The sequence below is a fragment of the Tritonibacter horizontis genome (assembly GCF_001518015.1).
In the GTDB taxonomy this organism is placed as follows: Bacteria; Pseudomonadota; Alphaproteobacteria; order Rhodobacterales; family Rhodobacteraceae; genus Epibacterium; species Epibacterium horizontis.
Genome location: NZ_LPUY01000088.1, coordinates 1 through 55,653, shown reverse-complemented (window position 1 = coordinate 55,653; position 55,653 = coordinate 1). Strand labels below are relative to the sequence as shown.

Here is a 55,653-nt window from a genome sequence, read left to right as displayed (position 1 = left end):
CGGCGGGCTTTTCGGCGCATCGGGATGCGGTGTGTCATGCATGGGTTTCCAGCGCCGGTGGACCCAGAACCACTGACCCATATGCGCCCGCACCTGGGTTTCCAGATCGTCGCAGACCGCCTGTGTCATGGTGACGGGATCGCTATGGGGGATCTCGTCCGACAGGTGCACCTCGAAATCCAGACCGTTGTCGCAGCGGATGCCATAGATCGGAATAAAGGCCGCCTTGTATTTCAGCGCAAGTTCGGCCGGAACCGTGGAGGTCAGCGCCGGGCGGCCAAAAAACGGCAGGTATTGCCCGCCTTGGGCATGCATATCCGCCACGATGGCGATATTGCCACCGGATTTGAGGTGGCGCACCATCTCGACCATGCCGCGTTTGCCCTGCTGGAACATCGGTTTGCCGGTGGCAGAGATGGCTTTGACATAGTGGTCGTTGAAATAGGGGTTTGCCATGCGGCGATACAACGACCCCATGTTGAACCCCATTTGCACCAGTTTGGAGCGCGCCGCATCGTAGTTCCCAAAATGCCCGGTCACCAGCACCACCGGCTGACCAGCAGCGCGGGCGGCGTTCAGGGCCGCAAGGCCCGGACCGGTCAGCGGTGCAGCACGCGCCCGGGCCCAGAATGGCGCGCCGGCGTAAAGCTCCGCCAGGGTGCGGCCGACATTGTCTGCAACCTCATGACAGAGGGTTTCCACCTCGGCAGGACTGAGATCGGGGCGCGTGTAGGCCAGATTGCGCCGCACCCGTTTGTGAAACCCGGTGATCGGTGCGAGCTGGCGCAGCACCCAGCCCATTGCCGACACGCGCCGACGGTAGGGGATCAGGTTCAACCCGCCAATCAGGCCCCGAAGAAGCAGATTGATCGAGAAATATTTGAAACGTTCGGAGCGGGTTAGCTCGGAAGGGGCAGCGGGCATTGGGTCGGGCCTGTCCTAGATCGTTGTCCGGCGACGGTACACCATAGCGGCCCCGGACGGCAGGGACAAGAAACCCGCGCCAGATCCGGCGCGGGTTTTTCGTGTCTTGCGGGCCAGCCCCGGTCGCCCATCGTCCTGGGCCATCGGGACAGCGTGCAAACGGGACTGCGTGCAAACGGGACCTGAAATCAGGCACGGACGGAGATCAATCGTCGTCGTCGCCGTCGTCTGACTTCAGTTCGATATCGCCGTTGACGACCATCTCGCGCAGGGTATTGACGATGAGGCCAAAGGCCGCTTCGCCATCGGAGCGCTTGATCCGGCCAAGCTGGTTTGCCTCTTCGCGCAGGTTGTTGGCCATCCGCGAGGACATGTTTTCCAGAAGGAACGTGACCGAGGCGACGTCGTCTTCTTCGGTTGCAAAGGCGATCGCGGTGGTGATCTCTTGCGGCCCGAGCGCCCGCACCAGTTTCGGCACATCCACGGCTTCGACCTTTTGCGCGATGAGCGCGAAGGTGAAGATGGACTTGCGCACGTCGATTGCGAATTCCTCGTCTTCCTCGTCCAGTGCCGTCAGCACCTCCTCCCGTTTCGCGGCTTGCGATTGGGTGAGGATGGCGCCGATCCGTTGACCCGGCGTCTGCTCAAAGGCGACCTGGGGCCGCGCTTCGATTTGCGACGCCAGCGACAGGCCGATCCTGTCCACCGTGTCCGGCGTGACATTGCTGGTCTGGCTGACCGCATAGGTGATGCGGCGGGCCAGCGGGCCCGGCAGGTGCTGCAACATCTCGGCCGCCTTGGCGGTGTCGATCTTGGAGAGCAGAACCGCGGCCACCTCGGTGCTTTCGGCCTGGGCGAGTTGCGCCAGGTCTTCTGGCGGCAGTTTGCGCAGCCGTTCCCAGGGGTCGCCAAACTGCCGCACGCCCGCTTCTTTGCGAAGCCGGGAATGGGTGTGGCGGCTGATTTTTCCTTCCATCGCGGTCAGGGCACCTGCCAGACCGTTGGGGAAGGAGAGCCCCACATTTTCAAGTTGCTCCGCAAATTCGGCAGCAACGGCCTCGACGGTCTGGCGATCCACCAGACGCATCTTGCCCATTTGCTGCGTCAACTCCAGCTGCAGATCGTCAGGCAGCTCTTCGAGCGGTACGTCGGCGCCTTCGTTCAACAGAAGGCGCACGACGATTGCGGCTTTGGCTTTCCCACTAAGTTGTGGGCTGCCCCCCATGAGAGACGGGGACGGCGAGGGTGACGAAAAACTGTCAAGACCGCCGCCCAGTGGCGCCATAGGGAGCGCTAACGCTGATGATTGTTCCATTCTTGAACCTAGACCCGAAAAGATTCTCTTTCTGTCATGGGTCACGATAGGCCTTCAGCAGTAAAGAAAGCCTGAAGTTTAGTAGTTAACGGTCACACCAGTTTCGATTGCGCGCCGCAGGGAGGCTTCGGCCCAGGTGCCAGCGCCGCCGCGTGCCTTGATTTCCTTCCATTCGGCCAGGGCCTGAGCATATTCTCCATTGGCCACAAAGCCTTGTGCCATATAGCTGCGCGCAAGGATGTTGTCGGGATTTTGCGCGATTGCCTGTTCGTAATAGTCGTTGGCAAGGTCGGTTCGACCCAATTTGCGATTGGTGAACCCCCAATAGGTCAGCACCCGGCTATCCGTCTGATCCGGGTGCGCGGCGAGCACGGCCTGCGCATCGTCGAACCGCTCCAGGTAGGCCAGCTCGCGCGCGGTTTCCAACAATTGCTGGCCGTTCATCGACGATTCTTCCGGCTTCACGCATTTTTGGGTTTCTTGATCCCAGACCCGCTTGCCCCAGCATTTCTTGGTGGTTTCACTGGGTGTTGGCGGTGTGGTGCTGTCGCTTCCGGCAGCGAAAACAGAAATCGGGAGTACGAGTGCAACGGCGAGAGCTGTGAGACGCATGATAACCTCCTGTGCGCTTGTCATATGTGACTACGATGAAAACACGGCAGGGGCGCAAACTCTTCATTCACGAAACCGTGATCACCGGCTTTGCCGCTGTTGACGGGTCTGACAAAAATGGCCCCGCCAAAAGAGGCGAGGCCATGGGGGTACTTTTCCGCCGGTTGATGCCAGCCGGGTCATCTCCGTCGGGAGAGGTCAGTCGCCGAACACACGTTTGAAGATCGTATCGACATGTTTGGTGTGATAGCCCATGTCGAATTTCTCGTTGATGCCATCCTCGCCCAAAGCGGCGACCACCTCGCCGTCGGCCAGCAGCAATTCGCGGAAATCGAGCCGCTCCTCCCAAACCTTGAGCGCATTGCGCTGTACCATGGAATAGGCGTCCTCGCGGCTGACACCCGCCTGTGTCAGGGCCAGCAAGACGCGCTGGGACATCACCAGACCGGGGAATTTGTTCATATTGTCGAGCATGTTCTGCGGGTAAACCAGCATTTTGTCGATCACGCCGGCCAGACGATGCAGGGCGAAATCCAGCGTCACGGTGGTATCCGGACCAATCGCGCGCTCGACCGAGGAATGCGAGATATCCCGCTCGTGCCAGAGGGCGACGTTTTCCATCGCCGGGATCACGGACATGCGGACCAGACGCGCCAGACCGGTCAGGTTCTCGGTCAGCACCGGATTTTTCTTGTGTGGCATCGCGGAGGAGCCTTTTTGGCCCATGGAGAAAAACTCCGCGCCTTCCAGCACTTCGGTGCGCTGCATGTGGCGGATTTCGACCGCGATGTTTTCGATCGACGAGGCGATCACGCCGAGGGTGGCAAAGAACATGGCGTGACGGTCGCGCGGGATCACCTGGGTGGAGATCGGCTCCGGCGTCAGGCCGAGCTGGGCGCAAACATGTTCTTCGACCGCTGGATCGATATTGGCAAAGGTGCCAACCGCGCCAGAAATGGCGCCGGTGGCGATTTCCGCGCGCGCGGCGACCAGACGGGCCCGGTTGCGGTCCATCTCGGCGTAGAACCGCGCAAAGGTCAGGCCCATGGTGGTCGGTTCGGCGTGGATGCCGTGGCTGCGCCCGACGCGGACGGTGTCCTTATGCTCCAGCGCGCGCTTTTTCAGCGCCGCAAGCAATTTGTCCACGCCAACCAGCAGCAGGTCGCTGGCGCGCACCAGTTGCACGTTGAAACAGGTATCCAGGACATCCGAAGACGTCATCCCCTGGTGCACGAAGCGCGCCTCGTCACTGCCGACATGTTCGGCCAGATGGGTCAGAAAGGCGATGACGTCATGTTTGGTCACGGCTTCGATCTCGTCGATGCGAGCGACGTCGAATTCCACGTCCTTGGCTTTCCAGACCGCGTCTGCGTTTTCGCGCGGGATCACGCCGAGGTTGGCCATGGCGTCGCAGGCATGGGCTTCGATCTCGTACCAGATGCGGAACTTGCTCTCGGGTGACCAGATGGCAACCATGTCGGGGCGGGAATAGCGGGGGATCATAGGCGAATGCACCTCTGTCAGATTTGCGCGGCAGATATCCGGCGTCATAAGCGACACCGGGACAAACGGCAAGAGGAGGGCCGCAGGCAGGGTCAGCCCCCGGGCGTTGTGCGCGGCGCGCGTGGACCGGTCTGCGCGGCTTTCCCGTGGTCTAGCCCGAGGGGTCGACGAAGAGGTCTGGTGCGTCGGGCGCGGTTTCAATGCGGGTGTCGACGCGGGCGCTCTGTTCCAGGGTCCGGTGCACCGGGCATTTATCTGCGATTTCCAGCAGCTTGTCGCGCTGACCCTGATCCAGGGGGCCGCGCAACTGGATCACCCGCATGAAGCGGTCAATCATCGCGGGCCCGGAGGGAATGGCATCCTGGGCGTGGACCTTGTCATGGCAGACCTCGACGCTGATCGTCTCCAGTGGCCAGCCCTTGCGGCGGGCATACATCCGCAGCGTCATCGACGTGCAGGCGCCAAGTCCGGCCGCCAGAAAACCATAAGGAGACAGACCGCGATTGTTGCCACCATAGGCTTCTGGCTCATCCGCGAGAAGATGGTGAAACGGGCCGTTCTGAACATCCTGAAGAAATCCGTCGCGGTCAGCTTCGGTGACCCGGATGACCCCCTCGGGGGCGCCGGGGGGCGGGGCCGGCGGTTTCATCTCCACATAGCGGGTGGCCCAGGTGGCAATGACCTCGGCGGCATATTCCGCATCCCTCGCATCGGTGATCAGGTGGTCCGCATCATCGAGGGTGACAAAGCTCTTGGGGTGGCGCGCGGCCTGAAAAATCTCGGCAGCCTGGTCGATGCCAACAGTATCGTCGCGCGGTGCGTGCAGGACCAGGAGTGCAGCGTTCAAATCCGCAATAGCGGTGGCCAATTCGACCTGGCCGATGTCGTCGACAAAGTCCCGCCCGATCACAAAGGGCCGTCCACCCAGCGTGACTTCGGCCTGACCGTCGCGCTGGATGGCGGCCAGCGCATGGTCGAAATGATGGGCCACGTGACCGGGGTCAAACGGCGCGCCAAGGGTCACGACTGCCTTGGTCGAGGGAATGCCGGCACGGGCGCGCAGTACTGCCGCACCGCCAAGCGAATGCCCGATGAGCAGATCCGGAGCCATGTTGCGGCTGGCCAGTTCCCGCGCCGCGGCAATCAGGTCCTGAACGTTGGAGCTGAAACTGGTATTGGCAAATTCCCCCTCGGAATGGCCAAGCCCGGTGAAATCAAAGCGCAAGACCGCAATGCCCATCGCCGACAGACGCGCGGCAATCCGCCGAGCGGCGGGGATGTCCTTGGAACAGGTGAAGCAATGGGCAAAAAGGGCGGTGGCCAGGACCGGGCCGGTCGGCAGGTCGAGCCGGGCCGCCAGCTGATGCCCGGCGTGACCAGAAAAGGTGAGACGTTCTGTGGGCATAAGACGGGCTTTCCAAGGCTTGGCTTTTGCGGGGCGATCTTTCTAAACTGTGCGGATGGGCGGGGCACGACAAGGCTGCGGTGGCAGGCGTCACGGGAAGGTGAAGGAGCGTCACATGGAGGTCGAGCAGATCAACGGCATCGGGCGGTTCCAGCCGCTGGACGGGCGCGACCGGCAGATGTGGCACCGTCTGGCGCGCTTTTGCCATGACCAGCCGTTGGCCTTTGACCGCGATCCCACGACCGGCCATGTCACCGGATCTGCCTTTGTGCTGTCGTCGGATCTGACATCGGTCTTGCTGACCCATCATGCCAAACTGGACCGGTGGTTGCAGTTGGGGGGACATTGCGATGGGATCATGGACGCATGTTTCGTCGCCCAGAAAGAAGCCTATGAGGAAAGCGGCCTGTCGCGTCTTCGGTTGTTGACGCCCGACGTTTTTGATGTGGACATTCATGAAATCCCCGCGACCGCCAATGCGCCGGCGCATCTTCACCACGATGTGCGCTACCTGTTTGTGGCAGAGCGGGGCGAGGCGCGGGCGAGTGCGGAGTCGCATGCGCTGGCCTGGGTGCCTCTGTCAGAGCTGGATCGGTTCACGGGAGCGGACAGCGTGCGGGTCGTAGCCCGTAAATTGCCCCTGTGGCGGGAACGGTTGGGCCTGTGACATTTCCGACTGTGACTTCTGCTGCGGCGACAAAACAGGTGATTGCCGTGCTGCGGCGCCTGTGCTGGGTGATCCTGGGGTTGGCGCTGTTCTGCCTTGTGGCCGGATACCTCGGTGGGCTGCACCCTGCCGGCGACAGTCTTGCGGTGTTTCGGGTGCCCTTCGCGGGCATCGCCATGATCTTTGCCTTTGTTCTGCGACAGGCGCCGGTGGCGGCGCTTGCAGGGCTTGTGGCGACGTTTGCGCTGTTGGTGAATTGGTTTGGGCACAGTCCTGGCGCGGATCGCGCTCTGCGCGCCGGGCCGGCAGGCGAGGGGCTGACGCTCTACCAGCAGAACATGCTCTACAAGAACGGTGGCAACGCTGCGCTGGTCAAAACGATCCTGGAGTTGCAGCCGGATGTTGTGACGCTGGAGGAGGTCTCCGCGCGCAACAAGACCGTGCTGACGGCGCTGCAGGCGCACTACCCGGTGCAGCAGTTCTGTCCCTTTCGCCAAACCGGTGGCGTGGCCGTGCTGGCCCGCGACTGGGATGTTATCGCGCGGCTGCCGTGCCAGCCCGACCTTGGGCTGGCGGCGTTGCAGGTGCGGACCGATCAGGGCCCTGTCTGGCTGGCGGCGCTGCACCTGCCGTGGCCCTGGCCCTACGGGCAGGAGGTCAAAGTGGCAGAAACCGTGGCGCAGCTTGGGGCATTGCAGGGCCCGATGGTGCTGGCCGGCGATTTCAACGCGGTGGCGTGGTCGACAGCGGTTGGCCAGATCGCTGCGGCCGGCGGCATGGCGCGCGTTGGTCCCTATGTGGGCACCTTCGACCTGCCGGTCGTCGACTACTCAGTCGGGATTGATCATGTGCTCGCCCCCAACGGCTGGGGCGATATTACCGTGATGCCGAAATTCAATTCCGACCATCATGGGGTTCTGGCGCAACTGTCCCCACTGGCACCAGCGCAGTGAAACTGTACGTTCGTGCATCAGGGTGATGCAGCTGCTAAGGATCTGCTCCATGACTGAGATTCTCCAGACCTCCATCCCCTATAACCCACTGATCCCCCAGCGGCTTCCCGGGATACAGCCGCTGAACCCGGAGGCATGGCTTGAGTTCGACACCGCATTTGCCGCCCAGATGGCCGCGCGGGACCGGCTGTTGGCGACCGCCCGCGACGATGTGTTGCGGGCCGATCCGGCAGCGCAGGAGGCGGCGCAAGAGCTGTTGGATCTGGTGATGGCGCTTCGGTATGGCGTTTCGGGCGCTGCGGAACAGGTCCACCGCCCCGATGGTCAGATCGTCCCGCTGGACCGCGACGCCCCGATGGTGACGCTGGGCCGTCTGGTGCAACAGGATCTGTGTCTGCTGCAAAAGCCAGAGGGTGCTGCCGAGCATGTTCTGACCGCAGCGGTGTTGTGCTTTCCCGCCAGCTGGACCCTTGCGGAGAAGTTTCAAAAGCCACTTGTCGCGATCCACAACCCGGTGTCGTCGTACACAGGCGATGTGGCCCGACGGGTGCAGCGATTGTTTGATGGTGTCCAGCCAGGGCGACCGTTGTGGCGGATCAATGCCCTGTGGTACGCGGACCCCAGCCTGCACCAACCCCGCCGCGAGGCCGACCCCCGGCCCACCTCAACCCCTGACACCCAGCATTTCCTGCGCAGCGAATTGCAATCCATCTATCGCTTGCCCCACACACGTGCGGTGGTGTTTTCGATCCACACAACGGTGATGCGGCGGCAGGATGTCCTGGCGCAATGGGGCGGGCACTGACCCCCGGGGATGAAAATCCCGTGCCCCTTTTTTGTTGGGGCCTGGGTCATTGAATACGCGGGATTTGGAAAAGCGGGATTTGGAGGAGCGGGGCTGTGCGGCGTGGCGCCGATCCCGCGGCTTTTGTCAGCGGGCAACTACCGCAGGGCGGCGTGGACCAGCTCTGACGATTGCAGGAACATCAAGAGAGTCAGCACCCCCATCATCTGAACGCTAAAGCGAATATCGCCTCCCCGGACAAGGTTGACAGCCGCGGCGGTCACGCCCAGCGGCAGGGCAAAAATCGCGAGGATCGCGGTGAGCGCCCAGGCCGAAACCACGTTCGCGGTCCAATTGGGCCGTGCAATAAGCCCGGACATTTTCTGATAGGCGCCGGAAAACTGGCCTGGAGTCGCCGTTTTGCGCCGCTCGATGATGCGGTCGCATTCGATGGTGATGGCACCGAGGGTTTCCTCCACCGGTGCAAAGGGCGAGACGGGCGCACGGTTCTGTTCGGCCCGTTGGTGGGGCGCGTCGTCCCCGTCCAGAATTTCGCCTTGCAACAGGGGGATTTCCATCCGTGCGGCATAGCTGTCAAAGGCCAGAACCGGTCGCGCGCGACGCGGGTCACGCCGTCCAACCGGTCGTGCGCCGTCCCGATCGACCGGGATCTGGATATCTGCGGCGATATCGTCGGCCTCTGGTGCAAAAACCGCGAGGAAGGCGGCGCGATCAAGCACAACCGCAGTGTCGAGCCATTCCACCGTGGTCGCATCAAGCTGCGTCAGCAGCCTGTGCAGAACGCGGGCCAACAACAGCTCGGTCAATTCCTCATCTGTTTTTTCGGGGAAGCGCGGCTTGAAAATCACGTCCAGCTCGCTTCGGCAAGCGGTGCCGTTCAACTGGCGCATGGGCGAGGGGCTGCGGCGGTGGCGCAGCTCGATCATATAGTGATCGCATTCCAACAGGATCCGATGCGCGCGCCGGGCTTGGAACTGGTCGACCTCATGGCCGTAGTCTTCGAGTGTGCCCACCACGCTGGTCGACGCCGTTGCCAGCGCTGTTTCATCGCGCGTCGCAAATCCCAGTCTGCCGCGAAACGTGGTCGCGGACACATTCTGTGTCATCTGATCCAGCACCGTGAAATCCTCTTTCGATTGCGTTCACAAACAAGATAAAATTTGAAAGAGCGGAAAGTTTGACAGAGCTGGCGGTTTTATCTACGTCGCGAGATCTCCATCCGGGCGAAACAAGGCAAATAAAAATATATTAAAATTCAATAGATTAAATCGCCTTGCTGGCGTTCAGGTCCTTGGATTGGGGCCAAAGATGGGCGCGCCGTGGCCATATTGATGCCTCAGCTGTTACAATCTTCCTGATGCGGTGTTGATTGTTTTTGGCGGAGTCGCGCCTCAGGATCCGTCGATCTGACGCCCCATAATGGCAAGCGATTGCTGATAAACGGTGGCGGCATTCCACTGTTTGAGCACCTCGTAGTTCGCGTCACCCGGTTGGTAGCCGCGTCCGGGCTTCCACCCTTTCTTGCGCAGAAAATGCGCAGTCGAAGCCAGCGCATCCCCCATGTCATAGAAATCCACCCGCCCGTCGCGGTTCCAGTCCTGCCCATAGGCCAGCGCGTTGCCGGGCAGGAACTGGGTATGGCCCAGTTCCCCATGTTTGGCGCCGCGGGTATTTGAGGTGATGGCGCCCTGATCGACAAGTTTCAGCGCCCCGATTGCATGGGGTTCAAAGAACGCCGCACGGCGGCAGTCATAGGTCAGCGTGACAATCGCCGAGACAACCTGACTGTCGCCCATATAGCTGCCAAAGGCGGTTTCCATGCCATGAATGGCAATCAGGAGACCGGCAGGCACACCATATTTTTTCTCGAGTGCGGCAAAGAACTCGGCGTTGCGGGCCTTTCGTTTGCGGCCCTGGGCGACAATGGTGTTGGCGCCACGGATCTGCATGAATTTTTCCAGCGTGTATCGAAAGCTCTTCTGGTTGCGATCCGCGCTGATGGTGCCGGTTGCGTAGCGGGCATTGGCCAGCGCCTGAAGCCCCGATTGGCGTACACCGGCGCGTATTGCCGTGCGGGCGAAGTCGGACTTCCAGGCCTCAAACCCGGCGGCGGTATTGCCGCAACTGGCGGCGTCGCTTGTCGTGGGGATTGCCAGAACGGCAAGGCAGGTCAGAAAACATATGCCAGCTGGGCGGAAAAAGCGCATGGGGAACCTCGAACAACAGGGTGTTGTTTTCCAATCTACGCAGAACTGCAGGCGCGGATCATCCCCTTTTTAGGGGGAAACCCGTTCAGAACACCGCATCCTGTGCCGCAAGGGCAAGCCCGTCGGCAACGGCCGTCATCGCGCGCTCGGTCTCTATCTCTGCATTCGGGCAAAGGGTCTGCATTGCGTCCCTGACGGCCGACAACAGCGCGGAGCCACCGACCATGACGCACCGGTCCACGGCATCAGGGGCAATATTTGCCAGCCGCAGGGTCTCTGCCGCTTCGGCGCGGATGTCGTCGACCATGGCGGCCAGGGTCTGGTTCAGCGCGGTGCCGGTCAGGGGGGCCGCCAGTCCAGGGTCGATCAGCCGGAGGTCAATCATTGCAGCTTCGCCGTGCGGGCCATTGGAATTCGCCCGGATCTTGCCCGCCTCGGTGGCAAAGGCGAGATCATGGCCCAGTTCCTCGTCCAGCACCCGCACCAAACGGGTCAATTGCGTCGGATCTTCGGCGTTGCGCGCCAGGTCTTGGGCCGCGCGACGGCTGTCGGCGCTATAAAGAAACGGGATCATCGCCCAGGTCGCCAGATCGTTGAACATCCGACTGGGGGCGGGCAGGGTGCCACTGCCAAAGCTGTTGCGGATCATCGCCCCACGGCCCAAGTGCGGCATCACATGGTCGATGCTGATCTGGCGGTCGAAATCGGTGCCCCCCAGACGCAGGCCGTGGCTGGCCAGGATCGTGCTGCCGCCGGTTGCGGTCTGTTCAAAACAGGTGAAATCCGAGGTCCCGCCGCCGATGTCCACCACAAGACCTATGCCGGGATGTGGCCGGGCCGCGCGCAGTGCCGCTTCGGGTTCGTTGAGAAATCGCACATCCGCGAACCCCGCCTTGAGATAGCAGGCCCGCAGATCCTCTTCGGCGCGGGCGTTGCGGGCCTCATCCTTGGAGTGAAACTTGACCGGGCGCCCTGACAGCGCGTGGCTGAATTCCAGCCGGGTTGCCGTTTCGGCCCGTGTTTTCACCTCGCGCAGGAAATGCGCGATCACATCGGTGAAATCCATCATCACGCCGCCCAGTCGGCGTTTCTCATACAGCAGCGGTGTTCCGAGCAGGCTTTTGAGGGCGCGCATGAAACGGCCCTCGTCCCCTTCGACCAGGGCGCGCGTCGCGCTGCGGCCAATCCGCATCTGTTTGGTGTCACTGTCGAAAAAGATTGCTGTTGGCAGCGTGGTTTCGCCCGGCTCCAGTTCGACAAGCCAAGGTCGGTCGGCCACGGTCACCCCGGCGGCAGAGTTCGAAGTTCCAAAATCGATGCCAAGGGTCTGGGGTCGGGGCATTGGGCCATCTCTCGCGCTTTACAAGGCTGGCAGCCCTACAACATGCGCGAAAACCGCTCAACCGGGATCTGACCTGTGGGGAAAAAAAGGGCGCCCACTGGGAGGCGAGACGCCCTGCCGCAGCGTGGTCATCACGCAGACAACCAAATGCGGAGAAGGTGTTGATCCTGGTGGGGGCAAGCGCGGCCCCCGGACAAAAAGAGGATAGAGGTAGTTGACTGAACAGTCAATAAAATTGAACGGCACGTTGGGCACGCGAGAGCGGACAAGCGATGCACCACGGCAACGAGGGGCGCGCGGCCAGGCCCCTTGAGACGACCAGAGATGCCGAACGAAAAAAGAGCGCCCGATTGGGGCGCTCTTTGTCGTTCACAACCAAGCCGGGATTAGCAGCTGTAGTACATGCCGTATTCAACCGGGTGAGGCGTGTGCTCGTAGGTTTCGACCTCTTCCATCTTGAGCTCGATATAGCCCTCGATCTGGCCTTTGGTGAACACGTCGCCCTGCAGCAGGAAGTCGTGGTCTGCCGCCAGGCATTCCAGAGCTTCGCGCAGCGAGCCACAGACTGTGGGGATGCCGGCCAGCTCTTCTGCGGGCAGGTCATAGAGGTTCTTGTCCATGGCTTCGCCCGGATCGATCTTGTTCTTGATGCCGTCAAGGCCGGCCATCAGCAGGGCTGCGAACGCCAGATAGGGGTTTGCCGCCGGATCGGGGAAGCGCGCTTCGACGCGTTTTGCCTTCGGGGATTCGGTCCATGGAATACGCACGCAGCCAGAACGGTTGCGGGCGGAATACGCGCGCAGAACGGGGGCTTCGAAGCCCGGGATCAGACGCTTGTAGGAGTTGGTGGCCGGGTTGGTGAAGGCGTTCAGCGTCTTGGCATGCTTCAGGATGCCGCCGATGAAATACAGCGCTTCCTGGCTCAGATCCGCGTATTTGTCGCCTGCAAACAGCGGCTTGCCGTCTTTCCAGATCGACATGTTCACATGCATGCCGGTACCGTTGTCGCCGGCAATCGGCTTGGGCATGAAGGTGGCGGATTTGCCGTAAGCGTGGGCCACGTTGTGGATCACGTATTTGTATTTCTGCAGCTCGTCGGCCTGTTTGGTCAGGCTGTCAAAGATCAGGCCCAGTTCGTGCTGACAGGACGCCACCTCGTGGTGGTGCTTGTCGACCTTCATGCCCAGACGCTTCATGGTGGAGAGCATCTCGGAGCGCAGGTCCTGGGCTTCGTCGACGGGGTTGACCGGGAAGTAGCCGCCCTTGACGCCGGGACGGTGGCCCATGTTGCCGGTTTCGAATTCCGCATCGGTGTTCCAGGAGGCGTCGGTTGCATCGACCTCATAGGACACTTTGTTGATGGAGTTGGAGAAACGCACATCGTCAAAGAGGAAGAATTCCGCTTCGGGGCCCATGTAGGCCACATCGCCGATCCCGGTCGCCTTGAGGTAGGCTTCGGCTTTTTCGGCGGTGCCGCGCGGGTCGCGGTCATAGGCTTCACCGGTGTCGGGTTCGACAACAGAGCAATGAATGCAGACAGTTTTTTCCGCGTAGAAAGGATCCACATAGGCCGAATTGGTATCGGGGATCAGTTTCATGTCGGAGGCTTCGATGGATTTCCAGCCGGCGATCGAGGACCCGTCGAACATGAAGCCTTCGTCGAGGAAGTCTTCGTCGACTTGATCGGACATCAGGGTCACGTGCTGCAGTTTGCCACGTGGGTCGGTGAAGCGGATGTCGACGTATTCCGCCTCTTCATCCTTGATCAGCTTAAGAACTGCGTCCTTGCTCATTTGAAGTTTTCCTCCGTCAAAAAGCTTTGGTGTTTTTGGTGGTTTGTTTACAGCGCGTCAGAGCCGGATTCGCCGGTGCGGATCCGGATGGCCTGTTCTACGGGGCTGACAAAAATCTTGCCATCGCCGATCTTGTCAGTTTTTGCGGCGGCGACGATCGCTTCGATGGCGGCGTCGACCTGGTCGTCATCCAGAACCACCTCGACTTTGACCTTGGGCAGAAAGTCGACGACATATTCCGCACCGCGGTAAAGTTCGGTGTGACCCTTCTGGCGGCCAAAGCCTTTCACCTCAATGACTGAGAGCCCTTGCACGCCAACGTCCTGCAGCGCTTCCTTCACCTCGTCCAGTTTGAACGGCTTGATGATGGCTTCGATCTTTTTCATGTCGGGGCTCCTCGCAACCTTGTTGACGAAGGTCAGATCATTTTCAACTAAAGGTCACAACGTGAAAGCTGAGGGGGACCGGGGCAGTGGGAGGTGTTTCCCAACCCTGTGACTAAAGTTTGGGCGATGAGGTTAAAAAATAGGCGAAACTGAATCGCCATCTGCCGTGAGGTCTGAAAATCAGGCAATCGCTGCGGGCCGAGTGATTGAAAAGGATGCATTCGGGACAGGAATGCTGCCTGGTCCGACCGCATGGCGGGAGGAGTGGGGCGTCGGGCGCTGTCGTATCGCGCAAGACATTGGGCTGGATACCGCTGAAGTTGTCCGGTGAGGGGGCGCTGCCCCCGGCCTGCGGCCGCCCCCCCGAGGTATTTGGGAAAAGATGAAGGGGGGGGCGGTTGGCTCCGCCCCGGTGGACTGTGCTTGCGTCGGTATGGGGGCTGGCGGGTGGCTCCCTGGTCGTCGGTGTTGTCAGACTTGGGGGCGGAGCTGGCTGTCGAACTCATGGGCGGAGAAGAGTTCCAACCCGCGCGCGTAGAGAATGGCGGGGTGGCGCAGCCACAGTTGCAGGCAGGTCACCTCCTGCATTCCCGCGTCAGTTATGTAGGCGTCATCTATCAGAGCGGCCGCTTGCACGCGGGCCTCATGTTTTCCGAACATCGCCTCCGCCCGCCAGTCCCGCACCAGCACAAGGTGATGCGCGGGCAATGTGATCCCCGCCTGTGGTGCGGCGTCGCCAAGCGCGGATTTGGAAAAATGCACCATGCGGCTGCGACCGGAGACATGCGTCACCGCGGTGACCGGGCAAAGCCCCCGGTCGCGGGTGATGACGTCTGCGCCGGGGCCTAGCTCGTCCACCTTGCGAAACCCAGCGCGGGTCAGAACATCGGTTCCGGCGACCATGCCGCTGAGGGGGGCAAGGCCGCGTGTCTGCGGACACAGGCCACTATCGCCTTTGGGCGGCGGTGTGTGGGGGCGGTGGTAGGACATGGGCGCTCTCCGGTGATAAAACCCGACGGGCGCTTTGTGCGACAGGAATGTGGCGAAAGAAGGCCTGGCTGTGGGGGCTGGTGGGGGCGCGGCGCCGGGACGCGCTGAAATTGCTGCCGGAAGGTGCAAATTCCTCTCGCATCCCTCAAAAAGCTCTGCTAATCAGCGGCCTCACATCGGGGAATTCCCGATGGTCGTGCGGGTGTGGCGAAATTGGTAGACGCACCAGATTTAGGTTCTGGCGCCGCAAGGCGTGGGGGTTCAAGTCCCTCCACCCGCACCACTTTTCCGTGTAGATCACAGATCAACCGGTTTTTGGTGGCTGTGGCCGCCGCGGGTGCCGCGCTGTCCGGTTCCGCTGCCTGCGCGCGCTGCAGGCCGTCACGGGGCGGCGCGTTTTGGGCCGGGGCGTTCAAGCATCCTTAACTTCCAGCAAATACTACGTAAAAGGTCGTGTCTCGCCGACGAGGAATTTACGTGACGGATCATTCCATTTCAAAATCTTACATGCGAAAGCGTATTTTGCTGGCGCTGTCCTTTCTTTTTCTGTTTGCCGTTCTGTCAACATTGGGAACCCTTGTGGGCAAAAACGCGGAACGTGCGTTTGGCAAAAACCTCGCCGCCCTTGATATGGCGCTGACGTCGCTGACCGAATTGTCGACCGCGTTTGAGGTGCTGGTGCAAAACCCGCAGCCTGAGGAGGCCTATCTGGCGCACCGCAGAATACGAAGTGCGGCGCATACGGCTGAAAATGCGCTCAAACTGCTGGAAGCGGCGCAGAAGAGCGACGGATTTTCCGAGCTGACCGCAAGCCTGCTGGAGCGGGCGCAGCAGAACCCGATCTCGGAATTCAAACAGGTGCTGCACTTTGGGCGGATGCTGAACGAGCGGCAAAACAACAATACCAAACGGACAATGGTCAAGATCGCCGAAATGGCGATTGAGAAAACCAATGCCCTGCTGCCGCTCTATACGGAGATCTGGCAGCAGGAAGCCAATTCTTTTCGCGCCACCCGGACGCATCCGTATCTCTATATCATTGGGTCGCTGATCTTTTTTGGGATCGGGGCGGGGATTGCAGTGCGCCTGGTCTACTTGCCGATGGAACGGTCGGTTGTTGCGGCGCATCAGCAGCTTCAGAGCGAGAAGGACAAGGCCGAGGCCGCGTCGCGCTCCAAGACCATGTTCCTGGCCTTGATGAGCCACGAAATCAGGACGCCGCTGAACGGCATCATTGGGCTGACCGAAACGCTGAGCGACACGAATTTGACCAATGACCAGAAGGCGACGATCCAGTTGGTGAACAAGAGCGGCCATGCGCTGCTACAACTGCTGAACAATATCCTTGGGACCTCGCGCGGGGAGGTGATGGGCGAAGCGGACGAGAAAGAAGTCTTCTGCCTGACCGACCTGTGCCGGGATATCGTTGCGCTGTTCGGCTCTGAGGGGCGCAACAAGGGGATCGACGTCCGGTTTCAGGACGACGCCAATGCCGACCCCGTCTGGATCCGAAGCCGCAGCAGCCAGATCCGCCAGGTTGTGACCAACCTGGTGAGCAATGCGGTCAAATTCACCCATGTCGGGTCCGTCAGCGTGATCCTGGAGACAAGGCGCGTCGGGTCGCACTATGATGTCTCCCTTTCCGTTGTTGATACCGGGATCGGGATTTCGAAACAGGACATCTCCAAAGTGTTCCTGCAATTCCAGCAGGCCAATGACGAGATCATCAAGGATTACGGTGGATCTGGCCTTGGGCTGTCGATCTCGCAGAACATTGCCCAGGCTCTGGGCGGGGAGATCGACGTCGAAAGCGAGGCCGGCGTCGGGACCTGTTTCCGGTTCTGTTTCCCGGTCGAAGCGGCCGAAGCGCCCCAAGACACAGCCGTTGTTCCGGCGCATTTCATCGCGGAGGACCTCAAGGTGCTGATCGTCGATGACAATCGGGTCAATGTTCTGGTGGCCGAGCGAGTGCTCAACAAGATGGGCGTCGACATCCAGTCCGCTATGTGCGCGCAGGAGGCGATGACCGCGATCCAGACCTGGAAACCCGACATCGTGTTGATGGATATCCGGATGCCCAAGACGGACGGGCTGGAAGCGACGCGCCAGATCAAGAAGCTGGAGATGGAAAATGCCATTCCCCCGGTCAAGATCATCGGCCTGTCAGCGAACTACAGCCAGGAAGACATCGACCTTGGCCTGACCTCTGGCATGTGCACCTATATTGCCAAGCCGATCAATGCGACAAAGCTGGCCGAAGCGATCAGGTTCGCCACCCAAAAGGATGCGGCCTGAACGCGTGGGGAAAAATTGACGAAACCCGTAAAATTGAAACTGGAGTCCGCGTCTGCCCCTTGATGTCGCATGGAAAACTGACCGGCGGTCCGGGGCCGCGCGGCGGGCCCTCTCGGCCCGGCTGAAATCGGCGTTGAACAGGGGAACTCTCGCATTAGGTGCAAAGGAAGCGGCGATGTTTCCGAACTATTTACCGTCTGTGAATAAATATGGGCTGGTAATTGGTGTTCCAGGCCTTCGGTCTAGCGTTAGGATGTGTGTGAATATGGGCGATGCGTTCACAGTGGCTGTGACGGACTCCGCGACTTCGGTCCGCGCGACCATGCATTCCGGGCGCCAAATATGACAAAACCGTTCAAAATCCTGCTGGTGGATGATTGCGACGCGGATCGCTATTTCTTCAAGCGCAGCCTGCGCAAGGTGGATGCCGGGGCAGAACTTGTCGAGTTTTGCTATGCTGAGGACGCTTTGGGATACCTGACGCAGCAGGGGCGGTCGCAGTTGGATTGCGTCTTTGTCGATATCAACATGCCCCGTCTCAGCGGGTTCGAATTTGCCGACGCCTATCAGAAACTCTATCCTGACCTGTCCAATCCGACGCGGCTTTTTATCTGTTCGTCCTCGATGGCGCAGGTCGATGCGGAGCGCGCCTATCGCCATCCGGTCGTCACCGACTTCTGTGAAAAACCGGTTCCGTCAGAATTTCTGCGCTCCCTGATGTAGGCCGCCGTTTCCTACGGCGCGCGTCGCGCTCTGGCAAGGCAGATGAAGCGGAGCGGGCGGGGCGTTGATTCTGGCCTCGGCGGCGGATTGGGCGCGGAGACTTGCAAAAACCACATGGCAACATGTTGAAATTTGCAAACTTTGGCGGTTGAAATTTTCGTCTCGAATACCGTGTTCCGGACCCGTACTGGCGGAAAAATGCTGTTTGTGCAGGCGGTTCACAAATGTGAACTGACCCGTTTAGTTTCGCCGGTTTTCAAGACCTGTTCCTGAAATTCTTACATGTTAGCTCTCCGACAGGTCGGATCCGGGGATGGAGGATGGCCGGCCTGCAAATGACTTAGGAGCACTCATATCATGAGCACCAAAATGATTGCGGCGGGCGCCAGCGCGCTTGCCTTGACAACCGTCCTCGCGGCGCCCGCATCGGCGGGTCCGACCTATACCTCCGAAAATGGTGGCTCGTTTCAGTGGTACGGCCAGGTAAACCCAACCTTCCAGTCCTATGATGACGGCGAGGAAGATTTCAGCCGCCTGCTCGACAATGCCAACTCCGGATCCCGGCTGGGGTTCTGGGTCGAGCAGCCCTTTGGCGAGAACACGCTGAAGTTCCGGTTCGAGACCTCTCTGTCCCTGCGCGGCACCGATGGCGTCAACCAGAACGACCAGGGCGACGTGACCGACTGGACCCGGAGCGACCTGCGCCATGTTGACCTGCAATGGCACACCCCGCGGTCTGGCGTCTTCTCCATCGGTCAGGGCTCGATGGCGGCTGATGGCGCCACCGGGATCGATCTGTCCGGCACCGGTGTGGCGGCCAATGCCTCCGTTGCCGATGCCGCTGGGGGATACTTCCTGCGCGACGCGGCGGGCGCATTGACAGGGGTCGAAGTGGGCGACGTTTTCGCCACCTTTGATGGCTCCCGTCGCGGCCGCATCCGCTACGACTCGCCGGAATTCGCAGGCTTCACCATTTCTGCGTCCTATGGTGAGGACATCCTGACCGAAAACGCCGATACCGAGCAATATGACATCGCGCTGAACTATGCCAACGACGACCTCGGTGATTTCACGGTTGAAGGCGCGGTTGCTGTGAACTGGACCGACCGATCCGGTGCCGAACGGCGCGATACCATTGCCTCGGCTGCGGTTCTGCATGAACCAACAGGTCTGTCACTGAGCGTCGCAGGCGGCGATCGGGACACCGGCGGCAACTATGGTTTCGTCAAGGTCGGCTATACCGCCTCCTTGATCGCGGCGGGCAAGACCTCCTTCTCGATGGATTACTATGACGGGTCCGACATGGCCTCCGTCGGCGATACCGCAGAATCCTTTGGCATTGCTGCGGTGCAGAAGTTCGACAAACAGAACCTCGAAGCCTACGTCGCCTATCGTGAGTATTCCTACGACGACACCGCGACCACCTATCAGGACGGCCAGGCGATCCTCGCAGGGGCGCGCTGGAAGTTCTAAATTCGGCGGGGCAGTGGGTCGGTTCGGTTTTTACCTCGTGACCTGATCGACCACGCGTCCGTCCAATTCGGCAACGCCTCCGGGATTTTCTTCCGGGGGCGTTTGCTGTCTGACGGGGCAGGGTGGTCGGGGCAAACCCCGTGATCCGCCCGGCGCAGACCGATAAACCTTGCCTTTGCGCACCTAGTTGGGCGGTTCCGGGTCAATGCCCCTTGCACCGCGCGTCGCCGGCCAATAGAAGGCCACAAATTGTCTGGGGGCGGAGCCTGCGCGCGCGCCCCGAATCTCTATGGGGAATATGATGCAGGTTACTGAGACTCTGAACGAAGGTCTGAAGCGCGGCTACGCAATCACGATTCCGGCGACTGAGCTGGAACAGAAGGTCCAGATCAAACTGGCCGAAGCGCAGCCCGAAATCGAGATGAAGGGCTTCCGCAAGGGTAAAGTTCCGATGCCGCTCTTGAAAAAGCAGTTCGGCGCGCGCCTGATGGGCGAAGTGATGCAGGAAGCTGTTGACGGTGCGATGAGCAAGCACTTTGAAGAGTCCGGCGACCGCCCCGCGATGCAGCCCGACGTCAAAATGACCAACGAAGACTGGAAAGAAGGCGACGACGTCCAGGTCGAGATGACCTATGAAGCGCTGCCCGAGATCCCCGAAGTTGACGTGTCCGGCGTCACCCTGGACAAGCTGATCGTCAAGGCCGAAGACGAAGCCGTGACCGAAGCGCTTGAAAACCTCGCGGCCTCCGCTCAGGACTTTGAAGCCCGTGAAGACGGTGCCGCGTCCGAGGATGGCGATCAGGTTGTGATTGATTTCGTCGGCAAGGTCGACGGCGAGGCCTTTGACGGCGGATCCGCCGAAGATTACCCGCTGACACTCGGCTCCAACTCCTTCATCCCCGGCTTCGAAGAGCAGCTGGTTGGCGTGAAGGCCGGCGACGAAAAAGACGTGACCGTGACCTTCCCCGAAGAATACGGCGCTGAAAACCTGGCCGGTAAAGAGGCCGTCTTCTCCTGCACCGTCAAGGAAATCAAAGCCCCCAAGGCGGCCGAGATCAATGACGAGCTGGCCAAGAAATTCGGCGCCGAAGATCTGGACCAGCTGAAAGGTCAGATCTCCGAGCGTCTGGAAGCGGAATATGCCGGTGCCGCCCGTCAGGTGATGAAGCGTGCCGCGCTCGACGCCCTGGCCGATCTGGTCTCCTTCGACCTGCCGCCGTCGTTGCTCGAAGCCGAGGCCAAGCAGATTGCCCACCAGCTGTGGCATGAAGAAAACCCCGAAGTGAAGGGTCACGATCACCCCGAAATCGAAACCACGGACGAACACAACAAGCTGGCCGAGCGCCGCGTGCGTCTGGGGCTGCTGCTGGCCGAAATGGGTCAGAAAGCCGAAATCGAAGTGACCGACCAGGAAATGACCCAGGCGATCATGCAGCAGGCGCGCCAGTACCCTGGCCAGGAACGTCAGTTCTTTGAGTTCATCCAGCAGAACGCGCAGATGCAGCAGCAGCTGCGGGCGCCGATTTTTGAAGACAAGGTCATCGACCTGGTCTTTGAAAAGGCCAATGTGACCGAAAAAGAAGTGTCCAAAGAGGACCTGCAGAAGGCTGTCGAAGCCCTCGAAGAAGAATAAGACCCGCGGGCAGCGGTGCTGTCCAGTGAGGTTTGAAAAAGGCCGCCCCTCGGGGCGGTCTTTTGCGTGACAGCCGGGTCATTGTGCAGCGGCACGGTCGAAAACGGGAGCGTCGCAGGGGGCAAAAAGGCCGCGTCAGCGTTGCTGCGCGGCCTTGTCGTTTCTCGTGAATTGCTGCTGGGATGCAGTGGGTTACAATTCGATCTTGAACCGCGCAAACCCATCCGGTCCATCACCGGCCGGGCTGATGGTGACGCCGGGCACGCTGTCGACATAGTTTGATGCCTTCGGTCCGGTATCAAACAGAACCGAGGTGCCGGGCAGGGCTGCAAAACGCCAGTTGCCATCTGCCTTGGGGCTGATGGTGCCCTGTTCGACGATATAGCGCACGATCACATCGCGGTTGGTGTCGGGCCCTTCAAATACGATGGTATCGCCCTTGGCACCGGGGAAGCTGCCGCCGCCGCCTGCGCGATAGTTGTTGGTGGCGATAATGAACTCCTGCGCCGGATCAATCGGCGCACCGTTGAATTCCAGGTTGACGATCCGGTTCGCCTCGGGGTGGATCAACTCCCCCTTGGGGTCGAACATCGACGGCTGGCTGAGGTCGATCTGATAGGTCACGCCGTCGATCACATCGAAGTTATAGCTTGGGAACTCCGGGTTCAGCAGCACCTGGTCGGCCGCGCCGGGCTCCACCTGATTGAACATGCCGGCAGAGCGTTCCAGCCAATCCTTCACCTGCTGCCCGGTGACCCGCACCGCGCGCACGGTGTTGGGATAAAGGTAGAGGTCAGCGACGTTCTTGATCGCCACCGCGCCGACGGGCACGTCAGTGTAATAGTCCGGGCCACCGCGCCCGCCCGCCTTGAACGGCGCCGCAGCCGACAGGATCGGCAGCCCCTCATGGGCGGTGCCCTTCATCATCTGTTCGATGTACCAGGTCTGCGCGATCGACACGATCTGCACGGATGGATCATCGGCGACCAGCGCGAAATAGCTGTGCAACGGGGCGTCTGTTTCCCCCACTGCGCGGCGCACGTAGGCCAGAGTGGCATCGTGTTCGGCCTGCACGGCATCCAGCACGCTCTGATCGCTTTCGACCAATGCGGTCACCGAGCGGTCTTCGTTGCGTTGGGAAATCGGACGCGCTTCAGCGGCATGCCCCACGACGCGCCAACCGGCCCCGTCGCGCTCCAGCATCAGGTCGATCAGCCCCATGTGGCTGCCCCAATACCCGCCCATGACAGCGGGCGTGCCGTGGATGGTACCGGCCTCGGCGTCGACACCGGCAAAATCCGCATAGGTGGAGGAGGGAAACACCAGATGGCTGTGCCCGGTCATGATCGCGTCGATGCCCTCGACAGCTGCCAGTGGCACGGCGGCGTTCTCCATCCCATCGGTTTCATTGGCCGAGCCGATGCCGGAATGGGACAGGGCGATGATGATATCGGCACCTTTTTCTTTCATCTCCGGCACATAGGCCCGGGCGCATTCGACGATATCACGCGCCTGCACGTTGCCTTCCAGATGCTTGCGGTCCCAGTTCATGACTTGCGGCGGCACAAAGCCTATGAGGCCAATCTTGATCGGATGACGGTTGCCTGCGCCATCGGTCAGTTCGCGGTCCAGCAGAACATAGGGCGGCAGCAGGGTTTCATCCTCGCGCGGCGACGCGCCGGTCTCCTTGGCGACATTGGCGCAAACCACCGGGAAGCCGGCTCCGGCCAGCGATTTCATCAAAAAGGAAATGCCATAGTTGAATTCGTGGTTGCCCAGGGTCGATGCATCAAACCCAACCGTGTTCATCGCCGTGATGACAGGGTGCTGGTCGCCTTCCTTCATGCCCCGTTCGTAGGCGATGTAATCGCCCATCGGGTTGCCTTGCAGGAAATCGCCGTTGTCCAGCAGCAAGGAGTTGGTCGCCTCGGCGCGGATGTCGTTCACCAGCGATGCCGTGCGGGCCAGACCAACGGTGTCTACCGGCTTGTCGCCATAATAGTCGTAGGGAAACACATGCACGTGCAGGTCGGTTGTTTCCATCAGGCGCAAATGGACCTGACCGGCGGCGGCCTGAACGGAAAACGGATGCAACGCGATCAGACCGGCGCTGCCTGCAAGAAATGACCGACGATCAAGCTGGATGGGCATGTTCTACTCCTGAAAATGATGGCTGTCCCGGGATGGGGCCCCGACCCTGAGGGGTAGCCCCGTCATGTGACGACCGTATTGCAAAAGGTCCATTTGTGACCATTTGGTCAGTTTACACAAAAACAGGAATCAAGCGACGGGGATTTACGCTATCGCAAACCAGTCTCTCGCAGCATGCCGCGCCGTTTCGCTTCGTAGTAATAGCCGCGTGAATAATGTTTGACCGCCCGGTCCTGGCTGCCATCCGCCAGCATCCAGGCCCCTCGGAGGTAGCGCACCGCATATTTCAGATTGGTATCGGCATCGAGCAGATCGTCTGGTGTGCCGTCGAAGCCCATGGATTGCGCGGTGGCCGGCAGGATCTGCAACAATCCGTAATAGGGACGGTTGGTGGCCCAGGGGCGATGGGTGCTTTCACGGATCGCCAGCCGGTGAACGAGGCTGCGCGGTACTTCGTAATGATCGGCCCAGTAGTTGATTTTTTTCCGCAGCTCCGGAGTCTCATTTGGAAAGAGGGGCGGGCTGTAGGTGCGACTGACCTTTTCGGTACTGGCACAGCCTGCCACGGAGTTGAGGGAAAAAGCCGCCAAGGCGCACAAAAAGTGACGACGGTGCATGGTTTGGATCTCGGACCTGTTTCGCTGCCTGCAGGTTAGTCACGCATCGCATTTCGGCAAGTCTTTCGATCAGCCAAGCGCGGAGGTTCGCCGATCCGCGCCGGATTGCGCTGAAATCGGCGCATCTGCCGGCCTGTTTGGTCGACGGCAGCATGGAATTCACGCTTGCCTTATTGGCCGCTCTGGACCCGGCTGGCGCAGGGCCCCAGCGCGGCTTCCCGATAGGTTTGTCCCGCTTGGCCTGTATCTGCTGCGCATCCGGCCGCAGCTGAGCTGGCCGTAACAAGCGGATAGGTCGCGCCTTGGGCACGTGCCTTTTGGACATAGGACGGTCCACAGCTCGACAGAACACCAAGCGCCGCCAAGGTCAGAATAAAGTGGGAAACGGTCATTTTCGGAACCTCATCATCAAGAATGCAATAAATGTCTCGCTCAAGTCATAGCTGCGCCCGGTGCCCAGTGGAGAAGATGAAAACATAGCATTTTTGACAATGACAACCGAAGTTTTTGTAGATTTTTCGTCGATTAGGAATTCATTCAGGAGTGTTAAAATTGTAGGAAACCGGCCGTTGCTGATTAAGGTTTGAGTAAGTGATTTTATGGCAATGTAACGGTGCATCTGGTGACGGATGGCGCTGACACCGGGAGGTGGGATGCAGGTTTAGGACGGGACCACTCGCCCCCGTGTAACGGGACAACCTGAATAGGGGTGGATACAAAATACCACCCTAAATCCAAGATAGGTGCTCTATGTCCAGCATTTTGACAAACAACGGCGCAATGGTCGCTCTGCAGACCCTCAAGAACGTCAACGACGAACTGAACGATACACAGACCAGCATTTCGACTGGTAAAGAAATCGGATCCGCCAAAGACAATTCTGCGGTTTGGGCGATTTCCAAGACCATGGAATCCGACATTGCTGGCTTTGAAGCCATCGAAGAAGGCCTCGCCATGGGCGAAGCGACTGTTGCCGTTGCATCTGCCGGCGCCGAGCAGATCGTTGAAAAACTGACCGAAATCAAGGAACTGATCGTTTCCGCTCAGTCCGAGAACGTGGATCACGCGACGATCCAGACCGACATTGACTCCAAGGTCGAACAGGTCGAAGCGATCATCTCCGCAGCCCAGTTCAACGGTGCAAACCTGTTGAAAGACACGGTTGATGGCACCGAGTCCTCGCTCGGCGTTCTGGCATCGCTTGACCGTGAAGGCGCAGGCGGCACCGTGACAGCGGTTGAAATCAGCATCGACGCCGTCGGGTTTGAATCCAGCCTGGATCTGGCGTCTGATCTTACGTCGATCACCGATACAGACAGCGCTGCCTCGGCGCTGGAAGATATCGAGACCTTCCTGCAGACTGCGATCACTGGTGCCGCGGCGCTGGGTGCGGATGCTGCACGACTGGAAGATCAGTCCAAGTTTGTCGCGGAATTGGTGGACTCCATGTCTCTGGGTGTGTCGACGATGACGGACACCAATATGGAAGAAGCCTCGGCGCGCCTTTCAGCCCTGCAAACCCAGCAAGATCTGGCAACGCAGTCGCTGACGATTGCGAACGAAGCGCCCAGTTCGCTGCTGCAACTGTTCCGATAAGACCGTTCTAGACGGATCTGATTTTGTCGTCGGCCCCTTGGGGGCCGGCGATTTCGTTCGTCAATAAAGTGACCTTTCTGATTTCAAACGCGTTTTTAGATCGTTAGGCAGGCGACCTTCAGACCGGCACTGTTGACGTTAACGGACCGGTAAACTTCTTGAACTAAGGTTTAAGAGCATCTCAACAAAGATGGCGCCGCTCTGTTTCAGGGCTGGCAGGGTCTGAATGACGCATTGTTGTCTCTCAACGGAGACGTAAACCAATGGGGCCAAAGTCAGTCCCGAATGACGGAATAAACGTATGTCCAGTCTCTTATCGAATTTTGGGGCGATGGTTGCCCTGCGTACTCTCAAAGGCATCAACGAGGATCTGACTGATGTCCAGACCTCGATCTCTACCGGCAAACGGATTGGATCGGCCAAGGACAATTCCGCTGTCTGGGCAATTTCCAAGACTATGGAATCCGACATTGCCGGGTTTCGCGCGATCGAGGATGGGCTTGCATTGGGGGAGGCCACGGTTGCCGTCGCATCTGCAGGTGCCGAGCAGATCGTTGAAAAACTGACCGAAATCAAGGAATTGATCGTCTCTGCCCAGTCAGAGAACGTGGATCATGATACCATTCAGACCGATATCGCCTCTAAGGTCGAACAGATCGAGGCGATCATTGCTGCCGCGCAATTCAACGGCGCCAACCTCCTGTCAACCGATCTGGACGGCAGCGGCGCCACCCAATTGGGCATTCTGTCCTCATTGAACCGGGTCGGGCCGGGCGGCACTGTCACCGCCAGCCAAATCACCGTGGACTCTGTCGATTTCGAAGCGCAGCTGGACCTCACGGCCAGTCTGACCGCCATCACCGACACCACCTCTGCCGCCTCTGCCCTGGCTGAAATCGAAGGCTTCCTGCAGACCGCGATCACCGGTGCGGCAAGCCTCGGCGCCTCTGCGGCACGGCTGGAGGATCAATCGGAGTTCGTCGGGCGGCTGTCGGACGCGATGCAGCGGGGGGTGTCCACCATGGTCGATACGGATATGGAGGAGGCCTCGGCCCGGCTTGCCGCGCTCAAGACGCAGCAGGAGCTGGCGATACAGTCGCTGACCATTGCCAATGATGCGCCGCGCCTGATCCTGAGCCTGTTCCGACAATAACATGGCCTGGCACGCGGACCGGCCAACAGCAAAGGGCCGCCCGGATGGGGCGGCCCTTCGGTATTGATCCAAGACATATCAGCCTGATCAGGCGGTTGTGTCTTCGTCAGAAGCGTTGTCGGACGCGACCGGGGCATCGCCCTCGTCATCGTCAGACGCCGCGCTGCCGATATCGTCGAACAGTTCGGAGATTTCGAACTCTGCTGCGGCTTCTTCCTCAGCGGCCAGTTCCTGGATGGACTTGCCGGAGGCCTGAAGCTCTGCTTCTTCGACGGAACGGGCGACGTTCAGTTCGATGGTGACCATCACTTCGGGGTGCAGATGCACCTCTGCGATGTGCAGACCCAGCGCTTTGATCGGCTCGCGGATGATGACCTGCTTGCGGTCAACAGAGAAACCTTCCTCGGTTGCCACGTCAGCCGCGTCACGGGTGGTGACGGAGCCGTAGAGGTTGCCACCATCGGAGGCAGAGCGAATCACGACGAACTGCTGGCCGCTGAGCTTTTCGCCAAGCGCCTCGGCTTCTTTCTTGGTCTCCAGGTTGCGGGCTTCAAGCTGCGCTTTCTGGGCTTCAAAAGACTCGATGTTGGCGGCAGAGGCGGTCTTGGCCTTGCCCTGTGCCAGCAGGTAGTTGCGTGCGAAGCCGGGTTTGACGTCGACGACGTCGCCCATCTGGCCAAGCTTTGCAACGCGTTCAAGAAGGATAACTTGCATGTGTCAGTCTCCTTACTTCACAGCGTAGGGCAGCAGGGCGAGGAAACGTGCGCGTTTGATCGCACGGGACAGTTCACGCTGCTTTTTTGCCGAAACGGCGGTGATACGGCTGGGAACGATCTTGCCGCGCTCAGAGATGTAGCGCTGCAGAAGACGGGTGTCTTTGTAGTCGATCTTCGGCGCGTTGTCGCCCGAGAAGGGGCATACTTTGCGACGACGGAAAAACGGTTTGGCTGCCATGATTTAGCGTCCTTTTCTCAAGCTAAGATCAGCGGCGCTCGCGGCGGTCGCCACGGTCACCACGGTCGCGTTCGTCACGTTTCTGCATCTGAACAGACGGACCTTCGGCGTGTTCTTCGACCTTGATGGTCAGAACGCGCATGACGTCGTCGTGCAGGCGCATCAGACGCTCCATTTCCTGAACCGCCGAAGCAGGTGCGTCGGTTTTCAGGAAGGCGTAGTGACCCTTGCGGTTTTTGTTGATCTTGTAGGCCATCGTTTTGACGCCCCAGTACTCCTGCTCGACCAGCTTGCCGCCGTTGTCGGACAGAACAGCACCGAAATGTTCGATGAGGCCTTCAGCTTGCGTGTTGGACAAGTCCTGACGCGCAATCATAACATGCTCATAGAAAGGCATGCGAACTCCTGTTTGTGTCTGGGCGCATTTCATAGGCAGGGCAAATTCGCCTTCCGTTGCCCCACCACGAGAGTCTGCGCGGATCAAAGTGATACGGAAGGAAGCCCCCGCATAGACGGGTTTGCTGCAAAGCGCAAGCCGCCAGCGCGCCACCCGGAAAAGAGCTTTTCAATTCCACGCCCGGTGGGGGCGGCCTGCTGTCGGCGGGGGTGATCTGGCCCCCGACCGCCGCCACCTGCCGGGACGGGTTGAACGATGGCAGCGCGCCCCAGATCCCACGCCTTAAATCCGGTGAACCCGGCGCCGTGCCCCCCAGCAACCCGGCAAAGCCGCGGGCCATCAACTTGATGTGAGTCTGCAGTGAATAATCTCGCGAGGCTGGGTGTTCATGTACCAACACCCTATGTTGGCTTTTGCGGAATAGTACTTCGCCCCCGCATAGCCGACATTGCAATCATCGACACAAACCCAAGACACTGGAGTCCAACCCCATGAAAAAATTCCTGCTCGCCGCCGCGCTGACAGCCGCCGCCGCCACCTCTGCTTTTGCCGCGCCGGAACGCTACACGCTGGATGCAAGCCACAGCCAGATCGTCTTCACCTATAACCACCTTGGTTTCTCGACAGGGACCGGCATGTTCTCTGGTTTCGAGGGCGAGATCATGTTCGATCAGGAAGATCCGGCGAACTCCACCGTATCGGTCTCCATGCCCGTGAAATCGATGATCACTGGCTGGGAAAAGCGCACGCAGCATTTCATGTCCGATGATTTCTTTGGTGCCACCGATGATGAAATGGTGACCTTCAGCTCCACCGGCATCGAGGTGACAGGCGACGACACGGCGCTGATCACCGGCGACCTGACGCTGAATGGCGTGACCAAATCCGTGGTCCTGGACGCAAAGCTGAACCAGGTTGGCGATCACCCGATGGCAAACAAACCCTGGGCTGGTTTCGATGCCACCACGACGCTTGTGCGCTCTGACTACGACCTGGGCCAGTTCGCACCCTATGTCAGCGACGAAGTCCAGGTTTCCATCTCGATCGAGGCGATGAAGGCCGAGTAACACGGCCCGCATTTCAGCTCACAGATCTTGCAGATTGCCCACCGATCCGATCCGGGTCGGTGGGTTTTTGTATCCCGATCAATCCTTTGGTTGACAAACCCGGGCTGGCTGAGGGCATTGGGGCCACCGGTTCGATGTGAAAGGCTACCGATTTGTCCAGGGTGTTTGACCATCTTATTTTGATCGTTGGCTGCATCGTCATGGTGGGGCCGGTCGCGACCTTGGGCGCGTCCCTGCTGTCTGCGGGCGATGTCTGGGCAGAGCTGCGCCTGCTGGTCACGGCAGAGCGGGTGCTGGGCTATGATGTCGGTCTTGGCCGGATGTTCGCCAATTCGCTGCTCCTGGCGCTTGGCGTTGCGGGTCTGGCGACCGGTCTGTCGCTGTTGGCGGCTTTCGCATTGGTGTTTTTCCCGGTGCCGGGGCGCGAATGGATCTTCGGAGCGATGCTCCTGGCGATGTTTTTTCCGATTGAAACCCGGATCTTGCCCAGTTTCGCCATTGTCCACCGGCTGGGGCTTTTGAACAGCCACGCGGGCATGGTGCTGCCGGTTGTGGCCAGCGGGTTTGGCGTGCTGGTCTTTCGCCAATTCCTGCAACAGGTGCCAAAGACGCTGATTGAGGCGGCCCGCCTTGATGGCGCGCGGCCGCTGCGCTGTCTCTGGGATATTCTTTTGCCGATGTCCGTGTCGATGGTTGCGGCGTTGTTTGCCATCTTCTTTGTCCTGGGGTGGAACCAGTACGTCTGGCCGATGATGCTGTCGACCACGCGGCAGGATCTTGTCACCGTGGTGGGGGGCGTCGCGCGCGCCGGACCCGGAACCGTGCAGGGGCAGGCGCTTGCGGTGCTGGCAATGGTGCCGCCCGGCGTCGTGCTGCTGGCGTCCCAACGCTGGCTGATGCGTGGGCTGACCTCGGGCTTGCACTAGACCTGTGTAAACTTGGCCTAAAACGCCTTGCATCCAGAACGGAAACTTCGGGCGCTGTTAAAGGATCGTAAACCTGCACGGGAGAGCTTGATCAGAAGTCACTTCCGACTGCCAACGATCAGGACCTAGCCGATGTTCAAAGCCACCTTCCTCGCGACTGCCGTCACCCTGTCTGCCCTGCAGGCGCCCACCACCGCCGCCGCCGAGGCCTTGACCATTCTGGCCGGTGACCTGCCACCGATGTTCAATGGCGATGGCAGTGGCCGCGAGGCGGAGGTGATTTCCTCGGTGATGGAGCGCTGCGGTCATACGGTGACCTTTGAAATCCAGCCCTTTACCCGTCATTGGAAATCCTATGCGCAGGGCAAGGGCGATGCGGTGGCGACCGTGCCGCTGGGCATGCCGTTGCCCGGCCATGCGACCGAGGCCTATATCCAGTATCAAAACGGGGTGTCGTCGCTTGCGGAGAACGGTGCGGCCTACAGCGACCTCTCGGCGCTTTCGGGTCAGTCGGTGATCGCGTTTATGGGCGCGTCCGACATCATTCCGGGGCTGAAGGACGCCGTTCCCGCGTTCAAAAGCTACAAGGAAATCGCCGATCAGATCGGCCAGAGCCGGATGATTTTTGGCCAGCGGGTCGATGCGGTGATCGGCGATGGCATGATCTTTGCCGAATACAATCGCCAGCTGCGCGATCAGGCCGGGGAGTTGATGTTCGATCCCAATCAGGATGTCACCTTCCAGGCGATCTTTGCGCCGTCAGATTACGGGATGTATTTCCGCTCGGAGGCGCTGACGGCGGATTTCAATCGCTGCCACGCCGAAGCCGTCGCCGATGGGTCCTTGGCCGCGATCAACCGCGCCTGGGCGGACCGCTATCGTGACACGCTGGGCGATCAGTATCTTGGCCACTAAACTCCTGCGGTACTGATCCCGCATCCCTGCCGCGCTTTGATCCAAGGCGCGGCAGGGGTCGTTTGGGGCAGGGTCACTCGACTGGGCCTGGGTCACTCGACCCGGGTGGCTTCCAGATCGACCGTGATGTCCACGGCATAGGCCAGCGTGCCTTCGTCCTTGGTGCCGGCACCGACGTTGAAATCCATCCGGCTGACCGTGGTGCGCCCCTGCATCCGGGCGGTGTCGCCGTCCAGCTCCAATGTGAAGGGCAGGGTGGTCGGCACGCTCTGGTCGCGAATGGTCAGGGTGCCGCGGGCCTCGTAATCGCCATTGTCAAGCTGGACGATATCGGCGGTGAAATCTGCGGTCGGATAGGTTTCGGCGTCAAAGTAATCCGCGCCCATGGCCTGTTTCGTGACAGATCCCAGCGTTAGCGAGGGGATCGCGATGGTCACCGCGACGCGGCCCGCTGGCCCCGGTGCCTCCGGCTCGGCAAAGGTGATGTCGGCGCTCCAATCCGCGAAGCTGCCGCTGACGGTGCTGCCCATCTGCACCACCTCGATCCCGAGCCTGCCGCTGTCCACAGCCCAGCCGGAGCTGGCAGCACTCTGGCCACCGCTGACGGCGGTCGGCGTGCCGACATGGGTGCTGAGGAACAGCACGGCACTGCCGCCAAGGACCGCCAGCCAGACCGCCAGTGCGGTAACAAAGGGCAGGGCGGAGTGATGCTGCGCCGGCGGTTGCGGCAACGCCGCGCGCCCCGGCAACATGCGGATCAGGGTGCTGTCCTTGTCGATGACATGATGCTTCAGGGCGCCGCCCACATGGGCCAGTATGGTCGCCCCCAACAGCAGCATCGCGTAAAAATGGATGGTGGCGAACAGGTCGGACACGAACAGGGATTTCGGCACCAGCGGCAGCGATTGACCAAAGGGCCACCAGATCGGCGCAAACCCATCAGCCGCCGCATGATGGATCCACCCCGACAGTGGCACCAGCACCATCGCGCCATACAGCACCCAATGCGCGGTTTCTGCGGCCCAGGCCTCCAGCTTGCGATCCGGGTGCAGCAGACCGGGTTTTTCCTGGGTCAGCGCCCAGAGTATGCGCAGCAGCGCGGTAAAGAACACCGCAACTCCAATGGTTTTATGCAGCGAGAACAGCAACGTGGCGCGATCAATCGTCGCCTGCGCGCCGTCGAAGGCGGGGCTTTGGATGTGGTGGGCCAGATTGTGCGCGACATAGCCCAGTGGGAAGGCCGACAGGATCAGCAGCGCAGTCAGCCAGTGAAAACTTTTCGCGACTGTGCCATAGCTTTGGGGGGTGTTTTGGCGGGGCATGGGGCGTGGGTCCTGTGAAATGGTCTGGGTGCGTCTTACCCTAACAACACGCCAGAGCGGCGCAATATTCGCCGCCCTTCGCGAATGCACAGCCAAGGTGCGCGGGCGACGGGGGCGAAATTCGCCAAACCCAATGCTTGTACGTCGCCAAAGCCCCGTCTAAACCCCAATGAACGACAGTTTCATGAATGAGGACAGCCATGTCGATCGCATTCGTTTTTCCCGGACAGGGCGCGCAAACCATCGGAATGGGCAAGGCCCTGGCAGAGGCCTATCCCGCGGCACGCGCGGTTTTTGATGAAGTGGACGAGGCCCTGGGCGAGCGTCTGAGCGATGTGATCTGGGAGGGCGATATCGAAACCCTGACCCTGACCCAGAACGCCCAGCCCGCCCTGATGGCCACCTCGCTGGCCGCCATGCGCGCGCTGGAGGCCGAAGGGATCACCATCACCAAGGCGGCCTGCGTGGCGGGCCATTCCTTGGGCGAATACTCCGCGCTGGCTGCCGCAGGCGCGCTGAGCCTGGCCGACACGGCCCGTCTGCTGCGCACCCGCGGCCAAGCGATGCAAAGCGCAGTGCCGGTGGGGATCGGCGCCATGGCGGCGATCCTGGGGCTGGATTTCGACGCTGTGAAAGAGGTCGCCGCCGAGGCCGCCGCCGAGGGGGAAGTGGTCCAGGCCGCCAATGACAATGACCCGACGCAGGTCGTGGTCTCTGGTCACAAGGCCGCCGTGGAACGCGCCGCCGAAATCGCCAAGGCCAAGGGCGCCAAACGTGCCGTGATGCTGCCGGTCTCTGCCCCGTTCCACTGCGCGCTGATGCAGCCCGCCGCTGATGTCATGGCCGAGGCGCTGGCCGGGGTGACGATCACCGCCCCTGCCGTGCCGCTCTTTGCCAATGTCCGCGCCGCCGCCGTCAGCGACCCCGACACCATCCGCGCGCTGCTGGTCGAGCAGGTGACAGGCTCCGTGCGCTGGCGCGAAAGCGTGCGGGCGATGGCCGCTGCGGGCGTGACCGAGTTCTGGGAAATCGGGGCTGGTAAGGCGCTCTCTGGCATGATCCGCAAGATCGACCGAGACCTCGCCGCGCGGCAGGTCGGCACCGATGCAGATGTCAAAGCCGTGCTTGAGGCCTGATCGAGGTCCGGTCCCCTATATCTGCCGGCCCTGCGGCAGGGAAAATTCCGACGGCCGCCCCGCGGGCGGCCTGTTCACAGACTTGAGGAAAAAAACATGTTTGATCTGACTGGCAAGACAGCCCTCATTACCGGTGCCTCCGGTGGCATCGGCGGCGATATCGCACGGGCGTTGCACGCAGCGGGGGCGACTGTTGCGCTCTCCGGCACCCGGGAAGCCCCGCTGCAGGAACTGGCAGCTGAGCTTGGCGAACGGGCCCATGTGCTCACCTGCAACCTCTCGGATGCCACCGCGGTCGAGGCGCTGCCGAAACAGGCGGCTGAGGTGATGGGCTCTGTCGATATCCTCGTCAACAATGCCGGCATCACCAAGGACAACCTGTTCATGCGGATGAAGGACGAGGAATGGCAAAGCGTGCTGGACGTCAACCTGACCTCCACCATGCGCCTGTGCCGGGGAGTTCTGCGCGGCATGATGAAAGCCCGCTGGGGCCGGATCATCAACATCTCGTCCATCGTGGGGGCCACCGGCAATCCCGGCCAGGGCAACTATGCTGCCTCCAAGGCGGGCATGGTGGGCATGTCCAAATCGCTGGCCTATGAGGTCGCCAATCGGGGCATCACCGTGAATGCGGTCGCGCCCGGGTTCATCGCCACCGCGATGACCGACAAGCTGAACGACACCCAGAAGGACGCGATCCTGACCCAGATCCCCGCCGGGCGGATGGGAGATTCGAAAGAGATCGCCGCAGCCGTGCTTTATCTCGCCTCCACCGAGGCCGCCTATGTCACTGGCACCACGCTGCATGTCAACGGCGGCATGGCGATGATCTAGGGCTCGGCGCGGCCAGACAGCGCCACAGGCAATGCCGCGCCGCAAGGTGGAAACCATTTGCGTTGGCTTGTGTCTGTGCTATAGGCCCACCATCTTTCGTGTTGGCTGGCGTCACGTCATGCTGACGCGGCCTCATTCGATATGAGGAACCCACCGCCCGCTTGGGCAACGAAATCCCTCCCGAGTGGGCAAGGGCAACACCGGGCACCTTTGCCCTGAAAAAAACGAGGAATAGACATGAGCGACGTCGCAGATCGCGTGAAGAAGATCGTTGTAGAGCACCTGGGTGTGGAAGAGGACAAAGTGACCGAGAGCGCCTCCTTCATCGACGACCTTGGCGCAGACAGCCTCGACACCGTTGAGCTGGTTATGGCGTTCGAAGAAGAGTTCGGCATCGAGATCCCGGACGACGCGGCCGAGACCATCCAGACCTTCGGCGACGCAGTGAAATTCATCTCCGAAGCGTCCTGAACCGGACCTCGACGAGAAACCTCACGAATTCGTGATTTAGAAGGCGGCGTTTTCCGGATGGAAAGCGCCGCTTTTTGTTCGCCCGGGGCGGCTGGTGGGCACCATTTACGCAGCCTATACGCCACAGTCACTGCATCCTGTGCTACTGTCGTCACCATTATGACCGTTGCGGAGGTGACTGAGCATGATGATTTACCCGACGATGGAAGTGCTGAACGGGCGCTGTGTGTCGCTCGACCGGGGCAACCTCGACACGCCGATGATCTGGGATGTCGATCCGGTGGACACGGCCCGCAGTTTTGCCGAGGCCGGCTGCGCCTGGATGCATCTGACTGATTTCAACGCTGTGCAGGGGGACCCCGGCAATGAGGCGCTGGTCGAAGAGATCATCCGCAGTGTCGGCATCCCGGTGCAGCTTGGCGGCGGCATACGCACCCGCGAACGGGCGGAGCACTGGATTGAAAAAGGCGCCGGTCGCCTGGTGATCGGCACCCTGGCCGCCCATGATCCGGCGGCGGTGGCAGAGCTGGCGCGGTATCACCCGGACCAGATCGTGCTGGCGGTGGATGTCTGGCAAGGGCAGGTGATGACCGAAGGCTGGCGCAAGACCGGGGCCTGGACGCCCGAAGCCTTTATCGACGCCTTCGAGGACAGCCCCTTTGCCGGAATTCTCGTGACCGACATCGAAAGCGATACGAGCCATGTCGAGGCGCAGCTTGGTGTGATCTCCAGCCTGGCAGCACATGCCAAATCGCCGGTCATCGCCAGCGGCGTGGTGCGCGCCCGGGACGACATCTCGCGGTTGAAGTATATTCACAATATCGCCGGGGCGCTGGTCGGGCGGGCGCTGTTCAACAAGACCCTGACCCTGCATGAGGCGCTGCACACCGCCCAGCCCGAGGCGGAACCGGTGGCGGCGTTCCTCTAGCCCGGTCGCTGGCTCTGCTCCGCCTTGCACCCACAGGGGGCAGGCGAGACCGGCCAACAGGTTGTGACCGGTGGCGGTAAAGGGTCGGCCTATGACCGGCGGCAGGACCTCAGCGGCGACACGATGGTCAGGGCGACAGGGGACGGCGCGCGACAGGCGACGCGACAGGCGATATGGCGTCGGGGCCGCTGCACGTCTTGCCGTATGTCTGGCTGCACGCCTGGCCGCATGTCTGGCTGAATGTTTAGGTGTCGCGGGCCGGAGCATCTGGGGCAACAGACGGGACCGTCTGGCCGCTCAGGCGCGGCAGAACGGAGCCTCAGAACATAGATCAGGCCGCAGACGCATCTTCCGTCTACGGCCTGAATTTAGAGAAGAGCCTCATATGGGAGAACCCCGGTTCTTTGCTTCGTCCACCCTTTACTCTTTCTGAACAACCTTACCAAACCCTTATGGCTCGGCGATTTTTCACTCAGAGTTAATACAATTTCGCAGGTTTCGCCGGCTGTGGCTTCCGGCTCTTGCACCTTTTGGCCATTCCAAGCTATTTGGGTGGACGAATTGCTTAAGTCTGAGGAGAGCAAGGAATGCGTCGAGTTGTTGTTACCGGACTGGGCCTCGTGACCCCACTTGCCACTGGCGTGGAGGAGACCTGGACGCGGCTTCTGGACGGCCAGTCCGGCGGCGGGCCCATCACCCGCTTTGATACGGCCGCCAGCGGTGTTGCCACCACATATGCCTGCGAAGTGCGCCGGGGCGATGGCAGCGACGGGACCTTCAACCCCGATGACTGGGTCATCAAGAAAGATCAAAAGAAGATCGACGACTTCATCCTCTATGGGATCGCGGCGGCCGAAATGGCGGTCAAGGATGCCGGCTGGACCCCCGAGGACGAAGAAAGCCTGCTGCGCACCGGCGTGATGATCGGCTCCGGCATCGGTGGGCTCAGCTCCATCGCCGACACCGCCGTGCTGATCAAGGAACGCGGCGTGCGCCGGGTCTCTCCCTTCTTTATTCCGGGGGCGCTGATCAACCTGATCTCCGGTCAGGTGTCGATCCGCTACGGGTTCAAAGGGCCAAACCACTCCGTGGTGACCGCCTGTTCCACCGGTGCCCATGCCATCGGCGATGCCTCGCGGATGATCCGGGCGGGCGACGCCGAGGTGATGATCGCCGGCGGCGCCGAGGCCGCGATCTGCGAAATCGGGATCGCCGGTTTCAACGCCTGCAAGGCGCTGTCGACCAAATTTGCCGATGTCCCGACCAAGGCCTCGCGGCCCTATGACGCTGACCGCGACGGGTTCGTCATGGGCGAGGGCGCCGGGATCGTGGTGCTGGAAGAATACGAACACGCCAAGGCCCGTGGGGCCAAGATCTATGGCGAGGTTCTGGGCTACGGCATGTCCGGCGATGCCTATCACATCACCGCGCCGTCTGAGGATGGCGATGGTGCCGAACGGTCCATGCGCGCCGCCCTGAAAAACGCGGGCCTGGAGCCTGCGGCGGTGGATTACATCAACGCTCATGGCACCTCGACCATGGCCGACACCATCGAATTGGGCGCGGTCGAGCGCCTGCTGGGCGATGCCGCCGCCAAGGCGACGATGTCCTCGACCAAATCCGCCACCGGCCACCTGCTGGGCGCCGCGGGCGCGATCGAGGCGATCTTCTCGCTGCTGGCGATCCGCGATCAGGTGGCCCCGCCCACCATCAACCTCGACAATCCGGCAGTTGACACACCGCTGGATCTGGCCCCCAACGTCAAGCGCCCGCGCGAAATCAACGTGGCCTTGTCCAACTCCTTCGGCTTCGGCGGCACCAATGCGTCGGTGGTCTTCGGGAAAGTGAGCGACTGATATGTGGCGCAGCCTGGCCTCGAACATGCTCACGATCCTGATCGTGGGGCTCTTTCTGTTTGCAGGCGTCATCCTGTGGGGCAAGAACGAATACACCGCCGAGGGCCCCCTCGACACCGCCATCTGCTTTCAGGTGCCCAGCGGCAGCACGATGTCCCGTGTCAGCCGCCGGTTGGAAGACGACGGTGCGGTGTCCAGCGGCGCGGTCTTTCGCATCGGGGTGAAATATTCCGACAAGGCCGACGCGCTCAAGGCCGGCAGCTATCTGGTGCCGCCCGGTGCCTCGATGGACACAATCGTCGATCAGATCACCCGCGGCGGGGCGTCCACCTGCGGGACGGAGATCGTCTATCGTGTCGGTGTCACCCGTGTTCTGGCCGAGGTGCGCGAACTGGATCCCGCCACCAACGCCTTTGTCGAACGGGCGGAATTCACGCCCGGCGTGGACGAGACCCCCGCCATCTACCAGCAGAAAAAAGCCGAGGCCGACACCCGGTTTCGCATCGCGCTGGCCGAAGGCGTGACCAGCTGGCAGGTGGTCGAGGCGCTGAAGGCGATGGATGTGCTGGACGGTGACCCTGGTCGCCGCCCGCCAGAGGGCAGCCTGGCGCCAGACAGCTACGAGGTGCGCCCCGGTACGGATCGTGCCACGGTGCTGGCCGAAATGCAGGCCCGCCAGGACAAGCGCATCGCCGATGCCTGGGAGGCCCGCAGCTCGGATGCCGCCGTCACCACCCCCGAAGAAATGCTGATCCTTGCGTCGATCATCGAAAAGGAAACCGGCGTTGCCGAGGAACGCGGGGTGGTTGCCTCCGTCTTTACCAACCGGCTGAAACGCGGCATGCGTCTGCAGACCGACCCGACCGTGATCTATGGCGTCACCAAGGGCGAAGGCGTGCTGGGCCGCGGCCTGCGGCAAAGTGAGCTGCGTGGCGTAACCCCTTGGAACACCTATGTGATCGAGGGGCTGCCGCCAACGCCGATCGCCAATCCCGGCCTGCAGAGCTTGATTGCAGCGGTGAACCCGGACACCACCGATTATGTGTTCTTTGTCGCGGATGGCACCGGCGGTCATGCCTTTGCCGAAACGCTGGAAGAGCACAATCGCAACGTCGCCAAATGGCGCGAGATCGAAGCCGGCAACAACTGAGCACCGCCCCGGGGCGGAACACATGCCGAGAGAACCGAAAAGGGGGGGCGTCTGCTCCCCCTTTTTCATGCCGGTTTTCTGACCTGTTTGCCGGCCTGTTTGCGGGCTGACCGGCGGGACGACAGGCCGTCGGACCTGCCGACGGCGGCGCTCTGCTCCGGCGCGCGCGGCACAGGTGTTGCCCCGGCGCCGCGCGCTCCCCTCATCTGACCTTTAGCTCCCTGTGCTAAAACAGGATCAGCAGCCGGAAAATCTGGAGACCGCAACTCAGCCAGCTGGACCTGACAGGCCAGCGGGCAGGCGGATCACATCTCCTGGTTTCTCTTTTCGGACCAACGAAAAGAGGCAAGACATCCTCATGACAATGCCCAACCCAGAGCAGCTGATCGCCACCAGTAGCGATCTGTTGCAATCCCTGCACGACAGTCTCAGGCGCGCCCGCAGGGCCAGCGAGAGCTACCTCGCCCAATTCGAGGCCGAGCTGGACATCAATCCAGATACCACAGCGCTGAAACCCCAGATCGCCAAGCTCGACGGTCTGATCCGCGACATCCAGAAGGTGGAGAAAACCCTTGTCGAACGTGAACAGACCCCTGGTGCCATCGGAATGGTGGCCTTTGACCTCGGTGCCGCCCGAGATGAGATCGAACGCCGCCTGGCTGGCCTCCATGCCGCAATTTATGACCCGGATCATGCTGGAGGAGATGGATGAGGCCGCCCTGGCGGCGGCGCCGTTTGTGTTTGATCTCTGGGCTTTGCCGCATCAATTGCCGCCGCCGGGCGATTGGCACGCCTGGGTGATCCTGGGCGGGCGTGGCGCGGGCAAGACCCGTGCCGGCGCCGAATGGGTGCGCAGCCAGGTCGAGGGCGACGGCCCGCGTGATCCGGGATTGGCGCGGCGGGTGGCGCTGGTGGGCGAGACCTACGACCAGGTGCGCGACGTGATGATCTTTGGCGACAGCGGCCTTCTGGCCTCTGTGCCGCCAGACCGTCGCCCCGAATGGCGGGCCGGTGAGCGCAAGCTTTGCTGGCCCAATGGTGCCACCGCGCAGGCCTTTTCCGCCTCCGACCCCGAGGCGCTGCGCGGCCCCCAGTTCGATGCCGCCTGGGTCGATGAACTGGCCAAATGGAAACGGGGCCAGGAGGCCTGGGACATGTTGCAGTTCACCCTGCGGCTTGGCCGCGCGCCCCGCGTCTGTGTGACCACCACGCCGCGCAATGCGCCGGTGCTGCGACGGCTGCTCGACAGCCCCTCCACCGTCACCACCCAGGCGCCGACAGAGGCGAACCGTGCCAATCTGGCCCGCTCCTTCCTGCGCGAGGTGCGGGCGCGGTATGCGGGCACCCGGTTGGCCCGGCAGGAACTGGATGGCCATATGCTGGCCGATGTGGAGGGCGCCTTCTGGTCCGCCGCCCAATTGGGCGATCTGCTGCAGCCCGAGGCCCCGCAGCTGGACCGCATCGTGGTGGCGGTCGATCCCGCCGTCAGCGCCCACAAAGGCTCCGACGCCTGCGGCATCGTGGTCGCCGGGGCGCAGATCCAGGGGCCGCCGCAGAACTGGCGCGCCTATATACTGGCCGACCGGACGGTGCAGGGGCAGGGGCCGCTCAGTTGGGCCACCACCGCCATTGCCGCCTGTGACGCCTTCAAGGCCGACCGCCTGGTGGCCGAGGTCAACCAGGGGGGATCGCTGGTGGAAACCCTGTTGCGGCAGGTTGATCCGCTGGTCCCCTTCACGCCGCTGCATGCCAGCCGGGGCAAGGCGGCGCGGGCCGAACCGGTGGCGGCGCTCTATGAACAGGGGCGCGTGTTTCACCTGCCGGGGCTGCACGCGTTGGAAGATCAGATGTGCCAGATGACTCCGCAGGGCTATCAGGGCGAGGGCTCGCCGGACCGGCTCGATGCGCTGGTCTGGGCGCTTTATGCGCTGCTGGTGGAACCGGCCGCCCGATTGCGCTGTCCGCGCGCCCGCGCGCTCTGACGCAGGTCTGATCCTGACCATGAAACGCCCGCCCTGCGCGGGCGTTTTTCGTTACGCATCAGGGTGTTGACTTGGGTGTTGCGCCCCCTGCGAACGCCCTGCTGGCGTGATCTTCAGGTTGGTTTGTCATTCTCTGTCCCAAGCGACGGGCCACGGACCCGCCAGACACGGAACCCGACACAGAACCAGCCACAGGAGAGGTCGATGGTCTTTGACATGCTGCGACGCAAGGGACGCCAGATCGAACATGCCGCCCAGGCCGGCGCGCCGCAGGAGAAATCCAGTGCCGCCGCCCGCGTCCTGCCGATGGGCAATGGCACCCAGGCCGCCTGGGGCCCGCGCGATACGGTCTCCCTGACCCGCGTCGGGTTTCTGGGCAATCCCGTCGGCCACCGCGCGGTGAAACTGATCGCCGAGGCCGCCGCCGCCCTGCCGCTGGTGCTGCAAAACGCAGACCAACGCTATGACAGCCACCCGCTGCTGACGCTGCTCAGCCGCCCCAATGCCGCCCAGGCCCGCGCCGAACTGCTGGAGGCGCTGTATGCCAACCTCATGTTGTCCGGCAATGCCTATCTGGAGGCCGTCGCGGGCGAGGACGGCTGGCCGGTCGAGCTGCATCTACTGCGCCCCGACCGCATGCGGGTGGTGCCCGGCGGTGACGGCTGGCCCGTCGCCTATGACTATAGCGTCGGCGCCAAGACCCATCGCTTTGCCATGGACCCGGCCCGCCCGGCGATTTGCCACCTCAAGAGCTTTCACCCGCTGGACGATCATTACGGGCTGGCACCGATGCAGGCCGCCGCCACCGCGGTCGAGGTGCACGGCGCCGCCGCCCGCTGGTCGAAATCGCTGCTGGACAATGCGGCCCAGCCCTCCGGCGCGCTGGTCTGGTCCGGCTCGGATGGGCAGGGGCTGATGGCCGACGACCAGTTCCGCCGCCTCAGCGAAGAGATCGAGGCCAATTTCCAGGGCGCGCGCAATGCTGGCCGCCCCATGGTGCTGGAAGGGGGGCTGGACTGGAAACCGATGGGGTTTTCGCCCTCGGATATGGAATTTCACCGCACCAAGGACGCCGCAGCGCGCGAAATCGCCCAGGCCTTCGGGGTGCCGCCGATGCTCCTCGGCATTCCGGGAGAGGCAACCTATGCCAACTACCAGGAGGCCAATCGCGCCTTCTACCGGCTCACCATCCTGCCGCTGGCAAGCCGGGTCGCAGCGAAACTCTCGGACTGGCTGATGCGCTTTGGCGACGAGGTGGTGGAGCTGAAACCCGACCTCGACCAGGTGCAGGCCCTTGCAGGCGAACGCGACAGTCAATGGCGCCGGGTGGCAGAGGCCGATTTCCTCAGCGAGGCAGAAAAACGCCAGATGCTTGGCCTGCCGCCCTGCACCCAGCAGGAGGTGGGCGATGACTGACCTGTCCCTGCCGCCCTTCGACTGCACGCCGGGGATGCGGCTCAGCGCCCACGAACGGGTCGCGGAAATCCGTCAGGAGGCCTTGAACCGGCGGTTGGACCGGATGGAACGGATGATGGAGCGGCTGGAAAAACGGCTCTGGCTGACGGTCTACGGCGTCGCGGCGGTGATCCTCGCACAGGCCTTTCAGGGCTTTCTTGCGGTTCAGATCCCCTGAGACATCAAGGTTTATCAAAGAGGTAGAGTGAAATGCTGATGCAGGAGGCCTACGGGCTGGAAACCAAATTCGCCCGTGTTGATACGGCGCTGACCCTGACCGAGGGCGAAGGGATCGAAGGCTACGCCAGCCTTTTTGGTCGCCCGGATCAGGGCGGCGACATCGTATCGCCCGGCGCCTATGCCGCCTCGCTGGCGCAGCATGGCGCGCGGGGCAGCAAGATCAAGATGCTGTGGCAGCATGACCCGGCCCACCCCATCGGGGTCTGGGACGAGGTGGTCGAGGATGCCGTTGGCCTGCGGGTCAAGGGGCGGTTGCTGACGGAAACCCAAAAGGGCGCCGAAGCCGCTGCGCTGGTGCGGGCCGGTGCCATCGAGGGGCTGTCGATTGGCTACCGCACCCTCCGGTCGACCCGCGACAAGGAGGGCCATCGCCGCCTTGAGGAGCTGCAACTCTGGGAGGTCTCGCTTGTGACCTTTCCGATGTTGCCCTCGGCCCGCCTGAACCGGCGCCAATCGCCGGACCAAACCCCTGCCGCTGCCGTCAAATCCGACCAGGCGGAGGCCGGGCTGCGCGTCCTGGCGGCCACGCTCCGCGCCGCAATCACCCCCTGATCCAAACCGAAAGGACCACCCATGACATCCCAGCTATTGGCCGCAAACCCACCGCAAACAGGCGGTGAGCGACCGAGCAGCGCAGCACAGGACGTGAAACAGGCCGTTTCGCAATTTGTGCAGCACTTCAAAGGGTTCCAAGACGACGTAACCCTGAAACTCAAACAGACGGAAGAGCGTATGACCATGTTGGATCGTAAAACCCAAACCGCGGCGCGGCCGCATCTTGCTGCCGCCGAGTCCGAGGCCGCGCCGCATCAGAAAGCGATGCAGGCCTATCTGCGTCAGGGCAACGAGGACGGCTTTCGCGGCCTCGATCTGGAGGCCAAGGCGCTCTCCACGGCGGTGAACTCCGACGGCGGCTTTCTGGTCGATCCGCAGACCTCGGAGCGGGTGAAATCGGTGCTGCATTCCACCGCCTCGATCCGCGCCGTGGCCTCGGTGGTGACGGTGGAGGCGACCTCTTTTGACGTGCTGATCGACCATTCTGACGTCGGCGCCGGCTGGGCCACGGAAACCGGCACGGTCAGCGAAACCGCCACGCCGGTGATCGACCGCATTGTCATACCGCTGCACGAGCTGTCGGCGCTGCCCAAGGCCTCGCAGCGGCTGCTCGACGACAGTGCCTTTGATATCGAAGGCTGGCTGGCGGGTCGTATCGCCGATAAATTCGCCCGCGCCGAGGCGCAGAGCTTTATCTCCGGCGATGGCATCGACAAGCCGCGCGGCATCCTGAACCACACGGCGGTCGACAACGACAGCTGGAGCTGGGGATCGCTGGGCTATGTGGCGACCGGCAGCGACGGCGACATCGGTTCGGCGGATGCGATCATCGACCTCGTTTATGCGCTGGATGCCCGGTATCGCGCGGGCGCGAGCTTCCTGATGAATTCCAAAACCGCCGGCCTGATCCGCAAGCTGAAGGACGCCGATGGCCGCTTCCTGTGGTCCGACGGGCTGGCGGCGGGGGAACCTGCGCGGCTGATGGGCTATCCGGTGCTGGTGGCCGAGGATATGCCGGATGTCGCCTCTGACAGCCTGTCGATTGCCTTCGGCGACTTTGGGGCCGGCTATACCATCGCCGAACGGCCCGACCTGCGCATCCTGCGCGATCCCTTCTCGGCCAAGCCACATGTGCTGTTTTACGCCACCAAACGGGTTGGCGGTGATGTCAGCGACTTTGCGGCGATCAAATTGCTGAAATTCGGGGTGAGCTGACTGCTCCTCCCCGGATGACGGAGCCGGCAAACCGGTCCCGTCGGCGGGTGCGTGCCCCATGGGGCTGTCGTCCAGCTGCTCCCTCCGTCCGAGCGGCAGTCCCGGTGCGCACCCGCCCCAACCCCCTGTGACGGAGAGAGAGTTTTCAGCGGAGTGAAGGCATGATTTTGCACGAGACAACCCCGGTGCCGGACAGCGCTCTGCCGCTTGAGGCGTTCAAGGCACATCTGCGGCTGGGCACCGGATTTGGCGAGGCAAGCCTGCAGGATGCGGTGCTTCTGGCCTTTCTGCGCGCCAGCGTCGCAGCGATCGAATCCCGCATCGGCAAGGCGCTGTTGCAGCGGGACTATGACTGGCACCTGTCGGCCTGGCCCGCGGTGGTGACCCTGCCGGTGGCGCCGGTCCAAACCGTGGTGCAGGTGGCGCTGGTGTCGCCCACCGGCGCAGAGACCGAGGTGCCCGCGGCGACCTACAGCCTGGCGCCCGACAGCCATGTCCCGCGCCTGGTGCCGTTGGGGTCGGGTTGGCCCAGCATCGCCACCGGCGGCAGCGTGGTGCTGCGGTTCACGGCGGGATTTGGCGCCGTCTGGGACGATCTGCCCGCTGATCTGGCGCAGGCGGTGTTCCTGCTGGCGGCGCATTACTACGAATACCGCGACGAGACGCGGCTGCATGCCGGCTGCATGCCCTTTGGGGTGGTGAGCCTTCTGGACCGATACCGGGTGCCGCGCCTTGGTCTGGGCCGCAGCGCGGAGTGGCGGACATGACGGCGCCGCGCCTGAACCGACCCTTGCATCTGGAAGCCCCCAAAACCGTCAGCGATGGCGCCGGCGGCCACAGCATCAGCTGGGTCGAACTTGGGGTGCTCTGGGCGGCGCTGGAGGCGTTGACCGGGCGCGAGGCCGCTGGACGGGGCACTGCGCTGTCGCTGCAACGCTACCGGATCACGGTGCGCGCCGCAGCGGTCGGGGCGCTGTCGCGGCCCAGGCCGGACCAGCGGTTTCGCGAGGGCACGCGGCTGTTCAAGATCGACGCGGTGGCGGAGCGGGATGCCTCTGGTCGCTACCTGACCTGTTTCGCAACAGAGGAGTTGGCCACATGACCTATGCGATCTCCGAAGCGCTGCAACAGGCGGTTTATCAGCGGCTGATCGGCGATGCGGCCCTGACCGCAGAGGTCGGACCGGCGATCTACGACATGGTGCCCGCCGGTCCGGTGCCGCCGCTTTATGTGATGCTGGGGGCCGAAACCGTTCGCGACCGGTCCGACGTGACCGGGGCCGGGGCGCTGCATCGGTTTACCGTCACCGTGGTGGCCGAGGCGACCGGGTTCAGCGCCGCCAAACGCGCGGCCGCGGCGATCTCTGATGCGCTGGTGGACGCGCCGCTGGCGTTGTCGCGGGGGCATCTGGTCGGGCTGTGGTTCGACCGCGCAAAGGCGGCGCGACAGGCCAACGGCGACCGCAGCATCACGTTGCGGTTCTCGGCCCGCGTCGAAGACAGCTGAATTTTCTCAATCGCTTAGCACAAGGAGCTAAACAGATGACCGCGCAAAACGGCAAGGATCTCCTGATCAAGGTGGACATGACCGGAACCGGCAGTTTCACCACAATCGCAGGCCTCCGGGCCACCCGTATCAGCTTCAACGCCGAGAGCGTCGATGTCACCAGTCTGGACAGCTCTGGTGGCTGGCGCGAGCTGCTGGGCGGGGCGGGCGTGCGCTCGGCCAACCTCTCCGGGTCCGGGGTGTTTCGCGATGCGGACACGGACGAACGGGCGCGGCAGCTGTTTTTCGAGGCCGAGACGCCGGAGTTTCAGGTGGTGATCCCGGATTTCGGCACCGTGCAGGGGCCGTTTCAGGTCACCGCGCTGGAATATGCCGGCAGCCACAATGGCGAGGCCACCTATGAGCTGTCGCTGGCCTCGGCCGGGGCGCTGACCTTTACCGCTGCGTGAGGGGGACCGGCATGGCGAATCCTTATGCGGGCGAGGTTGCCCTGGTCCTGAACGGCCAGCGCCGGATCCTGAAACTCACCCTCGGGGCGCTGGCGGAATTGGAGGCGGACCTCTCCGAAGGTGACTTGATCTCCCTCGTGCAACGGTTTGAAACCGGGCGGTTTTCCTCTGCTGACCTGCTGGCGTTGCTGGCGGCGGGGCTGCGCGGAGGCGGGGTCGATCTGTCCCGCTCTGATCTGGCACAGGCGGAGATCGACGGCGGCATCCTGATGGCGGCACAGGCGGCGGCGCAGCTTCTGGCGCGCAGTTTCGCCCGCCCGGCGGGGCCGGAATGAAGACGCTGGACTGGTCGGCGCTGATGCGGGCCGGGCTGGTCCAGCTGCGGCTGTCGCCGGAGGCCTTCTGGCGGCTGACCCCGGCCGAGCTGCAGCTGATGCTGAACCTCGAGGCGCAAAACCCGCCGATGGATCGCGACCGGCTGTCGCGGTTGATGGCGCAGTTTCCAGATCCGGAACATCGCGCCGTACCAGCCCCGCAGTCTGACCTCAACACCACGGAGTAACCCATGACAGAAAATAGCTTTTCCACCTTCGAGACCGAAGGCGCGCAGCTGGAAGACAGCCTCGGCGATGCGGCCGGGATGGCGGCACAGTTCACTGGCGAAATGGACCGGGTGCGCGCCGCATTTGCCGCGACCCAGGCGGATGCGGCGGATTTTGAAACCGGCCTGTCCCGAGGTCTGCGCCGCGCGATGAAGGATCTGGTGGTCGATGGCGACAGTCTGGGCACGGCGCTGGAAGGTCTGGCGCGCACGATGATCAACACGACGTTCAAATCCGCCACCCGACCGGTGACCGATCACCTCGGCGGGCTGGTCAGCGACGGCATCGGCGCGCTGGTCGGGGGCATTCTGCCCTTTGCCGATGGCGCCGCCTTCAGCCAGGGGCGGGTGACGCCCTTCGCGCGCGGCGGCGTGGTGTCCTCGCCGGTGCAATTTCCCATGCGCGGCGGTGTTGGCCTGATGGGCGAAGCGGGACCGGAGGCGATCCTGCCCCTGGCGCGTGGGTCTGACGGCAGTCTCGGGGTGAGGACGCGCGGCGGTGGCGGCGCCACCGTGGTGATGAATGTCACGACCCCGGATGTGGCGGGGTTTGCCCGGTCCAAAGGGCAGATCGCGGCGCAGATGGGGCGCATGCTGGCGCGCGGAAATCGCAATAGATAAGGGGGGTAAGCCCATGAGTTTTCACGAAGTTCGATTTCCGGAAACGCTCTCGTTCGGCTCTGTCGGCGGGCCAGAGCGGCGCACGGATGTGGTGACGCTGGCCAATGGCCATGAGGAGCGCAACAGCCCCTGGGCCCATGCGCGCCGCCGCTATGACGCGGGGCTTGGCCTGCGCGCCCTGGAGGATATCGCCCAGTTGATCGCGTTTTTCGAAGCGCGTCAGGGCCAGCTTCATGGGTTTCGCTGGAAAGACTGGACCGATTATTCCTCGGCTCTTCCGGGCCAGGACCTGACCTTTGAGGATCAGACCATCGCCACCGGGGACGGCGCGCGGCGGGTGTTCCAGTTGGCCAAACGCTATCGCTCCGGCGCCTATTCCTATCTGCGCCCGATCACCAAACCGGTGGCCAGCAGCGTGCGGCTTGGCATCGGTCAGGAGGCGCTGGTGGAGGGGGTCGACTATGCGCTTGATGCGACCACCGGGCAGGTGACGCTGGCCTATGCGCCAGAGATTGGCCGCGAGATCAATGCCGGCTTTGAATTCGACGTGCCGGTGCGGTTCGATACCGACCGCATTCTGACCAGTGTCGCTTCGTTCCAGGCGGGCGAAGCGCCAAACGTGCCAGTGGTGGAGGTCCGGGTCTGATGATCGCGATGAAAGAGGCGCTGAATGCGCATTTGAAAAGCGGCGCCACCACCCTGTGCCGCGCCTGGGCGGTGACCCGGAGCGACGGCATTGAGCTGGGGTTTACCGACCATGACTGCGATCTCAGCTTTGACGGGATCGTGTTTCGCGCGGGCACGGGTCTGACGGCGCGCAGCCTGATGCAGAGCACGGGCCTGTCGGTGGACAACAGCGAGGCGCTGGGGGTGCTGACCTCCGGCGCGGTGCGCGAGGCGGATATCGAGGCCGGGCGCTATGACGGGGCCGAGGTGCGCTCCTGGCTGGTGAACTGGGTCGATGTCAGCCAACGCGCCCTGCAATTTCGCGGCAGCCTGGGCGAAATCCGCCGTGCCGGGGGCGCGTTCGAGGCCGAATTGCGGGGCCTGACCGAAGGGTTGAACCAGCCGCTGGGTCGGGTGTTTCAGAAACCCTGTAGCGCGGTTCTGGGCGATGCCAGCTGCCGGTTTGACCTGAACACCGCAGGCTATCGCACTGAAATCGAGGTGAAAATCGCCGAAGAGGGCCAGCATTTCACCTGGGACGCACTGCCGGGGTTCGGCCCGGAATGGTTCGATGGCGGCCGCCTGACGGTGTGGGACGGTGCGGCCAAGGGCCTGTGGGCGGCGATCCGCAGTGATCGCAGCGTGGCTGCGGGCCGCCAGATCACCCTCTGGCAGCCGATCCGTGCGCAGATCGCGCCGGGCGACCGGGTGGAGCTGACCGCGGGCTGCGACAAGCGGTTTTCGACCTGCCGGCTGAAATTCGACAATCTGGTCAACTTTCAGGGCTTTCCCGATATCCCCGGCGAGGACTGGCTGATGGCGGTGCCGAAACAGGCGGGGCAAAACACCGGCGGCAGCCGCAGATGAGCGCCGCGATGAACGCCCGCGCCCTGGCAGAGGCCGAGCGTTGGCTGGGCACGCCCTATCGCCATCAGGGCACCGCGCGGGGGGCGGGCTGCGATTGCCTGGGTCTGATCCGCGGTGTCTGGCGCGCCCTTTACACCACCGAACCAGAGGTGGTCCCGGCCTATTGCCGCGACTGGGCGGAACGCGACGCGCAGGAACAGCTCTGGCAGGCGGCGCTGCGCCATCTGGTGGCGGTCGATCCCTGCGCGGCGCTGCAGCCGGGACAGGTGGTGTTGTTTCGCATGCGGCAGGGCGCGGTGGCCAAGCACCTTGGCCTGCTGCGCGGGGCGGACCGGTTCATCCACGCCTATAGCGGCCACGGCGTTGTCGACAGCGCCCTGACCGCGCCCTGGGCCCGCCGCATCGTGGCGCGCTTTGATTTTCCCGACAGCACGACCCCCTAGGAGGACATGACATGGCGACATTGGTTCTGGCAGCAGCAGGCGCTGCGGTGGGCGGCGCGATTGGCGGCTCTGTGGCGGGCCTGTCCACGGCTATCATCGGCCGCGCGGTGGGGGCAACGCTGGGCCGCGCCATCGACGAACGTCTCCTCGGGTCGGGCAGCGCCGCGGTGGAGACCGGCAAGGTGGACCGTTTGCGCATCACCACCGCCAGCGACGGCGCGCCGATGGCGCAGGTCTTTGGCCGCATGCGGCTGGGCGGGCAGGTGATCTGGGCGACCGAATTCGTCGAGACCGCCACCACCACGGCTCAGGGCGGCAAGGGCAGCGCGCCGACCCAGACCACCACCCGCTATTCCTACGCGCTGTCGCTGGCGGTGGCGATTTCAGCGGGCGAGATCACGTCGGTCTCGCGGATCTGGGCCGATGGCGAGGAAATCGCGCCGGGCGCGCTCAACATGACCCTGTATCGCGGCACGGCGGACCAGCAACCCGACCCGCTGATCGAGGCGGTCGAGGGCGTCGGCGCAGTACCGGCCTATCGCGGCACCGCCTATGTGGTGTTTGAAAACCTCGCGCTGGAACGGTTCGGCAACCGGGTGCCGCAGTTCTCCTTCGAGGTGCTGCGCGCCGAACAGCCCGACAGCGATACCTATGAGGCGGATCTGGCGCAGATCGTGCCCGGCGTGGCGCTGATCCCCGGCACCGGCGAATACAGTCTGGCGACGACGCCGGTCTATCTGGACTATGGCCCCGGCCACAAACGCGCCGCCAACCTGAACCAGATGTCGGGCGACAGCGACCTTGTGGCCTCGGTCACGGCACTGTCGCAGGAGCTGCCGCAGGCCGATGCGGTCTCCATGGTGGTGTGCTGGTTCGGCGACGACCTGCGCTGCGGCAGCTGCAGCCTGACCCCGAAGGTGGAGCAGACAGCGGCGGATGGCACGATGCCCTGGCAGGTCAGCGGCCTGTCGCGGGCCCATGCCGCCGAGGTGATCCAGACCGGGGGCGCGCCGGTTTATGGCGGCACGCCGGCCGATGCGGCGGTGATCGAGGGCATCCGCCACCTGACCGATCAGGGCAAACGGGTGATGTTCTACCCCTTTATCCTGATGGAACAGCAGGCCGGCAACGACCTGGTCGATCCCTATACCGGCGCGCCGGGCCAGCCGGTGCTGCCCTGGCGGGGGCGGATCACCCTGTCGCAGGCGCCGGGCCAGCCCGGCAGCCCGGATGGCACCGCGCTGGCCGACACCGAGGTGGCCGCCTTTCTCGGTACGGCCAGCGCCAGTGATTTCACCGTCAGCGCCGGCACGGTGGTCTATAGCGGCCCGCCGGAGTGGGGCTTTCGCCGGTTCATCCTGCATTACGCGGCGCTCTGTGCGGCGGCCGGCGGGGTGGAGGCCTTTTGCATCGGCTCCGAGCTGCGCGGGCTGACCCAGATCCGGGGCGCCGCCGGGTTTCCCTTTGTGGCGGCATTGCAGGACCTGCTGGCCGAAGTGCGCAGCCTGTTGGGGCCAGAGGTGAAACTGGGCTATGCGGCGGATTGGTCGGAATATTTCGGCTACCAGACGCCGGAGGGCGACCATCTGTTCCACCTTGATCCGCTCTGGTCGGAACCGGAGCTGGATTTCATCGGCATCGACAATTACATGCCGCTGTCGGATTGGCGGGCGGGCCGGGCGCACCGGGATGCGCAGGACTGGGGATCGATCTATGATCTGGGGTATCTGCGCGCCAATATCGAGGGCGGCGAGGGCTATGACTGGTATTACCACTCGCCCGAGGCCGCCGACGCGCAGATCCGCACCGAGATCACCGATGGCGCCTATCAGGAGCCCTGGATTTACCGGGTGAAGGACATTCGCAACTGGTGGCAGCAGGACCACTATGACCGCATCGGCGGCGTGCGGGCGTCCAGCCCCACCGCTTGGGTGCCGCAGTCAAAGCCGATCTGGTTCACCGAACTGGGCTGTGCCGCCATCGACAAGGGCACCAACCAGCCCAATAAATTCCTCGACCCGAAAAGTTCGGAATCTCATTTGCCGAAGTATTCCAATGGGATGCGTGATGATCTGATTCAACAACAATACCTGCGGGCCCAGATCGGCTATTGGTCCGATCCCGCAAACAACCCGGTTTCGGTGGAATATGACGGGCAGATGATCGACATGCGCCATGCCTATGTCTGGGCCTGGGACGCGCGCCCCTTTCCCGCCTTTCCCAATCAGGGCGAGGTCTGGAGCGATGGCGACAACTATGCCCGTGGCCATTGGCTGAACGGGCGGGTCGGGCAGCGGACCCTGGCCTCGGTGGTGAGCGAAATCTGTCAGCGCGCCGATGTGACAGAGGTCGATGTGAGCGATCTGTGGGGGCTGGTGCGGGGCTATGCGATCTATGACGTGACCGAGGCCCGCGCTGCGCTGCAACCCTTGATGCTGCGTCACGGTTTTGACGCGATCGAACGGGACGGGCATTTGGTGTTTCGGCCGCGCGATGGTGAAAACGCGGTGGCGCTGGAGGCGGCGGAATTTGCCGTGCTGCCCGAACTGGACGGCGATCAGGAACAGACCCGCGTCCCCGAAGCCGAGCTGAGCGGCCGGGTGCGGTTGCGGTTTGTCGAATGGGGCGGTGGCCATGACACCGTCGCCGAAGAGGCGGTGCTGCCCGATGACGCCACCCATGCGGTCAGCCAGAACGAACTGGCGATGACGCTGACGCGCGCCGAAGGGCGGCAGGTGGTGCAGCGCTGGCTGGCGGAATCGCGGATTTCGCGCGACAGCGCCCGGTTTGCGCTGCCGCCGTCGCGCGCCCTGGATCTGGGCGCGGGCGATGTGGTCCAGCTGCCGGGGCAAGACGGCGAGGGGGCCGCGCTCTACCGGGTGGACCGGGTGGAGCAGGCCGAGGCGCAGATCCTGGAGGCGGTGCGGATCGAACCGGTGGTCTATCAGCCGCTGGAGCTGCCCGAGGATCTGCCGCGCGCGCAGGCCTTTGCCGCGCCGGTGCCGGTGCTGCCGCTGTTCCTTGATCTGCCGCTGATGCGGGGCGACGAGGTGCCCCATGCGCCGCATGTCTGCGCGGCGGCGCGGGACTGGCCGGGGGCGGTGGCGCTCTATGGGGCTGATCTGGATAGTGAATTTGCGCTGGAGGCGCTGCTGCCGGCCCGCGCCACGGTCGGGATTACCCGGACACCGCTGGCCGCCGGGCCGCTGGGCCGCTGGGATCTTGGCGCGGCGCTGGAGGTGGAGCTGATCGGCGGCGTGCTGGACAGTGTTGCGCCGCAGGCGGTGCTGAACGGCGCCAACCGGCTGGCCATTGGCGATGGCACGCCCGGCCAGTGGGAGGTGATCCAATTTGCCGAGGCCGAGCTGATCGCGCCCGACCGCTATCTGATCCGCACCCGCCTGCGGGGCCAGTTCGGCAGCGACGGGCTGATGCCCGAGGTTTGGCCCGAGGGCTCCTATGTGGTGCTGCTCGATGCGGCGTTGGAGCAACTGGACCTGTCGCTGTCGCAGCGCCGGGTGGCCCGCGACTATCGCTTTGGTCCGGCGCGGCGGGCCCATGACGACCCGTCCTATGTGGCCGTCACCGCCAGTTTTGACGGCAGCGGGCTGCGGCCCTACGCGCCGGCGCATCTGACGGCCGATGGCGATCTGGGCACGGATCTGGACCTGTCGTGGATCCGCCGCACCCGGATCGAGGGCGACAGCTGGGATCTGGAGGAGGTGCCGCTGGGCGAGGAGCGCGAGCTGTATCGTGTGCAGGTGCTGTCAGGTGCCACTGTGCTGCGCGAGGAGCGGGTCACGACGCCGGGCTGGACCTACGCCAGCGGCGCGCAGCTGAGCGACGGGGTGAGCGCCGGCGACCGGGTCGAAGTGGCGCAGATCTCGGCCCGCTTTGGCCCGGGGCCGGTGGCGGGCTGGGTTCTGAGCTGATGCGGCCTCCGGTTCTGTGGGAAGACCTGCGCAGTGTTGCACGCGCGCTGCTGGCGCATCCGGCGCGGCGCCGGCGGGCCCTGTGTCGCCAGATCCTGTACGGCGCGCATCGGGCGGCGCGTCAAAGTGCCGCCACCGGGCGCTGTCATCCCCGGTGGGGCGATGGTTCGCTGGGAGCGGCGGCGCGCAGATTTCCGCTGGCCACGGAACCCTGTCCCGGCGACGCCGACTATGCCGAATGCCTGCAAATGGCGCTGGATCTGGCGCTGTCAGGCCGCAAGGGTCACAAAAAAACGCCCTGATCCGCATGGGGGTCAGGGCGTTTCGTCTGTCAGGTCGTTCCGCGTCGCGCGTTTAGGCCAACTGCAGATCGACAGCAGAGTCGCGACCGTCGCGGCCGGACTGGATTTCGAAGGTCACAGCCTGACCATCGGACAGACCGGTGAGCCCGGAGCGCTCTACTGCGGAGATGTGCACGAAGACATCGTTGGAGCGGCCTTCAACCGCGATAAAGCCGTAACCTTTGGTGGAGTTGAACCACTTGACGGTACCGTTTGCCATTTCAAAGTTCCTTGTCGATTTGGTCGTTTACTATGCCGCCCACACTAGCGTGGCGGCCCGGCAGCTTAACGTCGGAAGCTGGTCGGCAGGGAACAGAACTTCGATAGGATAAGGTTGCCCATCTTTTTTGCCGCGTTTTTTTTTCTCTGGCAAGTGGGTAAACGCGGGATTTTTTGTTCATCACGGGTTGGGGGTTAGGTATTTTTTTGCTGATTTAACACCGGTGATTCATATCTCGATTGATGATTGGGTGGATCACGGGATTGCGCTTGGCAAGAGAGCGCTTAGATCTGTAAGTTAACACCCCTAGGGGCCGGAATGAACCGGCCGCAAGACCCCAATGGCGCGGATGGGCCGTGACGGAAGGATCAAGCAGATGTCGGAAACGCAAAAGGCCGTAAGGCAGGTTGATCCTGTCTGGGAGCGGATCACCAGTGAAGCCGAAGACGCGGTGCAGGCGCAACCGCTGATGGGCGGGCTGATCCACGCCTGTATTCTGCACCACAAGACATTGGACAAGGCGCTGAGCTATCGCATCGCGGCCAAGCTGTGTTCCAATGAAATGTCGATGGTGATCCTGCGTGAAATCGTTGATGGCGCTTATGCCGCACAGCCCGAGCTGATCGCGGCGGCGCGGGCGGATCTGATGGCGGTCTATGAACGCGACGCCGCCTGCCATCGCCTGTTGCAGCCGGTGCTCTATTTCAAGGGCTATCAGGCGGTGCAGGCTTACCGCGTCGGTCATTGGCTGTGGCAGCAGGGCGATTGGGATCTGGCCTATTTCTTCCAGATGCGGATTTCCGAAATCTTTGGCGCCGATATTCACCCCGCTGCGCGCATCGGCAAGGGGATCATGATCGACCATGCCCATTCGATCGTCATCGGCGAAACGGCGGTGGTGGGCGACAATGTCTCCATGCTGCATTCGGTGACACTGGGCGGCACCGGCAAGGAAGAAGAAGATCGCCACCCCAAGATCGAAGACGGGGTGCTGATTGGCGCGGGCGCCAAGGTGCTGGGCAATATCCGCATCGGCCATTGTTCGCGCATCGCGGCCGGCTCTGTGGTGCTGCAGGACGTGCCGCCCTGCAAGACAGTGGCGGGGGTTCCGGCCAAGATCGTCGGCGAGGCGGGCTGTTCGCAACCGTCGGTCAGCATGAATCAGGTGCTGGCAGGGAAATAGCTTCATGCGCCGCATGAGCTGAGGACTGAATTTTAAAATGTAAAAGGGCACCAACAGGTGCCCTTTTGCTGTTTTATGTAGAACAGAGGTTGGTCAGGCCAGCATGACCATCGGGTTTTCGAGGTTGTCCACGATCGCCTTGAGCAGATCCGCGCCCATGGCACCGTCGATCACCCGGTGATCCACAGACATGGTGACGCTCATGACCGTGGCCACGGTGAGTTCGCCATCTGCGCCAACCACCGGTTTCTTGACACCGGAGCCGACCGCCAGAATACCGGCATGGGGCGGGTTCACAATCGCGTCAAAGTTGTCGATGCCAAACATTCCGAGGTTGGAAATGGCAAAGGCACCGCCCTGGTATTCATGCGGCGCGAGCTTGCGGTCGCGGGCGCGTTTGGCCAGATCCTTCATCTCTGACGACAGGGCGGAGAGCGATTTCATCTCTGCATCCTGCAGCACCGGCGTGAACAGCCCGCCTTCGATGGCGACGGCAACCGCCACGTCGGAGGCTTTCATCTTCAACACCCGATCCCCGGCCCAGACCGCATTGGCATCGGGCACCGATTGCAGTGCCAGAGCCACGGCCTTGATGATGAAATCATTGACCGAGAGTTTCACGCCCCGGCCTTCGAGCTGCTTGTTCAGCTCCCCGCGGAATTTCAGCAGCGCGTCAAGCTGGATGTCGCGGCGCAGGTAGAAATGCGGGATGGTCTGCTTGGCCTCGGTGAGACGCGCGGCAATGGTTTTGCGCATCCCGTCGAGCTTGACCTCTTCGAAGTCGCGGCCCTGGTACATCTTGGCGACGGCTTCGGCGGAGGCGCCGGCGGGGGGTGCGGCAGCAGCGGCGGGGTCGGCGGCAGCGGCCGGTTTGGCCT

General features: G+C 62.6%; 56 protein-coding genes and 1 tRNA gene (1 of these 57 only partly in view). 38 read left to right on the top strand and 19 right to left on the bottom strand.

What is annotated here, in order from left to right:
• The 5 genes from TRIHO_RS17100 to TRIHO_RS17080 all read right to left on the bottom strand — a co-directional run.
• Positions 1-924: the 5' portion of a lysophospholipid acyltransferase family protein gene (locus TRIHO_RS17100; protein ID WP_068246453.1), read on the bottom strand. Its footprint begins 21 nt before the window's first position; the window shows 924 of its 945 coding nt (coding positions 1-924); its start codon is at positions 922-924; its stop codon lies off the left edge, out of view.
• 205 nt (positions 925-1,129) lie between these two features.
• Complete coding sequence (locus tag TRIHO_RS17095) at positions 1,130-2,239, bottom strand: flagellar motor switch protein FliG (protein ID WP_068246450.1); 1,110 nt, start codon at positions 2,237-2,239, stop codon at positions 1,130-1,132.
• Positions 2,240-2,317: 78 nt separating this feature from the next.
• Positions 2,318-2,851, bottom strand: a complete 534-nt coding sequence (locus TRIHO_RS17090) for a tetratricopeptide repeat protein (RefSeq protein WP_068246447.1) — start codon at positions 2,849-2,851, stop codon at positions 2,318-2,320.
• A 198-nt stretch (positions 2,852-3,049) separates the two neighbouring features.
• Positions 3,050-4,354, bottom strand: coding sequence for an adenylosuccinate lyase (purB, locus tag TRIHO_RS17085; RefSeq protein ID WP_068246524.1), 1,305 nt, complete (start codon positions 4,352-4,354; stop codon positions 3,050-3,052).
• A gap of 151 nt (positions 4,355-4,505) precedes the next feature.
• Positions 4,506-5,759 (bottom strand): bifunctional alpha/beta hydrolase/OsmC family protein, encoded by a 1,254-nt coding sequence (locus tag TRIHO_RS17080; RefSeq protein ID WP_068246444.1) that lies wholly within the window; start codon positions 5,757-5,759, stop codon positions 4,506-4,508.
• Between the two features lie 115 nt (positions 5,760-5,874).
• On the opposite strand from TRIHO_RS17080, the gene TRIHO_RS17075 reads away from it, so the two are divergent.
• From TRIHO_RS17075 to TRIHO_RS17065, 3 genes are read left to right on the top strand one after another with little or no spacing between them, the layout of a single operon-like run.
• Entirely contained in the window at positions 5,875-6,426 is a 552-nt protein-coding gene (locus TRIHO_RS17075) for an NUDIX hydrolase (protein ID WP_068246442.1), read from the top strand.
• A complete protein-coding gene (locus tag TRIHO_RS17070) occupies positions 6,423-7,379 on the top strand; it encodes an endonuclease/exonuclease/phosphatase family protein (RefSeq protein ID WP_232367820.1) in 957 nt (318 codons plus the stop codon). Before TRIHO_RS17075 ends, TRIHO_RS17070 begins: the two co-directional genes overlap by 4 nt.
• A gap of 49 nt (positions 7,380-7,428) precedes the next feature.
• A complete protein-coding gene (locus TRIHO_RS17065; protein WP_068246516.1) occupies positions 7,429-8,184 on the top strand; it encodes a heme-dependent oxidative N-demethylase family protein in 756 nt (251 codons plus the stop codon).
• Positions 8,185-8,321: 137 nt separating this feature from the next.
• Here TRIHO_RS17065 and TRIHO_RS17060 read toward each other — a convergent pair whose 3' ends face one another.
• The 6 genes from TRIHO_RS17060 to TRIHO_RS17035 form a co-directional block, all read right to left on the bottom strand.
• Entirely contained in the window at positions 8,322-9,290 is a 969-nt protein-coding gene (locus TRIHO_RS17060) for a hypothetical protein (RefSeq protein WP_068246513.1), read from the bottom strand.
• A gap of 285 nt (positions 9,291-9,575) precedes the next feature.
• On the bottom strand, positions 9,576-10,391 hold the full coding sequence (locus tag TRIHO_RS17055; RefSeq protein ID WP_068246440.1) for a lytic murein transglycosylase: 816 nt from the start codon (positions 10,389-10,391) through the stop codon (positions 9,576-9,578).
• An 85-nt stretch (positions 10,392-10,476) separates the two neighbouring features.
• Complete coding sequence (locus TRIHO_RS17050) at positions 10,477-11,733, bottom strand: Hsp70 family protein (RefSeq protein WP_068246437.1); 1,257 nt, start codon at positions 11,731-11,733, stop codon at positions 10,477-10,479.
• A gap of 386 nt (positions 11,734-12,119) precedes the next feature.
• The gene (gene glnA / locus TRIHO_RS17045) at positions 12,120-13,526 is read right to left on the bottom strand and encodes a type I glutamate--ammonia ligase (protein WP_068246434.1); all 1,407 of its coding nucleotides are present in this window, start codon (positions 13,524-13,526) and stop codon (positions 12,120-12,122) included.
• A 47-nt stretch (positions 13,527-13,573) separates the two neighbouring features.
• Positions 13,574-13,912: a P-II family nitrogen regulator gene (locus TRIHO_RS17040; RefSeq protein WP_068246431.1), complete on the bottom strand. Its 339-nt coding sequence runs from the start codon at positions 13,910-13,912 to the stop codon at positions 13,574-13,576.
• Positions 13,913-14,383: 471 nt separating this feature from the next.
• A complete protein-coding gene (locus tag TRIHO_RS17035; RefSeq protein WP_068246429.1) occupies positions 14,384-14,902 on the bottom strand; it encodes a Hint domain-containing protein in 519 nt (172 codons plus the stop codon).
• A 198-nt stretch (positions 14,903-15,100) separates the two neighbouring features.
• On the opposite strand from TRIHO_RS17035, the gene TRIHO_RS17030 reads away from it, so the two are divergent.
• From TRIHO_RS17030 to tig, 5 genes are all read left to right on the top strand, one after another.
• Positions 15,101-15,185: transfer RNA gene (locus TRIHO_RS17030), tRNA-Leu, on the top strand.
• A gap of 224 nt (positions 15,186-15,409) precedes the next feature.
• Complete coding sequence (locus TRIHO_RS17025; RefSeq protein WP_068246427.1) at positions 15,410-17,197, top strand: ATP-binding protein; 1,788 nt, start codon at positions 15,410-15,412, stop codon at positions 17,195-17,197.
• A 342-nt stretch (positions 17,198-17,539) separates the two neighbouring features.
• Positions 17,540-17,920, top strand: coding sequence for a response regulator (locus TRIHO_RS17020; RefSeq protein ID WP_068246426.1), 381 nt, complete (start codon positions 17,540-17,542; stop codon positions 17,918-17,920).
• Positions 17,921-18,277: 357 nt separating this feature from the next.
• Positions 18,278-19,393 (top strand): porin, encoded by a 1,116-nt coding sequence (locus tag TRIHO_RS17015; RefSeq protein WP_068246425.1) that lies wholly within the window; start codon positions 18,278-18,280, stop codon positions 19,391-19,393.
• A 301-nt stretch (positions 19,394-19,694) separates the two neighbouring features.
• Positions 19,695-21,026 carry a trigger factor gene (tig, locus tag TRIHO_RS17010; protein WP_068246510.1) on the top strand — a complete coding sequence of 444 codons (1,332 nt, stop codon included), beginning with the start codon at positions 19,695-19,697 and terminating at the stop codon, positions 21,024-21,026.
• Between the two features lie 192 nt (positions 21,027-21,218).
• On the opposite strand, the gene TRIHO_RS17005 is transcribed toward tig, so the two are convergent.
• On the bottom strand, positions 21,219-23,177 hold the full coding sequence (locus tag TRIHO_RS17005; RefSeq protein ID WP_068246421.1) for a bifunctional 2',3'-cyclic-nucleotide 2'-phosphodiesterase/3'-nucleotidase: 1,959 nt from the start codon (positions 23,175-23,177) through the stop codon (positions 21,219-21,221).
• Positions 23,178-23,326: 149 nt separating this feature from the next.
• Positions 23,327-23,794: a lytic transglycosylase domain-containing protein gene (locus TRIHO_RS17000; protein ID WP_068246419.1), complete on the bottom strand. Its 468-nt coding sequence runs from the start codon at positions 23,792-23,794 to the stop codon at positions 23,327-23,329.
• Between the two features lie 750 nt (positions 23,795-24,544).
• Between TRIHO_RS17000 and TRIHO_RS16990 the strand changes: the two genes are divergently transcribed.
• Entirely contained in the window at positions 24,545-25,390 is an 846-nt protein-coding gene (locus TRIHO_RS16990; protein WP_068246415.1) for a flagellin N-terminal helical domain-containing protein, read from the top strand.
• A gap of 301 nt (positions 25,391-25,691) precedes the next feature.
• Positions 25,692-26,543, top strand: coding sequence for a flagellin N-terminal helical domain-containing protein (locus TRIHO_RS16985; protein ID WP_068246413.1), 852 nt, complete (start codon positions 25,692-25,694; stop codon positions 26,541-26,543).
• A gap of 87 nt (positions 26,544-26,630) precedes the next feature.
• On the opposite strand, the gene rplI is transcribed toward TRIHO_RS16985, so the two are convergent.
• From rplI to rpsF, 3 genes are read right to left on the bottom strand one after another with little or no spacing between them, the layout of a single operon-like run.
• Positions 26,631-27,257 (bottom strand): 50S ribosomal protein L9, encoded by a 627-nt coding sequence (gene rplI / locus TRIHO_RS16980; RefSeq protein WP_068246412.1) that lies wholly within the window; start codon positions 27,255-27,257, stop codon positions 26,631-26,633.
• A gap of 12 nt (positions 27,258-27,269) precedes the next feature.
• Entirely contained in the window at positions 27,270-27,497 is a 228-nt protein-coding gene (gene rpsR / locus TRIHO_RS16975) for a 30S ribosomal protein S18 (protein WP_068246410.1), read from the bottom strand.
• 28 nt (positions 27,498-27,525) lie between these two features.
• Positions 27,526-27,894: a 30S ribosomal protein S6 gene (gene rpsF, locus TRIHO_RS16970; protein ID WP_068246408.1), complete on the bottom strand. Its 369-nt coding sequence runs from the start codon at positions 27,892-27,894 to the stop codon at positions 27,526-27,528.
• A gap of 491 nt (positions 27,895-28,385) precedes the next feature.
• Between rpsF and TRIHO_RS16965 the strand changes: the two genes are divergently transcribed.
• From TRIHO_RS16965 to TRIHO_RS16955, 3 genes are all read left to right on the top strand, one after another.
• Positions 28,386-28,961, top strand: coding sequence for a YceI family protein (locus TRIHO_RS16965; protein WP_068246405.1), 576 nt, complete (start codon positions 28,386-28,388; stop codon positions 28,959-28,961).
• 161 nt (positions 28,962-29,122) lie between these two features.
• The gene (locus tag TRIHO_RS16960) at positions 29,123-29,887 is read left to right on the top strand and encodes a carbohydrate ABC transporter permease (protein ID WP_232367819.1); all 765 of its coding nucleotides are present in this window, start codon (positions 29,123-29,125) and stop codon (positions 29,885-29,887) included.
• A gap of 132 nt (positions 29,888-30,019) precedes the next feature.
• The gene (locus TRIHO_RS16955) at positions 30,020-30,802 is read left to right on the top strand and encodes a type 2 periplasmic-binding domain-containing protein (RefSeq protein WP_068246398.1); all 783 of its coding nucleotides are present in this window, start codon (positions 30,020-30,022) and stop codon (positions 30,800-30,802) included.
• 92 nt (positions 30,803-30,894) lie between these two features.
• Here the strand turns inward: TRIHO_RS16955 and TRIHO_RS16950 are convergent, their stop codons facing one another.
• Positions 30,895-32,124, bottom strand: a complete 1,230-nt coding sequence (locus TRIHO_RS16950; RefSeq protein WP_068246397.1) for a cytochrome b/b6 domain-containing protein — start codon at positions 32,122-32,124, stop codon at positions 30,895-30,897.
• Between the two features lie 200 nt (positions 32,125-32,324).
• Between TRIHO_RS16950 and fabD the strand changes: the two genes are divergently transcribed.
• From fabD to TRIHO_RS16830, 24 genes are all read left to right on the top strand, one after another.
• A complete protein-coding gene (fabD, locus tag TRIHO_RS16945; RefSeq protein ID WP_068246396.1) occupies positions 32,325-33,260 on the top strand; it encodes an ACP S-malonyltransferase in 936 nt (311 codons plus the stop codon).
• Positions 33,261-33,356: 96 nt separating this feature from the next.
• Positions 33,357-34,094, top strand: a complete 738-nt coding sequence (gene fabG, locus TRIHO_RS16940; protein WP_068246393.1) for a 3-oxoacyl-[acyl-carrier-protein] reductase — start codon at positions 33,357-33,359, stop codon at positions 34,092-34,094.
• 237 nt (positions 34,095-34,331) lie between these two features.
• The gene (locus TRIHO_RS16935; protein ID WP_005645147.1) at positions 34,332-34,565 is read left to right on the top strand and encodes an acyl carrier protein; all 234 of its coding nucleotides are present in this window, start codon (positions 34,332-34,334) and stop codon (positions 34,563-34,565) included.
• A 184-nt stretch (positions 34,566-34,749) separates the two neighbouring features.
• Positions 34,750-35,493, top strand: coding sequence for a 1-(5-phosphoribosyl)-5-[(5-phosphoribosylamino)methylideneamino]imidazole-4-carboxamide isomerase (locus TRIHO_RS16930; protein WP_068246390.1), 744 nt, complete (start codon positions 34,750-34,752; stop codon positions 35,491-35,493).
• A 587-nt stretch (positions 35,494-36,080) separates the two neighbouring features.
• Positions 36,081-37,349, top strand: a complete 1,269-nt coding sequence (fabF, locus tag TRIHO_RS16925; protein WP_068246387.1) for a beta-ketoacyl-ACP synthase II — start codon at positions 36,081-36,083, stop codon at positions 37,347-37,349.
• Between the two features lies 1 nt (position 37,350).
• Positions 37,351-38,499, top strand: coding sequence for an endolytic transglycosylase MltG (mltG, locus tag TRIHO_RS16920; RefSeq protein WP_068246384.1), 1,149 nt, complete (start codon positions 37,351-37,353; stop codon positions 38,497-38,499).
• 358 nt (positions 38,500-38,857) lie between these two features.
• A complete protein-coding gene (locus TRIHO_RS16915) occupies positions 38,858-39,211 on the top strand; it encodes a hypothetical protein (RefSeq protein WP_068246381.1) in 354 nt (117 codons plus the stop codon).
• Complete coding sequence (locus TRIHO_RS16910) at positions 39,168-40,481, top strand: DNA-packaging protein (protein ID WP_232367818.1); 1,314 nt, start codon at positions 39,168-39,170, stop codon at positions 40,479-40,481. The genes TRIHO_RS16915 and TRIHO_RS16910 overlap by 44 nt, the downstream gene beginning before the upstream one ends.
• Positions 40,482-40,685: 204 nt before the next feature.
• On the top strand, positions 40,686-41,897 hold the full coding sequence (locus tag TRIHO_RS16905; RefSeq protein ID WP_068246378.1) for a phage portal protein: 1,212 nt from the start codon (positions 40,686-40,688) through the stop codon (positions 41,895-41,897).
• On the top strand, positions 41,890-42,114 hold the full coding sequence (locus tag TRIHO_RS16900; protein WP_068246377.1) for a GTA head formation protein, RCAP_rcc01685 family: 225 nt from the start codon (positions 41,890-41,892) through the stop codon (positions 42,112-42,114). The genes TRIHO_RS16905 and TRIHO_RS16900 overlap by 8 nt, the downstream gene beginning before the upstream one ends.
• Before the next feature lie 32 nt (positions 42,115-42,146).
• Entirely contained in the window at positions 42,147-42,728 is a 582-nt protein-coding gene (locus TRIHO_RS16895; RefSeq protein ID WP_068246376.1) for an HK97 family phage prohead protease, read from the top strand.
• Between the two features lie 21 nt (positions 42,729-42,749).
• Positions 42,750-43,946 carry a phage major capsid protein gene (locus TRIHO_RS16890; RefSeq protein ID WP_068246370.1) on the top strand — a complete coding sequence of 399 codons (1,197 nt, stop codon included), beginning with the start codon at positions 42,750-42,752 and terminating at the stop codon, positions 43,944-43,946.
• 161 nt (positions 43,947-44,107) lie between these two features.
• Positions 44,108-44,713, top strand: coding sequence for a head-tail connector protein (locus tag TRIHO_RS16885; protein ID WP_068246366.1), 606 nt, complete (start codon positions 44,108-44,110; stop codon positions 44,711-44,713).
• On the top strand, positions 44,710-45,048 hold the full coding sequence (locus tag TRIHO_RS16880; RefSeq protein ID WP_068246363.1) for a head-tail adaptor protein: 339 nt from the start codon (positions 44,710-44,712) through the stop codon (positions 45,046-45,048). Before TRIHO_RS16885 ends, TRIHO_RS16880 begins: the two co-directional genes overlap by 4 nt.
• The gene (locus TRIHO_RS16875; protein WP_068246357.1) at positions 45,045-45,452 is read left to right on the top strand and encodes a DUF3168 domain-containing protein; all 408 of its coding nucleotides are present in this window, start codon (positions 45,045-45,047) and stop codon (positions 45,450-45,452) included. Before TRIHO_RS16880 ends, TRIHO_RS16875 begins: the two co-directional genes overlap by 4 nt.
• Before the next feature lie 35 nt (positions 45,453-45,487).
• Entirely contained in the window at positions 45,488-45,901 is a 414-nt protein-coding gene (locus tag TRIHO_RS16870; protein WP_068246355.1) for a phage major tail protein, TP901-1 family, read from the top strand.
• An 11-nt stretch (positions 45,902-45,912) separates the two neighbouring features.
• Positions 45,913-46,236 (top strand): gene transfer agent family protein, encoded by a 324-nt coding sequence (locus TRIHO_RS16865; RefSeq protein ID WP_068246353.1) that lies wholly within the window; start codon positions 45,913-45,915, stop codon positions 46,234-46,236.
• Positions 46,233-46,463: a rcc01693 family protein gene (locus TRIHO_RS16860; protein WP_068246351.1), complete on the top strand. Its 231-nt coding sequence runs from the start codon at positions 46,233-46,235 to the stop codon at positions 46,461-46,463. The genes TRIHO_RS16865 and TRIHO_RS16860 overlap by 4 nt, the downstream gene beginning before the upstream one ends.
• A gap of 3 nt (positions 46,464-46,466) precedes the next feature.
• The gene (locus tag TRIHO_RS16855) at positions 46,467-47,123 is read left to right on the top strand and encodes a phage tail tape measure protein (protein WP_068246348.1); all 657 of its coding nucleotides are present in this window, start codon (positions 46,467-46,469) and stop codon (positions 47,121-47,123) included.
• Between the two features lie 13 nt (positions 47,124-47,136).
• On the top strand, positions 47,137-47,769 hold the full coding sequence (locus TRIHO_RS16850) for a DUF2460 domain-containing protein (RefSeq protein WP_068246344.1): 633 nt from the start codon (positions 47,137-47,139) through the stop codon (positions 47,767-47,769).
• Entirely contained in the window at positions 47,769-48,656 is an 888-nt protein-coding gene (locus TRIHO_RS16845; protein WP_068246341.1) for a DUF2163 domain-containing protein, read from the top strand. Before TRIHO_RS16850 ends, TRIHO_RS16845 begins: the two co-directional genes overlap by 1 nt.
• Positions 48,653-49,099 carry an NlpC/P60 family protein gene (locus TRIHO_RS16840; RefSeq protein WP_068246338.1) on the top strand — a complete coding sequence of 149 codons (447 nt, stop codon included), beginning with the start codon at positions 48,653-48,655 and terminating at the stop codon, positions 49,097-49,099. The genes TRIHO_RS16845 and TRIHO_RS16840 overlap by 4 nt, the downstream gene beginning before the upstream one ends.
• Before the next feature lie 11 nt (positions 49,100-49,110).
• A complete protein-coding gene (locus TRIHO_RS16835; RefSeq protein WP_068246336.1) occupies positions 49,111-53,031 on the top strand; it encodes a baseplate multidomain protein megatron in 3,921 nt (1,306 codons plus the stop codon).
• Entirely contained in the window at positions 53,031-53,333 is a 303-nt protein-coding gene (locus TRIHO_RS16830; protein WP_068246332.1) for a DUF7742 family protein, read from the top strand. The genes TRIHO_RS16835 and TRIHO_RS16830 overlap by 1 nt, the downstream gene beginning before the upstream one ends.
• A gap of 52 nt (positions 53,334-53,385) precedes the next feature.
• On the opposite strand, the gene TRIHO_RS16825 is transcribed toward TRIHO_RS16830, so the two are convergent.
• On the bottom strand, positions 53,386-53,592 hold the full coding sequence (locus TRIHO_RS16825; protein ID WP_068246324.1) for a cold-shock protein: 207 nt from the start codon (positions 53,590-53,592) through the stop codon (positions 53,386-53,388).
• 376 nt (positions 53,593-53,968) lie between these two features.
• On the opposite strand from TRIHO_RS16825, the gene cysE reads away from it, so the two are divergent.
• Positions 53,969-54,775 carry a serine O-acetyltransferase gene (gene cysE / locus TRIHO_RS16820; protein WP_068246506.1) on the top strand — a complete coding sequence of 269 codons (807 nt, stop codon included), beginning with the start codon at positions 53,969-53,971 and terminating at the stop codon, positions 54,773-54,775.
• Between the two features lie 93 nt (positions 54,776-54,868).
• Here cysE and TRIHO_RS16815 read toward each other — a convergent pair.
• On the bottom strand, positions 54,869-55,653 hold a 785-nt coding region (locus TRIHO_RS16815; RefSeq protein WP_207498716.1), incomplete at its 5' end, for a 2-oxo acid dehydrogenase subunit E2.

Coding starts and splice junctions, on each gene's coding strand:
- TRIHO_RS17095 (WP_068246450.1), bottom strand. CDS start 2,239: ATGGAACAATCATCAGCGTTAGCGCTCCCTATGGCGCCACTGGGCGGC.
- TRIHO_RS17090 (WP_068246447.1), bottom strand. CDS start 2,851: ATGCGTCTCACAGCTCTCGCCGTTGCACTCGTACTCCCGATTTCTGTT.
- purB (WP_068246524.1), bottom strand. CDS start 4,354: ATGATCCCCCGCTATTCCCGCCCCGACATGGTTGCCATCTGGTCACCC.
- TRIHO_RS17080 (WP_068246444.1), bottom strand. CDS start 5,759: ATGCCCACAGAACGTCTCACCTTTTCTGGTCACGCCGGGCATCAGCTG.
- TRIHO_RS17075 (WP_068246442.1), top strand. CDS start 5,875: ATGGAGGTCGAGCAGATCAACGGCATCGGGCGGTTCCAGCCGCTGGAC.
- TRIHO_RS17065 (WP_068246516.1), top strand. CDS start 7,429: ATGACTGAGATTCTCCAGACCTCCATCCCCTATAACCCACTGATCCCC.
- TRIHO_RS17060 (WP_068246513.1), bottom strand. CDS start 9,290: ATGACACAGAATGTGTCCGCGACCACGTTTCGCGGCAGACTGGGATTT.
- TRIHO_RS17055 (WP_068246440.1), bottom strand. CDS start 10,391: ATGCGCTTTTTCCGCCCAGCTGGCATATGTTTTCTGACCTGCCTTGCC.
- TRIHO_RS17050 (WP_068246437.1), bottom strand. CDS start 11,733: ATGCCCCGACCCCAGACCCTTGGCATCGATTTTGGAACTTCGAACTCT.
- glnA (WP_068246434.1), bottom strand. CDS start 13,526: ATGAGCAAGGACGCAGTTCTTAAGCTGATCAAGGATGAAGAGGCGGAA.
- TRIHO_RS17040 (WP_068246431.1), bottom strand. CDS start 13,912: ATGAAAAAGATCGAAGCCATCATCAAGCCGTTCAAACTGGACGAGGTG.
- TRIHO_RS17035 (WP_068246429.1), bottom strand. CDS start 14,902: ATGTCCTACCACCGCCCCCACACACCGCCGCCCAAAGGCGATAGTGGC.
- TRIHO_RS17025 (WP_068246427.1), top strand. CDS start 15,410: ATGCGAAAGCGTATTTTGCTGGCGCTGTCCTTTCTTTTTCTGTTTGCC.
- TRIHO_RS17020 (WP_068246426.1), top strand. CDS start 17,540: ATGACAAAACCGTTCAAAATCCTGCTGGTGGATGATTGCGACGCGGAT.
- TRIHO_RS17015 (WP_068246425.1), top strand. CDS start 18,278: ATGAGCACCAAAATGATTGCGGCGGGCGCCAGCGCGCTTGCCTTGACA.
- tig (WP_068246510.1), top strand. CDS start 19,695: ATGCAGGTTACTGAGACTCTGAACGAAGGTCTGAAGCGCGGCTACGCA.
- TRIHO_RS17005 (WP_068246421.1), bottom strand. CDS start 23,177: ATGCCCATCCAGCTTGATCGTCGGTCATTTCTTGCAGGCAGCGCCGGT.
- TRIHO_RS17000 (WP_068246419.1), bottom strand. CDS start 23,794: ATGCACCGTCGTCACTTTTTGTGCGCCTTGGCGGCTTTTTCCCTCAAC.
- TRIHO_RS16990 (WP_068246415.1), top strand. CDS start 24,545: ATGTCCAGCATTTTGACAAACAACGGCGCAATGGTCGCTCTGCAGACC.
- TRIHO_RS16985 (WP_068246413.1), top strand. CDS start 25,692: ATGTCCAGTCTCTTATCGAATTTTGGGGCGATGGTTGCCCTGCGTACT.
- rplI (WP_068246412.1), bottom strand. CDS start 27,257: ATGCAAGTTATCCTTCTTGAACGCGTTGCAAAGCTTGGCCAGATGGGC.
- rpsR (WP_068246410.1), bottom strand. CDS start 27,497: ATGGCAGCCAAACCGTTTTTCCGTCGTCGCAAAGTATGCCCCTTCTCG.
- rpsF (WP_068246408.1), bottom strand. CDS start 27,894: ATGCCTTTCTATGAGCATGTTATGATTGCGCGTCAGGACTTGTCCAAC.
- TRIHO_RS16965 (WP_068246405.1), top strand. CDS start 28,386: ATGAAAAAATTCCTGCTCGCCGCCGCGCTGACAGCCGCCGCCGCCACC.
- TRIHO_RS16955 (WP_068246398.1), top strand. CDS start 30,020: ATGTTCAAAGCCACCTTCCTCGCGACTGCCGTCACCCTGTCTGCCCTG.
- TRIHO_RS16950 (WP_068246397.1), bottom strand. CDS start 32,124: ATGCCCCGCCAAAACACCCCCCAAAGCTATGGCACAGTCGCGAAAAGT.
- fabD (WP_068246396.1), top strand. CDS start 32,325: ATGTCGATCGCATTCGTTTTTCCCGGACAGGGCGCGCAAACCATCGGA.
- fabG (WP_068246393.1), top strand. CDS start 33,357: ATGTTTGATCTGACTGGCAAGACAGCCCTCATTACCGGTGCCTCCGGT.
- TRIHO_RS16935 (WP_005645147.1), top strand. CDS start 34,332: ATGAGCGACGTCGCAGATCGCGTGAAGAAGATCGTTGTAGAGCACCTG.
- TRIHO_RS16930 (WP_068246390.1), top strand. CDS start 34,750: ATGATGATTTACCCGACGATGGAAGTGCTGAACGGGCGCTGTGTGTCG.
- fabF (WP_068246387.1), top strand. CDS start 36,081: ATGCGTCGAGTTGTTGTTACCGGACTGGGCCTCGTGACCCCACTTGCC.
- mltG (WP_068246384.1), top strand. CDS start 37,351: ATGTGGCGCAGCCTGGCCTCGAACATGCTCACGATCCTGATCGTGGGG.
- TRIHO_RS16915 (WP_068246381.1), top strand. CDS start 38,858: ATGACAATGCCCAACCCAGAGCAGCTGATCGCCACCAGTAGCGATCTG.
- TRIHO_RS16910 (WP_232367818.1), top strand. CDS start 39,168: ATGCCGCAATTTATGACCCGGATCATGCTGGAGGAGATGGATGAGGCC.
- TRIHO_RS16905 (WP_068246378.1), top strand. CDS start 40,686: ATGGTCTTTGACATGCTGCGACGCAAGGGACGCCAGATCGAACATGCC.
- TRIHO_RS16900 (WP_068246377.1), top strand. CDS start 41,890: ATGACTGACCTGTCCCTGCCGCCCTTCGACTGCACGCCGGGGATGCGG.
- TRIHO_RS16895 (WP_068246376.1), top strand. CDS start 42,147: ATGCTGATGCAGGAGGCCTACGGGCTGGAAACCAAATTCGCCCGTGTT.
- TRIHO_RS16890 (WP_068246370.1), top strand. CDS start 42,750: ATGACATCCCAGCTATTGGCCGCAAACCCACCGCAAACAGGCGGTGAG.
- TRIHO_RS16885 (WP_068246366.1), top strand. CDS start 44,108: ATGATTTTGCACGAGACAACCCCGGTGCCGGACAGCGCTCTGCCGCTT.
- TRIHO_RS16880 (WP_068246363.1), top strand. CDS start 44,710: ATGACGGCGCCGCGCCTGAACCGACCCTTGCATCTGGAAGCCCCCAAA.
- TRIHO_RS16875 (WP_068246357.1), top strand. CDS start 45,045: ATGACCTATGCGATCTCCGAAGCGCTGCAACAGGCGGTTTATCAGCGG.
- TRIHO_RS16870 (WP_068246355.1), top strand. CDS start 45,488: ATGACCGCGCAAAACGGCAAGGATCTCCTGATCAAGGTGGACATGACC.
- TRIHO_RS16865 (WP_068246353.1), top strand. CDS start 45,913: ATGGCGAATCCTTATGCGGGCGAGGTTGCCCTGGTCCTGAACGGCCAG.
- TRIHO_RS16860 (WP_068246351.1), top strand. CDS start 46,233: ATGAAGACGCTGGACTGGTCGGCGCTGATGCGGGCCGGGCTGGTCCAG.
- TRIHO_RS16855 (WP_068246348.1), top strand. CDS start 46,467: ATGACAGAAAATAGCTTTTCCACCTTCGAGACCGAAGGCGCGCAGCTG.
- TRIHO_RS16850 (WP_068246344.1), top strand. CDS start 47,137: ATGAGTTTTCACGAAGTTCGATTTCCGGAAACGCTCTCGTTCGGCTCT.
- TRIHO_RS16845 (WP_068246341.1), top strand. CDS start 47,769: ATGATCGCGATGAAAGAGGCGCTGAATGCGCATTTGAAAAGCGGCGCC.
- TRIHO_RS16840 (WP_068246338.1), top strand. CDS start 48,653: ATGAGCGCCGCGATGAACGCCCGCGCCCTGGCAGAGGCCGAGCGTTGG.
- TRIHO_RS16835 (WP_068246336.1), top strand. CDS start 49,111: ATGGCGACATTGGTTCTGGCAGCAGCAGGCGCTGCGGTGGGCGGCGCG.
- TRIHO_RS16830 (WP_068246332.1), top strand. CDS start 53,031: ATGCGGCCTCCGGTTCTGTGGGAAGACCTGCGCAGTGTTGCACGCGCG.
- TRIHO_RS16825 (WP_068246324.1), bottom strand. CDS start 53,592: ATGGCAAACGGTACCGTCAAGTGGTTCAACTCCACCAAAGGTTACGGC.
- cysE (WP_068246506.1), top strand. CDS start 53,969: ATGTCGGAAACGCAAAAGGCCGTAAGGCAGGTTGATCCTGTCTGGGAG.